We start from the raw sequence: 57,671 nt of genomic DNA on the forward strand, positions 1-57,671 counted from the left end.
CGTCCAAAAAGGACGGGCGGGACGCCCATCCCACAATAACAATTAAAATTGTAAGTTATTTAATTCGCGATCCTAAGTATGCGTTCCCAGCCAGAGTCTGGGAACGAGAAAAAACGATTTTTCTCGTTTTGTAGGAGTGCGAGTCCCCCTCGCTTGTTTGCCTATATATCAAGTTGGTAACGTGTAGATTGCACATTCCGCGCTAAGGTGCGATCGGAATTCTGATAGCAAATTCCGTGCCCTTGCCCAATTCCGAATTACAATATAATTCGCCTTTGTGTCTTTCTACAATAATTTGATAGCTAATTGACAAACCCATTCCCGTGCCTTTGCCAATGGGCTTGGTAGTAAAAAATGTATCGAATATCTGCTGTTTGACTTCCTCAGTTATTCCAGGGCCGTTGTCGGCAATTTTAATTTCTACAAAATTGCCGACAACTTCCGTACCAATCATAATCTGGCTGGGATTTTCTAGCATTTCTCGACAATTTTGCCTACTGTTCGCATCTTCTAAAGCATCGATCGCATTGCTGAGGATATTCATAAAAACTTGATTGATCGGCCCAGCGAAACACTCAACGGTTGGCAATTTTCCGTAGTGTTTTACAATTTGAATTGGCTGCTTTTCTCCGTTCCCTTTCAAACGGTGATTGAGAATTAACAGCGTGCTGTCGATACCTTCGTGGAGGTTAACGGGTTTCATCTGTGAATCGTCATGCCGCGAAAAGTTCCGCAGCGACTGCACAATCTGGCAAATGCGATCGACACCAACGCTCATTGAAGATAGTATTTTAGGTAAATCTTCAGCTAAAAAATCTAGATCATTTTTTTCTCTTTGCTCTTGAATTTCTGCGACTGGATTAGGATAGTGTTGTTGATAGAGTTCGAGGTGATCGAACAAGTCTTGAGTATAATTGGTCAGATGAGCGAGATTGCCGTAAATGAAGCTGACTGGGTTGTTAATTTCGTGAGCGACGCCGGCAAGTAGCAATCCCAAACTAGACATTTTTTCGCTTTGAACTAATTGGGAATTAGTGGCTTTTAGTTGCTCCAGTGTGGCTCCTAGTTGAGCTGCTTGTTCTCGGCTTTGTGCTTCGGAATTATGCAAGGCTTCTTCGGCTTGTTTGCGCTCAGTGATGTCTCTCTGTACGCCAATAAAATGAGTTAATTGGCCCATTCGATCGCGCACGGGAGATATGGAGAAACAATTCCAGAAAGCGGTTCCGTCTTTGCGGTAATTCTTTAATATTACCTTGCATTCGCTTTCTGCTTGCAAGGCTTGGCGAATTATTTCTACTGCCGCCGGATCCGTATCGCTTCCGTGCAAAAATCGGCCGTTTTTTCCGATAATTTCCTGCCGCCGATAACCTGTCATGCTTTCAAATGCTGGATTGCAATAAATAATTGGATTTTCGGGGTCAGTGGCGTCAGAAATCGTAACTCCGGTGCTAGTAGCTGCGATAGCTCGATCGTACAACCAAAGCATTTCTTCTGCGCGCTTGCGATCGGTAATGTCCCGCAGCGTAGCTAAATAAGCCATTTCTCCGTCCCATTCCGTTTCCACCACCCGCATTTCTACTACAGCATTTGCTTTTTGCTTGCGAATAGCTTCAACTTCTGTTTGCACGACGCGAGTTCCTGGTGCTTCTGTTTTTCCAACTTGGGGAATAATATCCGTCGCCATCTCAAGGTCACAAGCGGAAACTTCTACTACTAAATTGCCAAAAAATGCTTGCCCTAAAAGTTCATCTGCGGTGCAGTTAAACAGCGCTTCTGCTGACTGGTTGGCAAAACAGACAAGTCCTAGCTTGTTAACGATTGCGATGCCGTCGGCATTTTTTTCGATCACATTCCTAAACCGAGATTCGCTAGCTTTCAAATCCTGCTTTAGCTGTTCCATTGCTCGCTCCATCTGCTGCAATTCGCACAAACTAACACTATAAGCTTCGGAAATATTGGTCTCTGGTGAATTCTGGATTCTTTTTTTTGAAATCTGTTGGTAGCCTGTTCTATTAGTCAGATTGGGAGCAGTTTGTTTATGATTCCTGCTAATATTACTGAGCTTATTTTCTGGATCTGCTTCTTGAAAAAACATATGTTAACCCTACCAAATTATTGTTTAGATTAATGTGTGGCGATCGCCCTATTTTTCGGGAAATTTAGGGAGAGAGCAATTTACACCCGATGCTAGCACATTACTTTTAGAATTCATCATAAAACATCGTTAAAATTCAAGAGCGATCGCCCTATAATTATCTATTAAGTTTTATTAAGTAATTTCAACAACATTGACACTTACGTAGCGACACGAACTGTGGAAGCTGGATATGGCTTCAATCCCCCTCGCACTCACAAAATAATCAGTTCCACGCGCAAGTTCTAGATATCTAGAAACCACTGGTCAGTATAAAATATTATATAAATTTGACAAAAAATATGGTCACAAATAAGCGAACTCATCTTTGATTATTAAAAATAATCATAATTAGCCATGACCAAATCATCTCCCTGCGGGCCGATTTGGTATAGAATATAACCTATCTATTTTTGCGATCGCAACTTCAAACCAATGGCACGTCTAGCACTTCTGAGCACATCCAATAAAACCGGACTAATCGACTTAGCGCGCAGTCTAGTAGAAGAATTTGAATTTGACATAATTAGTAGTGGCGGGACAGCAACGGCTCTCAAAGAAGCAGGCATCCCAGTCACCAAAGTTGCAGAATATACTGGTTCCCCCGAAATTTTGGGAGGGCGAGTCAAAACACTTCACCCACGAATCCACGGTGGCATTTTAGCACGCCGCGACGTACCGGAAGACCTCGCAGATTTAACCGCAAATCAAATTCGGGCGATCGATCTAGTTGTAGTCAATCTGTATCCCTTTGAAGAGACAATTTCTAAACCAGGAGTTACTCTAGCAGACGCAATTGAGCAGATAGATATCGGCGGGCCGGCAATGTTGAGAGCTTCCGCCAAAAACCATGCTCATTTGACAGTTTTGTGCGACCCAGAACAGTACAATACTTATTTAAAAGAACTGCGGGAAAATGGTGGCGAAGCATCCTTAGAGTTTCGGCAAAAATGCGCTCTAGAAACCTTTAAACATACAGCCAACTACGATCGCGCGATCGCAACTTATCTCAGCAGCAGCCAATCCGCTGAAAAATCTTCGCTACCAGACGAGTTTAATTTATCAGGAAAAGAGTTGCAAACTCTCCGCTACGGCGAAAATCCCCATCAAGCCGCCACCTGGTATCAAAGCGGAACTACACCGACAGGCTGGACGACTAGCACCATCCTGCAAGGCAAAGAATTAAGCTACAATAATTTAGTAGATTTAGAAGCAGCAAGGCGGCTAATCGTAGAATTCCCCGACACACCTGCCGCCGCTATTCTGAAGCACACAAATCCTTGCGGTACAGCCTTGGGAACAACTATTTCTGAAGCTTATCAAAAAGCCTTCGACACCGATTCAGTCTCAGCTTTCGGCGGAATTGTCGCCCTCAATCGCCCGATTGATGCTGCTACCGCAACGGCGTTAACTCAAACATTTTTAGAATGTATTGTCGCGCCGGGGTGCGAGCCAGAAGCAGAAGAAATTATCAAAAAAAAGGCGAAAGTTCGAGTATTAATTTTGCCAGATTTGACTCAAGGGCCGCCACAAACTGTTAAAGTTATTGCAGGCGGTTTGCTGGTGCAAGACTCAGATAATATAGTAGAAGAAACTAGCAAATGGCGGGTTGTTACTGAGAAACAGCCGACGGCGGGAGAGTTGGAAGAATTGCTGTTTGCTTGGAAAGTAGCGAAACACGTCAAATCTAATGCGATCGTTGTGACGCGCGATCGCACTACAATCGGTGTCGGCGCCGGACAAATGAATCGCGTGGGTTCGGTTAAACTAGCATTGGAACAAGCAGGAGAAAAGAGCAAAGGAGCGATTTTGGCTAGCGACGGTTTCTTCCCCTTCGACGATTCCGTAAAAACGGCGGCTGAGGCGGGCATAATTGCGATCGTCCAACCAGGAGGAAGTATGCGCGATCGAGATTCCATTGAAGCCGCCAACCAACTCGGAATCACAATGGTTTTCACTGATATCCGCCACTTCTTGCATTAGGAATAAGACCTAAAGCAATTTTCAATTGTGTGCCATATTGTAGGGATACAATAGTGTTTATTGGTCTTAACTTAAGTCGGAAATTATTTGTATCTCTGGTTTTACTCTAAGTCTCGATCCCCCTAAATCCCCCTTAAGAAGGGGGACTTTGAGAAGAATCCTTTCCCGTCTTAAGACGGGAGACTTTGACACTCTTGTCTCCCCCTTAACAAGGGGAACTTTTACACTCTTGTCCCCCCCTTTTTAAGGGGGGTTAGGGGGGATCGGGAAGGCTATGACACCAATCAACACTGTTATGTCGTACCAAATTCCCAGTTGCGTCCTTCAAAAATTATGACTAGCACAATTCAACCGCAAATTAAACCCCAAGACATAAAAGTCAAAATCCTGCTCACCGGGGGACATCAATGCACCGTCACCCTCAAATCTGATACACCATTATTGCACAGCCTGATCAAAACATTAGTCGATCGCACCCAACAAACACTGGGTTTTTCGCCCTTATTTCAAATCCCCATAGACGACGGGCGTTCCGCCCTTTCTTTTCCCGGCGAACACCTAGTCGGATTAGTCACAGAACCCCCAATTTACTTGCAGCAACTGCAACCGCAGCAGCCTGCAACTCCTGTAGAAATTCCCGCCGAAATTCCCGCCGAAATTCCCGCCCCTGCGCCGCCTGTAAATGACGACTTAATATCTCGCTACGCCCAAATAGACAACTTTTTGACCCCTGCCGAAAAAAACAAACTCCTTAAATATGTCTTAGCAAAAGAATCAGAATTTGTGACAACCAGCACCTCAACTAATGCCGAAGACTACCGCCGTTCGATGGTACTCCACTCGTTCCCCGAATTTTCCGAACTGATGGTTAATCGCATCAAAGCAATTCTCCCCGACGTGCTGCAAAAATTAAATATTCCCTCATTTCCGCTTGGTGAAATAGAAGCTCAGTTAACCATGCACAATGACAACAACTTTTATAAGCTTCACAACGACAGCGGCTCTCCAGATACCGCCACCCGGTTTTTCACTTACGTTTACTATTTCTATCGAGAACCCAAAGCTTTTTCAGGTGGCGAATTGCAAATTTACGACAGCAAAATTGAGAACAATTTTTATGTTGCAGACAAGACATTCAGAACTGTTGAACCTCGCAATAACAGCATAGTATTTTTTCTGAGTCGCTATATGCACGAAGTTTTGCGAGTTAGCTGTCCCTCAAAAGCTTTTGCTGATAGCCGATTTACTATTAACGGCTGGGTACGTAAAGCAAATTGAGGTTAATATCATGTCGGGTCGAGCTACCGCGATTTTTGTAGGGGCGGGTTCCACCAACCATAATCGCCAATAATTGACAATCTCAAAAACCCGCCCCGACCGGGATATTATGGTTAATCGATCGGACATGATATAATTCATTGTCCGGGACGCACTAATCACCTAATTATGTCATTCTGAGTGAAGCGAAGAATCTCAAATTATTGCCACACCATTACAATGGGTAAGTCCCGATATCTGATACCAATTTCATAAAGTTATGCTACATAGAAAGTTTTACTCCCCCCCTTAATAAGGGGGGGTTGGGGGGGTAGATATGTAGCGCTATTTTATGAATTTGGTAGGAGATTCTTCACTTCCCAAAGCCTACCCTCAGAATGACAGAATTATCTTACTCAAAACTATTTCATTCTTACTCCAGTGCTCCAGCACTTTTGAGCAATTTTACCACACTGGAATAACCCTTAAACTCAGCCAGCATTAAAGCTGTATAATTTCCCGGATTTTTGTGGTTTAGTTCTGAACCAGCATCAATTAAAATCTTTACTGCATCAGGATAACCCCGATGTGCGGCCCACATTAAAGCAGTTGCGCCCGAATCATCCAGCACGTTGACATCGGCACCTTTTTCGACTAATAATTGGACGATCGCCATATAACCGCGATCGCACGCCTTCATTAAAGCCGTTTTCCCCAAATCCGCCGGGACATTGGGATCAGCACCGCCCTCAAGCAAAGCCTTCACAGTCTCGGTATGTCCGTGAAAAGCAGCCAGCGTCAAAGCCGTCTCCCCAAAGTTTTTCGCATTCAGAAACTCATCCCGATTTGAGTTTACTTTTTGCAGCAAAGCCGATACGATCGCACTGTGGCCGTGAACAGCCGCCACCAGTAAAGGCGTATCGCCCAACCTATTTCTAGCACCGACACTAGCACCTCGGTTTAAGAGCAATTCCACCACATCTTCGCAGCCTTCAACCACCGCAAAATTCAAAGCAGTTTCATCATCTTTATCCTTAGCGTTGATATCCGCGCCAGCATCGAGTAAGATATGGGCGATCGGCGCATTTCCCCCAGCAGCAGCCGCCATCAAAGCCGTGCCCCCATCTCCATTTTTTACATTCGCATTAGCACCCGCACCAAGCAAAGTTTGCACCACATCAGTATTGCCAGAATCCGCAGCCAAAGTTAAAGCAGTTTCTCCGTTTTTGTCGGGAATTTCGACATCAGCACCAGCAGCCAACAGCGCCTCGACAACAGCCAAATTTCCCGCCGTCGCAGCCAGCATCAAAGCAGTTTTGCTCTCTAGATTTTTAACATTAGCATCCGCCCCACACTTGAGCAAAATTCGCACAATTTCAGCGCTACCTTGACGGACAGCTAAAAACAGCATAGAATTCTCAGCAACCGCACCCGCATCCACCAAAGCTTTGACAACAGCTTCGTGACCCGATAAAGCAGCTATTTTCAGAGCAGAATCTCCATCTTTATCTCGGACATTTACATCAGCATTAGCATCAAGTAACATCCGCACAACATTGATATCTCCTTTGAGAGAAGCCGCCATCAAAGCCGTACTTCCATCATCATTTTTAGCATTAACATCAGCACCCGCCGCCAGCAACAGTCGCACAGAGTCAGCCTGTTTGTGAGCCGCCGCCAGCATCAAAGCCGTTAGCCCAAAACGCCTGCTCACCTGGTTGACATTAGCGTCATTGTTTAGTAAACTACGCACGATTTCTGTATAGCCCTTTTGGGCAGCAAACATCAAAGCCGTCGTCCCCTCAGAGTCTTTGGCGTTAGCGTTAACACCCTTAGCGAGTAAAGCTTGGACGTGAATAATGTTGCCAGTCTTGGCGGCTTGAATCAATACAGCGTCTTGTTTAGTGGCAGCCATAATAGTCTCTCATACCGTATATTTTTACCGTCGCACGAGACGGCCTGACTGGTATGCTAAGTTTTATGAAGTATGTTTGCTAATCCTCAGAACACCATGAATCTCGAAATTCCTCAGTCAGTGAAAGTTTGGAGCCAATTCTTCCACCCAGTTTTAATGTGGGTACTGCTGGCCATCTCATTTTATGCTTTGTATCTCGGCTTGCAAATCCGCCGTACCAGAAGTGCCGAAGGTGAAGTCAAAAAAGAGTTAATTAAGGGCAAATTCAACATCAAACACCACCAAATGGGTTCTTTGCTGCTAGCCTTGATGGTAACGGGGGCAGTGGGCGGAATGGCCGTCACCTACATCAACAACGGCAAACTATTTGTCGGCCCGCACTTGCTAGCAGGGTTGGGAATGACGGCAATAATTGCGATCGCAGCATCGCTGACTCCTTTGATGCAAAAAGGCAATGATTTGGCCAGAAACACTCACATCTTTCTGAATATTGTGCTCTTGGGGCTGTTTGGCTGGCAAGCGGTATCAGGCGTAGAAATCCTGCAAAGAATTATCAGCAAAATGTGATAATTTGAGTAAAATTGCTAATTGCTAATTGCTTTGGGGCGATTAGCGATTAGCAAGTAATTTTTTTTTTATTTTAATATCCCAGCTTTTTTTGATATTTTAATAGATTAAAATTAAATTTAGCGACAAGTTATAAAATTAATTAGGTGATTTTTTGAATACACAATAAGAAAACACCTGCTATTAAACCTGGTAAAACGCTTTATTTACGCAACAAAAAGCGCGGCTATTTCATTATAAACAAATCCGGTTCTTCTTTACTTGGTATGCCAAACTAACAGTTAAAATGCCAACTAAGCAAACCTCTATTTTTGTAGGTTTCAAAAATCCTCAAGCCATAGGCAGAACGTTTTATTAACTTAAGCTTGTTGTTAATACCTTAAACAATACCACTTCTTGTCCTATTATCAAAGTAAGCAATTATCTCGTCAAACCAATTAGTAATAGTCTTAACAGTATCGGGAAAATATTGTTGAGTTCTTTTCTGGCAGATACCAATTCTCAACAATGCCCTCAACCAATTGGTTTTTTGTACTCAAATATTTGTCGGAATTTTTCTTGTAATTTATGCCTTTCTGCAAGATTGGGACACATATTTTTAACCTCAATTTATTTGACTGATTTAGCTATTGATTTAGCATACCAAGTAAGGAAGAACCGTTTTTCATTTCTGACTCAAGTGAATTAGAATCAGACATCGATTTAAAAGTAAATTAGAATAGTTAAAGAGAAAAATCAGTTGTAAGTTGATCTCTGTAGGAGTAAAGATTGTAATCTTAAAATTTTTTCCTTATAACCGATAACTCATCAACTTATTTATTTTTCATTCCTAAGATACAAGGGGCGGGATTCACCAACAATATTTGCCTAAAATCCATAATTTCGTAAACCCGCCCCCACGAACACGGTAAATCGCAATCTACCTATTTCAAGGTACAAAGGGCGGGTTTACAACATTTTGGGTTTTTAAATCAAAATCTTGGCGAATCCGCCCCTACGGGCTTAATACAGCGTATTCCAGGTTTATGAAGTACACCGCGCTCTCACGGGGTTTCTTTACAGTTCTGGCATCATTACTGATTCTGTTGCTCGAAACCCGGTCGATCGCGATCTACATCTACATGGAATAAGCTGTAAATTATGGGAAATTAAACAATCTCGATCGACCCACACCTACCAACTAAGGCAAATCAGTGCTCCCCATCAGATAAAGGTCGCACTCCCGGGCCACGCCCCGCCCTTCGTTAATCGCCCAAACCACCAAACTTTGTCCCCGGCGACAATCACCAGCCGCGAAAACTCCCGGAATGCTGGTTGTATATTTTTCGTGCTCGGCTTTCACGTTGCTGCGGGCGTCACGTTCCAATCCCAAGTCATCCAGCAAGGGCTGTTCCGGGCCGAGGAAGCCCATCGCTAACAAAACAAGCTGTGCCGGCAACACTTTTTCGGTGCCGGGGATGTGGTTCGGAATAAACTGCCCTTTCTCGTTTTTCGCCCACTCCACCTCAACGGTGTGCACAGCTTTGACATTGCCGTTTTCGTCGCCCTCGAACTTTGTCGCCGTGGTGAGATAGCCGCGGGGGTCATCGCCGAATTTGGCTGCGGCTTCTTCTTGGCCGTAGTCGAGACGGTAGACTTTTGGCCATTCAGGCCAGGGATTGTTGGCCGCGCGTTCCGAGGGCGGTTTGGGCAGGATTTCTAGCTGTACGAGGCTTTTGCAGCCGTGGCGGATGGAGGTGCCCACGCAGTCGGTGCCGGTGTCGCCACCGCCGATGATCACGATATCTTTGCCTTCGGCGGAGATGAAGTTGCCGTTGGTGCTCTTGTCGAGAACTGCTTTGGTGTTCGCAGTCAGGAAGTCCATTGCGAAGTGGATGCCTTTTAATTCCCGGCCGGGGATGCCCAAGTCGCGGGGTTTTGTCGCGCCGGTACAGAGCACAACGGAGTCGTATTCTTTTAGCAGTTGTTCTGCTGGTAAGTCTTTGCCGACTTCGGTGTTGCAGACGAATGTCACGCCTTCGTCTTCGAGGACTTTGAGGCGGCGCATCACGACTTGTTCTTTGTCTAGCTTCATGTTGGGGATGCCATACATTAGCAGGCCGCCTGGTCGATCGGCTCTTTCGTATACTGTTACCCAATGACCGGCTTTATTTAGTTGCGCGGCGGCGGACAAACCGGCGGGCCCGGAACCGATGACGGCGATTTTTTTGCCGGTGCGTTTGGCGGGTGGTTCGGCGGCAATCCAGCCTTCATCCCAGCCTTTATCGATAATCGAGGCTTCGATGTTTTTAATCGTCACCGGCGGATTGTTGATGCCGAGCACGCAAGCGCCTTCGCAGGGGGCGGGACAGACGCGGCCGGTGAATTCAGGGAAGTTGTTGGTTTTGTGGAGTCTGTCAAGGGCTTCTTTCCACAGTCCGCGATATACTAGGTCGTTCCATTCCGGGATGAGGTTGTTAATCGGGCAGCCGCTTGCCATGCCGCTGATAATTGTCCCCGTGTGGCAAAACGGAATGCCGCAATCCATGCAGCGCGCGCCTTGGGTGCGGAGTTTGTCCTCTTCCATCGGCAGGTGAAATTCGTCCCAGTTGTGGACTCTCTCGACTGGTGAGAGTTCGGAGGGCAATTCGCGCAAGAATTCGATAAAGCCTGTTGGTTTTCCCATAGTGGTGTTCTGGTTAGAATTTACTATTCTGTCCGTTTCTCAAAGGTGAAGCTGGCGGGCTTCTGAATTAACTATTGTGATCTAAATTGTGTGCGATCGCACCTCAGATTGAGCAATTTGTACATGAAATCTTTAATATCGCCGGGAGTCGGGGAATTGTCGGCAGCGGTAAAATATAGATATATCGACAGCAAAGAAACCGGGTTTTTTACGGGAATTAAAGGTTTTAAAGGTTTTGATGCAGTATTTTCGTCCATCAAACCCGGTTTCTACGTAATTTCAGCATGGCTTATTCTGGGACGATCGCATTTACGGCTACAGCCACATCTGAAAACCCTCGCGGGTTAACTCAGACGGCCCGCCAGCGTCAACTTCCAAGCGCCGTCCCCATCAGGAGGGCTCGAAATACAATACAAAAAGTTACAGACCTTGCAAAATATTAATTTCAGGATATACTACTGTAAATCGGTCAGATATATGGAGTTAATACCATCAACTCCTAAAATAGGTACACAAAGTCATGAGCATTACAATTGAGAACGTATCGAAACACTTCGGCTCCTTCCACGCGATTGACAACGTGAGTTTGAAAATAAAAAACGGCTCTCTAGTCGCGCTTTTAGGGCCTTCCGGTTCGGGGAAATCGACTCTGCTGAGGATGATTGCTGGACTAGAACCGCCGGACACGGGTCATATTTACCTGATCGGCGAGGATGCTACCCACCAGTCGGTGCAGGAACGGAATATTGGTTTTGTGTTTCAGCACTATGCTTTGTTCAAACACATGACTATTCGGAAAAATATTGCTTTTGCGATGGAAATTCGCAAAGTTCCTAAAGACTCTATTCGCAGGCGGGTTGATGAACTTTTGGATTTAGTTCAGTTGAAAGGTTTGGGCGATCGCTATCCTTCGCAACTTTCCGGCGGCCAGCGGCAGCGGGTGGCTTTAGCCAGATCTCTAGCAGTTCAACCGAAAGTGCTGCTGCTAGACGAACCTTTTGGAGCATTAGATGCTAAAGTTCGCAAAGAATTGCGATCGTGGCTGCACAACCTTCACAAAGAAGTTAACATCACCACAGTTTTTGTGACTCATGACCAAGAAGAAGCTATGGAAGTAGCCGATGAAATTGTGGTGATGAACCAAGGTAGAGTCGAACAAGTTGGCACTCCTGCTGAAATTTACGACAAACCGGCAACAGCTTTTGTGATGACTTTTATTGGGCCTGTCAATGTGTTGCCCAATGCTGCGGGTTTGTTCGCGAGCAACGGTACAACGCCTCAAAATAGTGGAGCGGCTCATTGTGAATTAGTATTTTGGCGCCCCCATGACGTGGAAATTCAAACTAAGCCGGAGTCTGGTTTTGCATTAGCAAAAGTCAGCCGCATCATTCATGTAGGACGCGAAATTCAAACCCAGTTATTGTTAGAATCGGGTCAGGTAGTAACAGCTTACGTAAGTCGCGATCGCTTCGATTATCTACAGCTCAAGCAAGATCAGCAAGTTTACGTCAAGGCCAAACACGCGATGACTTTCCCTGCTTATTCAGCTTAAATCCGTGGCTGCATCTTACTCAAAATACTATCGAGGATCTCCTACAAAACACTGTTGCCACATCGTTACCAGGCTTGTGCCTGGTAATGCTGTCTTGTGGATATAAATCGGAGGAGCGGTTCTTCCTTCCGTAGGTCAAAAAAAATATCAACTCCGGCTTTAAGTTCTCCCCCTTAGTAATAATTTCTTCAGCCGTGTATTTGGCCATGACTCCTTTTAATACTTCTTCAACCGCCGGATATATAATGCGAGCAATGACTTATTCTTCGTCATCTATTTGTTTAAAAATAGCTGGGACTTCTTCTAATAGAATGTGCCTGTTGAGCGCTACATATGTGAAAAAATCTTGCAAATATTTTGAGGAAGCTTCAGCGGAACTTTCCTGTTTTTCCACCCTGACGCTCAACTTTTTTACAGTATAAACTGTGGGGGTTATTACGTGATTTTCTTCTCCTACTAACTGTTATTGCACTTTACCAAACTGCATCAGCACGCCCAGTTCTCCGAGGTTGACAATGACAAGCAATTTGGACAAAATAGCTAAAAATACTATCGAGCTAGTTTAACAGCTATGTAAACATCCTTATTGTATTGCTTGACTTGATTTACTCAACGTTACTGGTAGATTATAAAAACATATTTTACCCCAACTATGGCACTTAATTATCTGCTCTATATTGACTTTATAGATATTTTATTTTCCGGTCATTAACAAGTATTCAAAATCCGCTGCAGCCAAAGGAGGACTAAACAAATATCCTTGCATTATATCGCACTTATAGCGCCAGAGAAAATCTTTTTCTGCTTCTGTTTCAACTCCTTCGGCAATTACCTCAAGACAGAGACTGTGCGCCATTTCAATAATAGCTTTCACAATCGCTGCATTTGTGCAACCATCGGTAATATTGCTGATAAAACATCGGTCTATTTTTAAAGTATCGAAGGGGTATTGCGTCAGATAGCTTAAAGAAGAATACCCAGTGCCGAAATCGTCAAGAGATATACAAACTCCCAAATTTTTCAAATGTTGCAAAGTCGCGATCGCACTTTCGGCATCCTCTACCATCAAACTTTCTGTCAGCTCTAATTCCAAACTGCTCGCTTCCAAACCAGTTTCTGCTAAAATTTGGGCAACTCTGCTGCTGAGATCCGGTTGGTGAAATTGGCGTGGCGACAGATTCACCGCTACCCGCAGCCCCGAAAAACCAGCATTTTGCCAAACTTGCATTTGCTTGCAAGCTGTCTGCAAAACCCACTCACCTAACTCTACAATGAAGCCAGTTTCTTCGGCATGGGGAATAAATTCTGCGGGCGAAATCAGCCCTTTTTCTGGATGTACCCAGCGCACTAAAGCTTCTGCGCTCATAATTTTACCAGTCTGGACATTGACCTGCGGCTGATAGTAAACTTGGAATTCTTCTCGTTCCAGTGCGTTGCACAAACGAGTTTTGATCTGCTCTAGTTTGTCGGCAGTCTTTTGGATAAATTCGCTGCTTTGCGATCGCAAAGTATTGTACTGTTCAGCAACAGCTTCTTGTTTTTTCAAGCGGCTCGATATCGCGCCCACAAGTTCAGCTTTACTAAAAGGTTTAGTCAGGTAATCATCTGCCCCCAATTCCATACCTTGCCGCATTTCAGAGCGATCGGCTTTACCGGTGAGAAAAACAAAAGGTACTGTAGCAGTAACAGGATTAGATCGCAAGGCCATCAGCACCCCATACCCGTCAAGTTCTGGCATCATCACGTCGCAAATAATCACGTCTGGAAGATTTGACACCGCCGCATATAAACCTTGCGATCCATTTTCTGCACCCGTCACGTCGAAACCTTCAGCTTTGAGGAGTTTGAGAATATTCTCCCGAATTACTTGCTCGTCCTCAATCACTAGAATCTTTTTCATACGTCATTCCCTGAAAGCGGTATAATTGATAGGCGTTACTGAACGCGATAAGCGTCCCAATAACTGAGAACGCACAGATCGATGGGCCCAACAGCCGAATATTTTCCGACACAAATAGCAAACACCTGAAAAACGCTAATTTTTCAAGCACAACTAGATTAATGTTTCTCTGCTTAGTCAGTGCCGTCCGTATTATTACGAGGTTAATTAATAATCTCTCAACTAATTCTAGGCGATCGATAGTTAGCAGCGCCTTAAATAACTGCTAAACTAATTGTGCCACCTGAACGATTGTCTGCAAACAATCTCAGCCTATTTATATCAGTTGCCAAAAACCATGCAACTGCAAGCAAGTTCCAAACCCTTGCGGAGTCAGTCTTTCCCCATTCTTCAATGTAAAATCTCAACTTTTAAATCTCAAATGGTATTACCTACTGGATTCCCTGAACCCGCACAGATTGGGGTGATAGAAGTGAAGCAATATCCTCAGTACCGCGCTGTCACCTACACCCACGCGGGCGATTTGCGACAAGCAACTGGCATCGCCTTCAATCCCTTATTTCAACACATCAGCAACAACCAAATTGCGATGACAACGCCAGTAGAAGCGCGCTATACGGAAACTTCCGAGGCAATCGATGCTGTTCCCCAAGCTGAAGTTTCGTTCCTCTATCCCACACCAAATATCGCCCCCAGCAGCGTTAACTCCGCTGTAGAAATCACGGATACTTCGCCGATGACGGTTGTCAGCATTGGCGTGGGCGGGGCCTACACTTGGGAAAGCTACGAAAATAACCTCCAGAAACTCAAAGATTGGCTTCAAGAACATCCTGAATACGAAATAGTCGGGCCGCCGCGCCGTTTTTTTTACAATTCCCCGATGACGCCGGAAGCAACTAAAATCAGCGAGGTACAAATTCCGATCAAGTGCCGCTGACGTGAACAACTAATTCGCGAATGTGACCCCGCTGGCGGTGTTCCCACAGGTAAATTCCCTGCCAAGTTCCTAACAGCAACCTGCCGCGATCGATCGGGATTTGTTCAGAAGTATGAGTCAGCGCAGTGCGAATGTGCGCCGGCATATCGTCTGGGCCTTCGGCATCGTGAATGTAGCGATCGTCCTCCGGTACCAGTTTAGCCAAAAAGTTAGCCAAATCCTTAAGTACATCCGGGTCAGCATTTTCTTGAATCACCAAACTAGCAGAAGTATGGCGCAAAAATAAGCTGCAAAGTCCCGTTTTAATACCTGAATTCGCCACCGCATCTTCTATCTTAGGAGTGATTTTGGACAGAGATTTCCCGGTAGTTTGAATCTTGAGTATCTGTTGATAGTGATTCATTCGATTTTAGATTTTAGATTTTAGATTTTAGATTTTGGATGAGACTGATGCCAAACTCTTCTGTTGGCGGAGGTAGACTTTGTTTGTGTAAGATCGATTTCTAATCGGACTTATGAAAAATAGTCTACAACAGCTTGGGCGATCGCCTCCGTACCATTTTTATCCAATTTATCCGACAAACGCGGCGGATGCAGCGGTTGTCGCAAAAACTCCCAATCCCCCTCAAAAAACTCCGCCGCCGTCACAATTTGATGTTCCGCATAATTTTGAAGCCATTCCAGCAACACCGCAGCTTCTGCAAAACCTTCTCTCATGATAGAAACAACAGGTATTTCCAAGCGCAAAGCTTCCGCAAAAGTGCTGTATCCGGGTTTAGAAACTAAGCGCCCGCAGACAGGCATAATATCAACCGGACGCGGTAAAATCGGGAAAGATTGTGTAAACTCTTCATTTTTGACATAAATCAAATTTGGCAAATCGGGTGCTCCCGCATCAAAAGTAATAAATTGCCAGTCGCTAAATTGCTGTAAATTTTGATAAGGAATTTCCTCTAAACCCAATCCGCCGAACGTCAGCAATACAGTTTTTTCCAGCGGTGTTTCGATGCCGAATGCTTCCCGAACTTTATCGTTACTGTAGCGAGGATTGCCGCCAGTCAAGCCCACATCTTGAATATTTGGGAAAGCTGCCATCGGTTCGTGCAAAGGAAGACGAAAAAGCCGATCGCACATTCCGAAACACTCACCAATCCAATCTGCCATTTCTACAAATTCCCCGCCCCAATCGCGATAGATAAAATCCCACCCAAAATTGCTCATCATCCAGCAAGGAACCCCAGCCGCTGCCGCCATTCGCGTTGCCAAAGGAGGAATATCTGCCAGCACCAAGCCCACCCGATTTTGCTTGATAAAAGTAACTTCGCTGGCAATTAGGGAATTTTGCTTTTTCCGAATTTCCCGCAATTTTTCCAGCGTCGCGTCTTTATCCATATTCAAACTGTCAGCTTGCACCACACCCACATCAAAAGCGCGGGGACGGTGGATAAAGTCGCCACCAATGTAAGATTCTAGCAGCCAGCGAGGTGCTGTTGTTGTGATAATTAGTAAAATATCTGGATTTAATTCTTGAATTTTTGCAGCTACGGACGCAACTCGGACAGCGTGACCGAATCCGTGATTCGTGATGGCAATATATAATGTTGGTCTAGACATTGATAATAGGGAATGGGGAATTAGGAATTAGGAATTGGGCATTGGGCATTGGGCATTGGATGTAGAGACTGGAAGGCAACAAGGCCAAGCTTCAAGCAACGCACAACCAACAATGACACAATTAATAACTAATGACTATCGAATACGCAAGAATTTATCAATCAGACGCGCCCTCAGACCAAACAGGCAATTGATTAATCTTGTCCAGGGTTATATCTACATACTTTTTGCCGTCCGCCGCCAGATTTTCCCCAAAATATCCCTCATCGCCGTCGTGCTTGTGAGGGCCGCTCAAAGCTGCTGCATAGCGGCCTTGCAAACGAGCTTGGTTGAAAGGAGAAGTCGCGTACCAGTACCAGCGACTGGGAAAAACTATGCCGCCAATATCCTCAACTGAATCGCGAGTGCCGCGAAAGTGGAAAATGCGATCGGCTTCTGCAAAACCATTTTCTCCCGAAAACACGCCCCCAACCGAAACAACCGTAATTTCTGCCTTCAGCCATTCTTTAAGATAGCGAGTAGCACCCAAAGCAACTTGTGCTCCGCCGCTAGTGCCAATTAAAATAACTTTCACAGGTTTTTGAGAATTAACTGAAATGGGAGATTGAGCATTCATCCGCTCGATAATTGCATTAGCTATTCCCTGATTGTATGCAAAGCCGTAGCGATAATCTAGAGAAATTGCAAACCTCCATAGATTGCGAATTTTAATGAATATATTCCCCGCAATCGGCCCTTTTTTTGCCTGTTCTGCAAACCGCCAAAAAGGAGCTAGCCAGCGCTCTCCTCCTAAACTTTTGTTAGAAGCTGAATAAGGAAAAACATCGCCCACTGCTACGCACTGCGGATGACTTTTAACTAAACGCTTGAGAAACAACTCTTCACCAGGGGTTAATTCGTCCCCCGAAAAATCGCCAACTCCCGTTAAAAAGATGATATAACAATTGAGTGGCGAAGACTTACGCGCTTCTAGATTGCCCTTGTTTGAGGGCAGTATCTCCGGCGGATTTTTCTTGATACCAAAAGTTTCAGCACTTTGATTCAGCCACCATATAACAGTTCCCACCGGCGAAAGAATGCCCCAAATTATCAGGATTACACCTGCGATGAGCAACAAATTTAAACTTCCCCCGCGCAGCCATGCAAGTATCCGTAAAATCAATCTTAGCATTTAATAAAATCTGGTAGAATGCCAATTAATTACTTAATTACCTAGAAATACTTCGGTGATTCTGCTGTATTAGAGCTTATTTTGTAAAAGTTGTCAACTATCTTGAGGAGCAGGAGTTCAACGTGAAAGGAGAAGATTCAATTGCAGGTTTGGGCGCAACGCTTTGGAACGCACTTTCTTTGAACGGCAATTTTTACGAAAAAACTCCCTACACTCGCAGAACTAAGCGAATAGCTTTAACAATTGTAATTTTAGCTGCGCTGTCCCGCGTGTTGGGCAGTGCTGTCATCTTGTTAATCAACCGGACTGAGCTATCAGTATTATTTCTAGGACTTTTGATAGAGGGTTTGGCAGTCGCGGGGGGTTATTATTTTTGGACTTTCAGTATCTTTAAAATTGGGGAGTGGCTGAAGCCGGGACACGTAACTTATGGGGAGTTGCTGGTTCCGATCGGCTTTGCCTACGCCCCCCAAGTGCTGAATTTCTTAACGTTGATTCCTTTGCTGGGAGAAGGAATTGAGCGGATATTAGCTGTGTGGAGTTTGCTAGCTGTAATTGTGGCGGTTCGCCAAGGTTTGGATATTAAAACTCGCTGGGCGGTGTTAATTTGTTTGGTGGGTTGGCCATTGATCCAAATTGCGATCGGCTTTGTGGAAGTAATTGAACAGTTGCTTTCACGATGGCTGTGAACTAACCTGACGGTCAACTGGGTACAGTTAGACCGCAGGCTTCTTTTTCCTTTTTTGCAAAGGCTTTTTTGAGTGACGGAGTTCCCCCGCCACTTTTGTAACTCAGACCAATCTTTCTAATAAGTTTAGCTGAATTTTCATCTCGATCCAAAGATTCTCCGCACTGACAGGAATGCCAGCGTTCCGATAATTCTTTCGGGACTTTATTGATACATTTCCAGCAATGTTGAGAAGTTCCTTTCGGGTCAACAAACAAAACGCTTTTACCTAGCTTCCAGGCGACATATTTTAGGACGCTAGCAAATTGCCCGTGAGCAGCATCAAGCATTGATTTATTCAAACCGCTCTTAGCTGACTGACCGTTCGGCAAGTAAACCAAATTACCATCCTCAATATCGGTCTTGGGCTTGGCACGTCTAGTTAGATTTTTGACGCTCAAGTCTTCAACAACTAAAACATCGCATTTACTGAATAGCTCATGTGCTGTTTTGAACTGAAAATCTAATCTAGTTCTAGCTACAAACTGATGGAGTCTGGAAATCTTGCCCTTGATAATCTTCCAAGGTTTAGAACCCTTTACTCTACCAGCTAACTTCGCTTGAAGCCTTGCTAACTTCTGGGCCGACTTCCTCAAGAATCTAGGATTCTCAACTCTTCTGCCATTGGAAAGATAGACGTAATGGGTTATCCCCATATCTATACCAACAGTATTTTCGACCGTCGGTTGAATTTCTGTAACCGTTACGGGAACCGTCTTATCTTCTAGCGTCAAGGAAATATACCACCCATCTGCTTCTCTGATAACACTGCCCGTCTTAACTTTGAACCCTGTTGGTATTGGACGATGGAATACCATCGGCACTTGACCTATCTTTGCTAGGTCAATACAAATCCTGTTTTGCTCGTCCTTAACGATATGTAAATTATCTAGTTGAGGGTATGTGAAGGATTTGTAGTAATGAAGCCCCTTGAATTTGGGCTTACCTCTACGATTACCATTCTTGTCGGGCGTGGTAAAGTTTGAAAAGGAAGTTTCAACTCTGTTAACGACATCTTGTAAGACCTGAGAATCTAACACTTTATAATCAGGAAACAGCTTCTTAGTGTTTTTCAGGTCGGCAAGTTGTATCGTCTGCCACTGTACATATCCGCCTTCAAGGTTCGAGAAAACGTCGCCTTTCCTGGTTAAAGGATTGCCTAATTCATCCTTCTTCCTACCATCCCTAGTCTGCACTCTCGTCAAAGGAATATTTCGATAAATCTCCTCCACAGGGACTATCGAAACAATCAAAGGGCAGGCGTTGACGGGCGTTCTCGTGGCTTCCCACCATCTAAATCTTTCGCTGAGTCGGTAGTTGTACTGCCGACGACAAAGCTCTAGATGAGCCACAATTGTTGTTAGTTGGGCTTTTGTGGGTTTGAGGCGGTATTTATAAGTTAGCTGCATTTTTAAGCTTCCTTTTTTCGACCTTTGGATAGTATAGTTTATGTGTGTCCAAAATGCCATACCAAAAATTACTATTTCAATACTTGGAAGGTACATCAAAAAATCAAGATGCTCCCGAAGATTGATTCATAGTAGCCAAATGTGAACAAACCTGACGGTCAACTGAGTACAGTTAGACCGCAGGCTTCTTTTTCCTTTTTTTTCTCATGCTTTTTATAGTGAGGTAGTTCCACCCCCACTTGCTAATTTAGTATCAGAGTATTTCCCGATCATCTTGGGGTATAAAAGAATAATTGTCGGTTTCGGTACCTACACCCGACGAGCCTTTCATCCCAAGGAGTAATTTATTCGGGGTACGGGGCGCAGCGCTCAGATGCGTCCCCTTTGAATATACCGAGGGACTTCCCGGCTGGTAGTTAATTTACACTGCCATTTGTCGATCGTACTGCGAGACGGCAACCACACCTATAGTATTCGGGTCTCCCCACTGTCCCTACCCCTTTAGCAAGATACATTGTTATAGAAGGAAATACACAAAAATTTACATCTATAATTTGTGTAGTGTTCCAAATCGCTCCTCACCAGCAGCGATACAGCCCTCGCCAAGACAGTAGGATAGAAAAAATATGTTTGAACGCTTTACAGAACAAGCCATTAAAGCAATCATGCTAGCCCAAGAGGAAGCGCGACGCCTCGGTCACAATTTTGTAGGCACCGAGCAAATTCTTCTGGGACTCGTCGGCGAAGGCACTGGCATCGCTGCAAAAGTATTACTGGATATGGGCCTCAACTTGAAAGAGGCGCGCAATGAAATCGAAAATATCATCGGCAGAGGTTCTGGGTTCCTCCCGCCAGAAATTCCTTTTACGCCCCGCGTTAAGCGCATTTTTGAGACGGCCCTGAACGAAGCGCGGCAGTTAGGCCACAATTACATCGGCACCGAGCACATCCTGCTGGGGCTGATTCAGGACGATGAAGGGGTGGCGGCGAAGGTGCTGCAAAACTTGGGGATCGATCGCCAGAGAGTCCGCACGCAGGTAATTCGTGCCGTGGGAGAAGTCGCGGCGGTACCCGGAGGCAGGGGAGATAGCGGCGATCGCAAAATCCCGACTTTAGAAGAATTCGGCACAAACCTGACCAAGTTAGCCGCAGCCGGCAAACTCGACCCCGTAGTGGGCCGCGAAAATGAAATCGAGCGCGTGATCCAAGTGCTCGGCCGCCGCACGAAGAACAATCCAGTGTTAGTAGGCGAACCGGGAGTCGGCAAAACAGCCCTCGCCGAAGGCCTAGCCCAGCGAATTGTTAACAGAAACGTCCCGGAAATTTTAGAAGACAAACAAGTAATCAGCCTCGATATGGGTTCGCTGATTGCTGGTACAAAGTTCCGAGGCGAATTTGAAGAACGGCTGACGAAAATCATGGCCGAAATTCGCGCGGCCGGCAACATCATTCTGGTAATCGATGAAATTCACACCTTAGTCGGTGCAGGCGCAATTCAAGGTAGCATGGACGCCTCCAATATGCTCAAACCCGCCCTTGCTAGAGGCGAATTGCAGTGTGTCGGCGCCACTACCTTGGACGAATATCGCAAACACATCGAGCGCGACGCTGCCTTAGAACGGCGCTTCCAACCGATAAAAGTCGGTGAACCGAGCGTGGCTGAAACAATAGAAATATTGTACGGGTTGCGATCGGCTTATGAACAGCATCACAGACTGACAATTTCCGACGCAGCTTTAGAAGCAGCGGCCACACTGTCAGACAGGTACATTAACGATCGGTTTTTGCCAGACAAGGCGATCGACTTAATTGACGAAGCAGGTTCCCGCGTCCGCGTGATGAATTCGCAAACCCCGCCCGAAGTTAAAGAGCTCAAAAAGCAACTGCCCGCAGTAACAAAAGAAAAAGATGCAGCAGTGCGCGAGCAAGACTTCGACAAAGCTGGAAAATTGCGCGATCGCGAATTAGAAATAGAAGCCGAAATCGCCGAAGCTACGATCAACAAAAGCCAACTCAAAACTTCTCCCATTGTCACCGAAGAAGACATCGCCCACATCGTGGCTAATTGGACGGGAGTACCAGTCAGCAAGCTGACAGAATCCGAATCGGAATTGCTGCTGCACATGGAAGACACGCTGCACCAGCGCTTGATCGGTCAAGAAGAAGCTGTCAGCGCAGTTTCTAGGGCTATCCGTCGCGCGCGGGTAGGCTTGAAAAATCCGAATCGCCCGATCGCCAGTTTCATCTTTTCCGGGCCCACAGGCGTCGGCAAAACCGAACTTACAAAAGCCCTAGCAACATATTTCTTCGGTTCCGAAGAAGCCATGATTCGGTTAGATATGTCCGAATTCATGGAACGCCACACGGTTTCCAAACTCATCGGTTCGCCTCCGGGTTACGTTGGCTACGACGAAGGTGGCCAACTAACAGAAGCAGTCCGGCGCCGTCCTTACACAGTCATCTTGTTCGACGAAATCGAAAAAGCTCACCCAGATGTCTTCAACATGATGCTGCAAATCTTAGAAGACGGCCGCTTAACTGATGCTAAAGGTCGGACAGTAGACTTTAAGAATACACTGCTGATCATGACATCAAACATCGGTTCGCGAGTAATTGAAAAAGGCGGCGGCGGCCTCGGTTTCGAGTTTGCTGACAGTGCAGCAGACGTTCAGTACAACCGCGTTCGCAGCTTGGTAAACGAAGAACTGAAACAGTTTTTCCGTCCCGAATTTATCAACCGCTTGGATGAGATTATCGTCTTCCGCCAGTTGAACAGGGAAGAAGTGAAGCAGATTGCGGACATTATGTTGCAGCAAGTCTTCAGCCGCTTAACCGAACAGGGTATTACTTTGTCGGTGACAGACCGGTTCAAGGACTTGTTAGTTACAGAAGGCTACAATCCCAGCTACGGTGCTCGACCTTTGCGCCGCGCAATCATGCGGTTGTTGGAAGATGTACTGGCTGAGGAAATGCTGTCTGGGAAGCTAAAAGACGGCCAAAAGGCGATCGTTGATGTGGATGAAAACGGTCAGGTTAAGATAGTGCCCGATGGCCCATCTGAGCCGAAATTGCCCGAATTCGCATTAAGCCATTAATGCACTCTACCAACGGATAAATACTGTTAATTAAAAACCCGGTTTCTCCGAGAAACCGGGTTTTTAATTAAATGAAACCAGTTGAAAAAAAGCAACTTTAGGCAAGCTCCAAATCCTTATATAATCAGTCATATCAAATTCGGTAGCATCGGACATTATTCCTCTCTGTATTCTCTCCCTCTGCGTTCTCTGCGCCCTCTGCGGTTAAATCATTCCGATACAACCGGAAACGATATGATTCCCAATTCTAAAATCTAAAATCTAAAATCTAAAATCTAAAATGGTATGAGTTATGACTCTATTATCCCAACACATTATCTACAGCAATTTCTATGTCTGGAAAAGCTAGAATAGATAAAACCTGACCCCGCTGAAATCTTTGAATATTTTGATATCCCGAAGGAGAAGGTTCGCGATAAACTACTACACATTGCTCGTTAATATCTACCAGCCAAACTTCTACAATATTGTCTTCCGCATAAAGAGGAATTTTGATATTTCTGTCAGTTTCAGCGGTTGCATCCGCTACTTCCACAATTAGTAAAATATCCTCAGACTGAGGATGTCCCGATTCGTAAAAATCATCGCGCCGCCGCAGTAAAGAAATATCCGGTTCAGGTTCCGAGCGATCGTCCAATTCTACCGGATCTTGAACTCCAATGGTTACTCTCGATAATAAACGGATATAGAATAACTCTGTCAGACGCTTGACATGAGATGTATGCCTTCTACCAACGGCGGCCATTTGAACGATTTCTCCTCGAATCAATTCAACTTTATCATCTTTTGTCAAGATGCCAGATTCAATCATCTGATGATATTCTTTTACTGTGAACAGGCGCTTCATAAACTGAGTTGTCATAATTTATTTATTTGGCGCTCCTTTTAGTTGCCCTTTTTCTGTTTCATCGCCTTTGCTGCTTTCACAATCTCAAATCGCGGCGCAAAAAAAGGAATTTTTACCTATTGATCTTAGTTTGCTTTTAAGGTATATTTTAGATAATGGGAGTAGTAACTTAAATTTTAAAATTGCCACTATTCCCATTATTAAACAATACATTGTCAAGCTAACAGTGTCAAGCTTTTTACCAAAAAAAAAAAAGGCGATTTTTCAAAACTTCATCAACAAATAATCATAGGGTTAGGGTTTTGGTAAACCCACCCTAACCACCCAACAAAAGTTGATTAAGGGAAAATTTAATCCCACGATTGCAATTGTACAACCCAATGCTGCACGACAGCGGAAATGCGATCGCGCCGCGTTTCAAAAGTAGCAGCAATCCAGATAAACACAATCCCAAAAGCCAAACCAATCGCCCATTTAATCAGCGGATAATCGAATATCAGAACCACCAACTGATAGAAAACATTGATTAAAAATACAGCCGTTCCCACAAACAAAAACGCCCGAACTCGCAGCGCCAAACCTGCGGCAATAGCCGCCAAACTAAAAGCCCCCGCAACTAAACCGTGGCTTTGCTGAGTCAAAAGAGGCATCCCGCAAATCAGCGCAGTTGCAAGCATTCGCAGATTGTGGCGCAGCGGTTTTTGTGCGGGTAATTTGAGAGTACGATTCCCTACGGGATAGCTACGCTTCACGAACTGAGTAATGTAAAGTAAAGAAAGTCCTAAAGGAGTAACATAAAACTCTGGCTGAGTCAATCCTATTTGCCAGAACCACCGCAGAATTATCCAGTCAATTATCGCCACACTCACATAGGTAAAACGGACTTCCTCCTTTTCCCAAGCTAGGAAAAAATAGAAGGTAGCAGCTATCAGCAAGCTAATCGGATAAAACTTAGCCGGACTTTCCAAAATAGTCACTATTGGAATCAGCGAAGCAATTACCTGCCAAGGTTTTTTTGACCAACCCCAGTTTTCCCAAGGCAAAATGTAAATGAAATAGGCAAATAGAGAAGCGAGGGCAACTTTCCACGGCCCCAGCGGCCCGGAAATATACTTAACTAAAGGCGTATTGATCCAATAAAGCCGGATGCCAAAGGCTTCTAGCCAGCCCAAGTAAATCCAAATTTCTGCCCATTGGCGATCGAGATTATTTCGCCCTTGCAAGAAAGCATATTGAACTAATAAAGCACCAGTGACTAATCCTAAACTTATACCGGACTTAATATCATTCGCAGAAGCCCAAATCAGCAGCCAACTGCTCAAAACCCAGTGCAGGTGAGCAAATATTTTTAACTCTGCGTTAGTTAAATGTAAATAATTGCTGAGCCAAGGAGATAAAATGCGATAGATATATGTTAAACTTGTGCCGAGAGTGGCCAGGACAATTAAGCCGTCGCCAAAAGCTCCTCCTGGTGTTTGAAAAATTTGATATAGTAGCGATTCGCAAGCAGCAACGGAAACGCCAATTAATCCTAAATAAACCAAAGGTTTGAATTCTGGTTCCCGCCTACCAATGCCGATCGCAATTAAAGACGCCCCCAACACAGTTAAACCAGTCCAATTCGTCAAAGTGTGCGATCGGAAAGTTAAACCCAATACCCCGTAAACCAAAGGTATAACATGAATGCTAGGTAAAAGTGTGGGATCGCGGTGACGGCGCCGCCACCAATCCCCCAACAATTGCGTAAACAATCCGAGAGCGATATTAGCAACTGCCAAATTAATCGTAGTGCGATCGGCAAAACTTAAACCCACTGCTGTCAACAACTCCAAACTCCAAGCCAAAGCATAAATTGCCCAAGGGGAAAGTTGGCGTAAATTTCGGAAAATTATCGCAGCCATTATCACCAAAATGGCAGCCAAAACTTCAGCCGAGGGCGGGAAACTCAAGCTACTGGCTGCGTAGAGTTCAAAGGAATAAAAAGTAATAGTTGTTAAAAGTAAGCCGGTGAGTAAGATTGCCCACCCATCTACAGCTCGATCGTAAATTTGAGCTAATTGAGAAGGCTCAGGTAAACGGCTGGAAAAACGAACAATCATGCTGCGAAGCAACCACAGAGACAAAAGTGCGATCGCCCCGGCAATTCCCCAATCCCAACCCGAAACAAAACCTAATTCATAAATCACCGCAGCTACGAAACTCAAGCCAAATCCAACTCCAATCGCCGCCGCTGGTATCTCGACTAAATAGTAAGTATTGACCAACATTAATCCGGCGGCAACCCCCAAACCAATTAACCGATATCCCGGAAAACTAAAAATTAGAAATTGTGCAAATATTAGGGCGATCTTACTAAAGGTACTGGCAACTCGTTTGTGAGGAACCTCAGTATATTTAGCAACAGCAGTCAAAGCCAAAGGAGTCGCCAGCCAGAGCAAACTCCACTGAGGGCGATGAGTGGCAGTACCCACAATCAAATAATTTTGCAACAAGACAAAGCTGACCCCTGCTAATACTAAGCCCAAATACCACGAATTTTGAAACCATGCAGGATGGCAGCGAAAAAATGCAGAGTTTTCTCGGAAATTTGCCGCTTTCATTCCCACAAAAAATACCCATTCACTCGCCATGAATATTAATAATATTGCAGACCAAATATTGGGTGTCAGGTTTGGGAAGAATAAGTCAATTGCAGATGCGATCGCGCCTAAACCCATAATGTGAGTTATGGGAACCAAAATTGCCGGATTTCCCGGTTGTTCAGCCGCAGAATCCGGCCTCGCAACTCGCCGGGAATTATCGGGAATTACGTATTTCCAAGCGATCCAACCTAAAATTAAAGTAGAGAATAATAAATTGAGCGATCGCCAAAACGGATTGACAAAACTAATAACAGTTAAAACGCTCCCCAAACCGAGAGCAACCTTTTCCCCAAAACTGGCTAGTTGAAACTTTCGCTTGCGGTAGAGCCACTGCGCCGCAGTTACCATTAAAATTAAATAAGGCAACAGCAGAACACCCCAAAAACCCCAAGGAGTTTCCTGAGAGTTGGTAAGCTGAGTTAAAAATGCCACAACTTGTGTTTTAATCCCTAAAGGAAGCAGTCGCCAAAACAGCCAAATACTCTGAAGTCCCACCGCCTCCAGTATTAGCAAATCAAACTCTTGCCAAAACCGCACTAAACGGTTATAAAAAAACCAAACAGCCAATCCGCTAACGGCGATCGCCTGTAGCGGAATGTCGCGAAAACAAACCAGGTATCCCAAACCCAACAAACCCATTCCCGCTAATTGCCAGTGAAAAAAGTTGCTGGGATTTGGCGGGTCGGATATATTGTTTTCAATAGTCCCAGAGGCGAGGGGGTGCTGCCAATCTAGCCATCCTAAAAGCACGCCACAAATCGCCAAAGCTAAACCCATTTCAGCGATATTTACATCCTTGACAAATATCGCTCGACCCAGTAAAATTCCTAACGAATAAGCTACTAAAGCTGCTTTTTTGTAAGTCAGAAAATCTCTGCTAAAACTGAAACCAGCGGGGAATGTTTCAGTATTTCCCCCACCTTGGATAGATTGCAATCGTTGTTGCTGAACTTGATAAACTGTAGTAGCAGCAGTTCCCACTGTACCCAAATAAACAGCAGCGAGGGAAAAGCCTGCAAATGCCCACCAAGAGTGCAAATAACTCAATCCCAAGTGATTTAGGGCGATCGATCGAGTGATGTTTTTTCCTGAACCGCTTTGATATTGATATTTGATAATCCGGGCAGTTATCCAAGTCAAAATAAGTGCCGCTGCGATTGCTACCGCCCAATCCCAAGGATACCGCCACAATCCAAAAGTATCCATTGCCCAAAAATTGATCGGCACTAGCAACAGCGTCACTTCTTGCAAAGTTTGAGCAGTCAAGTGCAAATTCTGCTGTCTGTTTGCCCAACTGCTAATCGCCCAAAAGGTTAAAGTATAAGCTAATAAAACTCCATATTGTCCGGCGGCAGGAAATCTTTCCCACTGACTGGCAGCTAAGACTCCAGAGGAGACAACTACCATGAACACTCCTAAAAACAACAGCCACATCACGCTAATTTCTGCCATTAGCGAGTGCAAAATTTGAGCGATAAAATTAGGGGTTTGAGTAGTTTCTGTGGGTCTAGCAACGCTTTCACGGCTGCTAGGTACTGCTTTTTGTGTTGATAAGGCAGGTACTTTTGGATCGGCAATAGGAGCTCGCGGGTTCTCAATTTCAGAAAAATCTACAGCGGGATCTCTGAGTGGGCAGACTAAATACTGTCGGCACAATTCCTCAACTTCAGCGGGCGAAAGTAAACCTAGCCGCAGCCACGCATCTAAACCTGTCAACAACTCAGGATGCGACGCTAAGATGCTCAATTCAATTTTGCTCGATCGATCTTTGGGAGACGACATTGGCTTAAACTTGTACTAAGTACCTTCAAGCTATAGCCTAGATTAATGTCGAGCGAACATGGCAACATTCCGCCATCGAAATTGGCACAATAAGTATTTATTACTAAAGACCTGTCGCAGCCAGTGTCAATCGATTTTAGATTTTAGATTTTAGATTTTAGATTGACTTGCGCGAGATAAAGGCGGGGGCTTGAGGATTTTAGATTTTAGATTTTGGATTGATTCCACGGATAAATCCGGGGGCTTGTACTATCAAGAAATTCTTGGTCAACCGCTGAAAAAATCCCGCTGATGAGCCTAAACCAGCGTACATCAGCGGTGAAAAACTCCAAATTAGGACACAGCAGCGGTTTCCTTACCGACATATTTCAGCAAAGTGTCCACACTAGCATTGTGGTCTATGAAAGAAAACAAATGTTTGAAGAGGAGTTTTCCATCTGCAGCCAAAACAAACTGAGCGGGCAAAGGAGCACCTAAAGCCTGACCGACTTGATAAGCCCGAAAAACTTGACAGCCCGGATCGGAAAGCAGAGGCATTTTCAAGCCTAAATCTCTAACCACAATTTGGCTTTGGCGATCGTCGGTACTGGCAACCATCAATAATTCTATATTGCGATCGGCAAATTTTTCCCAGTTTTCATTCAAAGCTTTAATGTGAGGAAAACAGAAAGGGCAATATTGCTTTTCTGTAAAAATCCGCGTAAAAGCCAGAACCACCGGTCTATCGCCCCGATAATTCGACAGCCGCACTAATTTGCCATTATTAATATCCGGCAATTCAAAATCTGGCGTCATCTGTCCCAGCTTCAGAACATTACTCGCCGGAACAGGCAATAAATTTTGGAAAAACCGCTCATTTAACAAGCCGCTAAAATTAGTAGAAGTCAGCATATTTCCTAATTGGGTAATTGCTAATTGCTAATTTAAAAATCCGGTTAAACTGAGATATTGCAGCATTCTCAATTAGCCGTAGGGGCGGGTTCGCCAACAGCCTTAAAGCTTGCAAATAGGTTCTATAAACCCGCCCGACCCCACGAAAAATCCTCTTATTGATATTGCTGCAAGATGTCAGGTTAAAGGAATACCTCTGCGGGTAGGGACACGACACTGCCGTGTCCCTACCAATATAATCTGCTTAAACCGCAGCAAAGAATACCTTAGACTTGACAGGATCGGGAGTCATGGTCTTGTCACCGGGCTGCCAGCCGGCGGGACAAACTTCATCGGGATGAGACTGGACGTGTTGGATAGCTTGCAGAGTACGGAGAGTTTCGTCCACGTTGCGGCCGAAGGCAAGATTGTTGATAGTAGAGTGTTGGATGATGCCTTCTTTGTCGATGATGAACAGACCTCTGAGGGCAATGCCTGCTTCTGGGTCGAGGACGTTGTAGGCCGAACTAATTGTTTTTTTGAGGTCAGCAACTAAGGGATAGTTGAGGTCGCCAACACCGCCAGATTTACGGTCTGTTTGTATCCAAGCGAGGTGAGAGAATTCACTGTCCACGGATACGCCGAGGATTTCGGTATCGATTTTCTTGAAGTCCTCGAAGCGATCGCTAAATGCTGTAATCTCAGTCGGGCACACAAAGGTGAAGTCCAAGGGGTAGAAGAACAGGACTACATACTTTTTGCCTTTATAGTCGGACAGTTTCACTGTCTTGAATTCCTGATCCACTACGGCTGTTGCTGCGAAGTCGGGTGCAGCTTGACCAACCCGGAGGCATTCACTGGTCATAGATTTTGTTTCCTTTTTTACGAACTGTTACAAATATATCATACTCATAACGACTACAAGTATCTTCTCGATCGATCAAAAAAATACGCTCTCAAATTTGAGAGCGCAGTTTTTTTGATTAAATAATGGCTCAGGCGGGATTTGAACCTGCGACCTTGGGCTTATGAGTCCCCTGCGCTAACCACTGCGCCACTGAGCCAAATCTACTTCACGATTTACTATCGTAGCACGGTAGGGCTAGCTATGTCTGCTTTTGAAACAACACTATTTCTAATGACTTCTAGTAAAAGTTATGAGTTTTGGTAATCATTCAAAACCCATAACTTTCGACCAGTCGTTACCGAGAAGCGCTGGACGCATCGTCGGGCAGTAAAGCCATTGGGTTGATAGCACCCTGTCCGGCGGGATGAATTTCAAAGTGCAAGTGCGGCCCGGTACTAAAGCCGGTACTCCCCATTTCTGAAATCTGTTCCCCTTGAGCGACTCTCTGACCCTTTTGCACCAAAATCCGGCTGTTGTGGGCATAGATAGTCTCAGTGCCGTCAGGATGGGTAATTTCCACCAGATACCCGTAGCCGCCGTCGTTCCACTGAGCATAGGTAACCACCCCGTCTGATGCTGCCACAATTGGCGTGCCGATCGGCCCTGCAATATCAATTCCCCTGTGCATCCGTCCCCACCGCCAGCCGTAGCCAGAAGTCAGAACGCCCTTAGACGGCCAAATAAACCGGCTAGCAGACTGTTGTTTGCCGTTAGGCAGATAAGTGTCAGGGCTCGACAGCGGAGGCAGTTCTGGAGAAACCATGCGTCCCAAAGACGGGTTGCTTAGGGGGTCGTAAGCCTCAGATCCCAAAGGAGCAGTTGCCACGACCGGCTGATCCTGAGTGCTTTTTGGCGTCAGGTTGATCGGTTGCAGTTCCGCTGCGCGAGCGGGGTCTAAACGCTCTTGCTGCTGCTTCTGAACCTGCTCAGACCAAGCTCTTGATGGCGGTCTGCTGATTTCATTCTGCACCGCCTCAGTATAGTCGGGGGTGTAGAGATATGGATTGACACTTGGCATATCCTCAGACTGGTTGACCGAGGGCCCGTCATTTGGAGCCAGGGACACCGCATTGGCGCCGATCGAATTGCGCGAGGCACGATATTCCTCTCGCAGTCTGACAACTTCTGCCCTCAAGCGTTCGGAATAAGGGTTGAGAGCTTCTGCGGTAGTCCGAGCCTCCGAATTCGATTCTGGTAAAGCGCTAGTTGGATCGGCATTTGAACCCTGGGCGCTAGTATTTGGCACGAACCCGATCGGCTGCGGGTATTCTCCCGTAGCGATGGCGGTAGCAGTTGCACTGGCTGGCGAGGGCAGGGAACTGGTGTCAACAGCACCTGTAAATGTTGGTTCCCCTTGAAGATCCAGCTTCCGTGGATCGCTAATGGTTTGGGAAACTTGAGTCAGCGAAATGCTGTTAATTTGGGGAACCATCGGCGCTGAAATATTGTTCAGACCTTCCAGGTTCTCCAGGGGAGAGACAAGAGGCACTGTGGCCGCCGGTGCTGCAACGCCAGCACCGACTATTTCCGAAGTAGACGAACTGGGGTTCAAAGATGCGGGAACCGAATTCGCCGCCCAGACAGATGTAGAGTTGGAGGCAGAATAAGAGGCTGCCGCCTGCACCCCTGGATTTTTAAACCCAACTTGGGGTATTTTGAGCCGTTGATTGACATTCAGCAAGTTGGGGTTGCCGAGCTTGTTGACGGAGATCAGATCTTTGGGCGATACGCCGTGACCTTTGGCGATCGCATCTACTGTATCTCCCGGACGCACGCTGTAGAGAACCTCAGCCGGCGCGGCGGTACTTCCTGCAGGGGGGACTAGCACAGCCGTGGGCAAACTGGGTGTTGCTAAAGACTGTTCAATTGACTCGAATGCTCGATCGGGCGATGCTGCTTGACCTCCCCCGGAATTGGGAATTACAGGTGTGGCATCGAGGTCAGGAATAGTTGTCCCAGTTGCATATTCGGGGGAGGTCAGCGTCGGTGCTGACTCGGGCAAAAATGCCGCAGATGTAGATAAATTTGCTCCCCCCTCCGACCCGAACATCGTTCGACCCGATTCTGTGGTGCGGTTTTCCTGTTTCTTCAAACTGTCGATCGCCCCGTCTGCATTCGGGATCTCGATCGAACTTTGTTCCGGTACCGTCGTGACCAGCGGGGTCGCTGCGGTTGATGGCAGCCCTGTCATGGCTGCACTATCCAATGGCTCGGAGCCAGTCAGATTTAACTCTTGTTCTGGATTGACCGTCGCTGCGATATCTAGCGAAGCCGATGTGCTATAGCCGGCGTTCTGTTGTGGTGTGGCTTCCGTCGCAGTCGGAATTCTGAGCTGTTGGCCAACTTGGAGTATGGTATCGGGTTGGATCTCGTTGGCAGTTGCTAGTACCAACGGTTCAACTTGATAATCCCGAGAAAGCTCCCAAAGGCTTTGCCCTTCCTGCACCTTAACCGTCACCGACTCAGAAGGTGTTCCGGGCTGTTGGGCCCTGGAACCGTCAACTTGTGCGGACGTAGCCGGCCCGTTGGCCGATACTGGCTGTACAGCGGTGGATTCTGATGTCGGTGCGAGTTCAGACGCGCGAGCGCTGTCTCCATTTCTCGGTAGCAGGATGCCAGAAGCACCTACCGATATTGCCAGCCCGATCGTGGCGAGAGAGCGAACTCTGCCTGTGCTGAGCGTTGTCTGTTTGGATGGTTCCGCAGAACCCTCTCTGTCGATTTCACTAGCCTGAACAGGCTTAATTTGGGGATATGTTCGTTTCAAAAAAACGACCTCCTACTGAGAAGCGCTAACTGTCCTTGGAAACACTCAAGGGGATCGCATGAAGCTGAGTTTAAATCAACAAGCAAAAATATTCTGATTGTTGACAGCTATCATGCTTAGGCCAGATTACCTTGCTTTTTTAATTTAGACAAGCTCAAACCGTCAGAAATTTTAAAATTCTCGGTCAAACCTGCTGCAATTAACCCCACAAGCCTTACACCGCAATAGCTGGAACGAATAGATAAAATCTTCGTTCCCGCACAGGCTCTGAACTCTTACCTATTATCTGACTTTAGGCTAATTTCCGGACAGCCTACAACCGTATATTTACTAGATATAGTGTTCAGACCCAAGCTGGTACTCGCTCGCGCCCTAAATCGCTAAAATCCTCTGTTTTTGTTGCTGAATCATCTTGGGAGTAATTTGGTGTTGCTGATAACAATCTGTTTTTGAATGAATAAAATATATTAATGTCGGCTATCGAGATTTTCACCCCTTTGATACAAATTTCTTATATGAAAATGGAGACTTGGCAGCCTCCACCAGCTATTAAATATCTATATATTTATGTGTTGATAATGATTTATCCCAGCTCCCCCAACTGTCGTTTAGCCTCAAATAAACCTACAGCGGCACTGACGGAGAGGTTCAAACTCCTGACTCCAGGCTGGCTCATCGGAATGAAAACTGTGGCGTCGCAGGCATCCAAGACGTATTGGGGAATGCCTACAGTTTCCGAGCCAAACATCAGCCAGTCGCTGGGCTGAAATTGGAATTGCGCGTAATTGTATCGCCCGCCAGTGCTGAATCCGATCGAGCGTCCCCCCCGCTGCTCCCGATAGGCCAAAAAAGCCGCTAAGTCTTCGTGGCACTGGAGGTTGACGTAGGGCCAGTAATCTAAGCCGGCCCGTTTCAGGTAGCGATCGCTAATTTCAAACCCCAGCGGGCCGACTAAATGCAGTTCCGTGCCTGTGGCAGCGCAAGTGCGGGCGATATTGCCAGTATTCGGGGGGATTTGCGGGTGAATCAAGACAAGTTGGGGCATGAAGCTAATTAAAAGCGAAAAATACAGCTATTGGGAAATTTATAAAACTACCCACAGGTAGATATACCTTATAGCTTTTATTTATAACCTTTGTCGAGATCCATTGATTAAATATTCTGATTGGTTTTTGGGAGGTGCTCTGCAACTTTTGACAATTCCCGCATCCAGGATACCCGCCACGTGATTCATTCCAAAAGCAGACTCAGGACCGGTGAAATAAAAAACCTGTATCCGATGAAACTTGCCGAACGTATTTATCTCGCGCAAGTCAATCTAAAATCTAAAATCTCAAATCTAAAATCGATTGACCGGGAGGTTCGGGCTATTTGTATTCGCTGAGTACGCATAGCCAGGGGGCTAGTGAAAGCCCCCGTTATCATAACGGCGGGTACTTCAGGCAACTAACTGGGCGCACAAGTTGTCTTCTAGCTCCAATTCTTGGTGAGCCATGCCATCAATCCCTTGCAGAATAATACTGCGGGTGTCCGAACCTCCCTCGTGCAGTTTCAACCACTGCTGGGCCGTGTTGCCTTCCCGGAGAATCTTTTTGAGTGGCGAGAGAAAGCAACTAAAGCCGCGTTTTTTGGCTATAGGCCAGACTTCTCGGTAAATTTCCTCAATCCAATCTCGTGCCAGAATAGTTCTGCCGTCTTGCCAGTGGGTAAGTTCGGCATCCAAACTTTGCTCGGATGCAGCAATTTCGTTGGCGTCTGTGAGGGCAACTAAGTCTTGGTTGCGCGTGGCCTCCGGTAAGGTGCTGAGTTCTAAGGGGTCTAAGCTGGGGTCTTCCATCATCTGCCAAATGCGAGCTTCTAGTAAGGCAGTGATGGCTAACAAAGCCAGAGGATTGACTTCGAGGTCGCAAATTCTCAGTTCGAGGCGGTTGAGACAGTAGGGGCGACGATCGCCATTGGGTCGCACTGCAGACCACAAATGGCGGACGTTTTGCATAGTACCGAGTTCTAGCTGTTCTTCAGTCCACTGGATGTAATGTCTGTGACTTTCAAACAGGGGGACGATGGCGGGAGTTTTGGGAAACAAACCCCACCGAGTCGAATGATAGCCCGTCACTTCGCCGTCGAGGAAGGGGGAAGAGGCGCTCAAGGCAAGGTACAGTGGTGCTTCGACGCGGGCGAGGCGGATGGCGCGCATCAGCATTTCTGGTTGGGAGATGCCGATGTTGATGTGAATGCTGGCGGTGACGACTTTGGTGCCGTAGGTTTGCTCGATGTAGGTGTGGTAGGGGTTGTTGGGATCGGAGCGGTAAAATCGATCGCTCCCTCCGAGAGACAAGGTACTTCCCGGCAGCAAGGTATAGTCGCCCAATTGTTTTAAATACTCGCGCAGCCGAACTCGTGGCTTGACTAAGGCGCACAGCAGGCGATCGTAGCTGCACAGCGGGGCGGTCGTGTACTCCACATTGCGGCTATCAGGCTCCCGGACAAATCCCTCTAGATCGGCGACTATGCGATCGGAGAGACCGACAACCTCACCTTCGGGAGTGCCGGTATACATTTCTACTTCAAAGCCTTTTGATAGCAGCACGTTTATTCCTCAGCTAAGTTGAGTGCTAGTTTCTAGTATCCCAAAAATTGACCTGTTCATACTATCTCCCACGAGGCAGAGTTGAAATTTTTCGCCACTGGCACTGAAACGCCGTTTTTCGGCGCCAGCTTGTTTAAGCGTTTGTTTCCTAGTTGGAGGGCTGCCACGACAAATACTGCCATGACTACCGAGTTTCCGAGGCGGTTTTAGACTCAGAAAGGCTGTTTGTTCGATCGCGCTTGTGTTTGATTCGGTATTGGGGACGATCGAACTTATGGTGAATAGAACCCACTCCTGCCTCAGTTCGACATCTGTTTTCTGCCTTGAGGGGGATAGCCGCAGATATATATTGGGTGCGATTCTAAAAGAGAGCTCTGCAATATTTTTGAGCTATAATATTAACCCCTAAAAATCCCTGTGAAAGAGCAAGACAGAACTCCTCCCAATTTTTGGAATATGCTAAGCAATTTAGCCTTAGTCCGGTTTTTGCTTTTATTTGCTTCTGGTTGGGCTGGACTGCAACTTTTAGCTTACTTTGAAACAGCAGTCGCGGTTTTCACCATTGCTGCACTCGTGGCTTTTTTGCTCAACTATCCGGTGCGAACTCTCCAGAGATTTTTACCGCGAAGTTTAGCTGTCGCCTTCGTTGTCTTGCTCACCATTTTAGTTTTTGGCGGTCTCACCGTCACTGTAGGCGTCACTCTTTTATCTCAAGGACAGCAATTAATTGACAGCCTGACTGAATTTGTGAATGCTCTGGCGCCTCTGTCCGAGCGCCTCGAAGCATTCCTGCGGGCGAGAAACCTGCAAGTTAACCTGCGAGTTATTGAGGAACAACTGCGAAATCAAGCTTTATCTGGAGTTGTTTGGAGTATTGCTTTCTTACAAGTATTTTTAACCAATTTATTAAATTTAATATTAATTATGGTGGTAGCTTCTTTCATGTTACTTGATGGAGAGAGGCTGTGGCTGTTAGTTCTCAAGTTTATACCTCGACACCTGCACAGGCGTTTAAGTATAACAATAGAGAAAAACTTTTTAGGATTTTTTCAGGCACAAATTCTGTTAATGTTATTTTTGACAACAGCTAGTTTTGGAATTTTCCTACTGTTAGATGTGAGATTTCCTTTAATTTTAGCATTTATTATCGGATTGTTTGATTTAGTTCCAGGGATTGGAGCCACGCTGGGGATTAGCTTAGTTTGTTTTATTGTATTGTCTCAAAATGTGTGGCTAGCTTTAAAAGTATTGGCAGCTTGCATTGTTTTGCAGCAAATTCAAGACAACTTTATTCATCCCAGACTGATGCAAAATTCCCTTAACCTCAATCCGGTAGTGGTATTTTTTGCACTGTTAGTGGGGGCAAGATCAGCAGGACTTTTAGGCATATTTCTAGCAATTCCGCTAGCGGGAGTGATAGTTAGCTGGTTTGACATTGAAGAAATGCAAGCGGAAGGTTAATGGATACAGCCATTCTATTTTATGAAATCAGGCTGCAACATCCGATTTTAACCGGCCGACTAGAAGTCCCATACTTCAAAAACTATCCTGTGCCCAAAGCGCCAATAAAAGTAAATAGAAAACAGCAACTTAGGATACACCTTACTGCGTACAGTTAATGAATAAATTGCAAGTCAGTAGGAAATCTTTCTTCTTCTGGTTCTGGATCATAAATGTAATCGCAGTCAAAACGCAGAGCTTGAGAGTGGCGACTGATAGAAAATCCGCAATTACTCACCATTTCTGTAGTAAAAGTTGCCATGACTAACTCAATAAGTCTTCTATAGGAAATGTTAGGTAGTTGAACGTAATAGGTGCGTCGGGCAAAAAATATTCTCTCATCTTTCGGGAGAATTATGCCATTAATTCTGTGTGCGTGTTGAATCGGCTTGATATAGGCCTCAATAAACTGCGACTGATTTTTTTGGAGTCTCGCTAATCTTTCGTGTTGCAACCAGCTCATTTGAAACACAATTTTAATAAATTCAAAGCCCAAAATGTAGTTAAAAACATTATTGCGTTCTTCTGTACTCAACACGAAGCGGAGTGCAGATTCTAAATATTGGTCAGTTTCTCGGAGCGATTGTTGAGCTGAGTGGATATAAAATTGTTTGATGTAGCTTCTTAAATCTGATTCGTTTAATTGTTTTTTGACCCTAAATCTGATTAAATACTCTTTGACTCGGTGTAGAGTATCTACATCTTCAAACATTTTTGAAACTAAACCGTCGGCTGTATAATTATCTAAAAATTCTGCTTGCAAGTCGGGAGTAGATGCACACAATATGTAGCAGAGAGACAAGACATAGCGCCGTTGGTTCCAAGGCAAGCTTTGGGCCCATTCTTTAACTTCTACAGGGAGTTTTTGGAGCACGGTATCTGTGTGGGGGAGTTGAGCAAGGTCGGCATATTTATGTTTTTGTTTAATCATTGCCTGAAACCTTATATTAGTAAGTATACAGAGTCGTCGATCGCAGATGATGGGAGAGGGGATATGCGAGGGAGGCGGCTAGTTATTCTGTCTTATTTTATTGCCATCTATCTAAATATACATTCTGGAGGGAACAGAGGGCGTGATCTGTCTCACACTTTAGCGACTTTTAAATCACAAATGCTAGCTTTTCGCATCACATTTTGCGACTGTGAGTGTCACCCATAAAACTTATTCACGTCACTGGAGCAACAGTGGGTTTCGTTGAGGATTAAGTCGGGTGATTCATAAGTTTTTGTTAGTAATGATTACTGAGATCGATCGTGAAGTTGACTACAAGTATTTTCCCGGAAAATCAGTGCCAAGACTTAACTTTTTGCGAGATCCTCGTGCAACAAATGCGACAGTGGCTCGATAGCATTGCAGTGGGAAAGCCACCAGTAACTCAGTGGTGTGCTAACTTATACTCGCACGGTGTTCTTGTCAGAGATATATCTAGTTATTGGGACACTATTTTTTCCACGTACTGCCTATGTGCAAGCTTAATCCTGTCCATGAGGAATTAATGGGGTTACGCTTTCGCTCGCTCTGGTTGTTGGGCGGGGTCAGCCATAACAGATACAAGTTTCCGACAACAGTAGTGAGCAACCCAAAATTTTAGATATTAGTTCCCGCCCCCAGATGTATCTGTGGAGTAAATCTAAAATCTAAAATCTACTGAGGTATGCGCCGAAGATGTAACCCTGTACTACTGATTGAGGGGTGTCATACCTCGATCGCCCCTTGATATCAATTATTTATGGGGTATGTCGCTCTGGTAGTTGCGAGAGCCATAATTTAAGCCATAATTGTTGATAATATCAATGGATGCCTCTCGATAGGAGTGGGTATCCATCGTGGCGCTTAAGCCAAAAATAACATCAAACGGTAGCAGCAAAAACAATAACTATAAAAATAATTTAATAATCTACGTGGGCTCAGGGAAGTGAATATGTTTAACGCAACTGAACTGCTGATTAAGGCTTTTGTCAATCGCCTGATTGAAGGCTACCGCCACACTTATGGCGGGTTTAAATCTGACTATGGTGAGATTATTGCTTGGGTGGCGAGTATGGCTTTAGAAAATATTGCTAATAGCGATGCTCTTTACCATAATGTCGAACACACTATTTTAGTGACCTTGGTGGGACAAGCAATTCTGGGGGGGAAGCACATCCGCGAAGGGGGTGTTTCCTGCGAAGATTGGCTGCACTTCCACATTGCTTTGCTATGTCACGATATCGGGTATGTTAAAGGTGTTTGCAGGCAAGATAGAACAGATTTGGGACTGTATGCGACGGGAATAGGCGACCTGAAATTAACGCTGCCTCCGGGGGCCACGGATGCTAGTTTGATGCTTTATCATGTCGATCGCGGAAAAATGTTTATTGACGAGCGTTTTGGCGGTCACAAACTGATTGACGCTGAGCTGGTTAAGCATAATATTGAGCTGACTCGTTTCCCAGTTCCTACAGATGAAGATTATCAAGATACTGTAAATTATCCGGGTTTAGTTCGGGCTGCTGATTTAATTGGTCAATTGAGCGATCCGCGATATTTGCAAAAGATTGCGGCGCTGTTTTACGAGTTTGAGGAGACTGGGCAAAATCGGGTTTTGGGCTATCAGAATCCGGGGGAGTTGCGGGATGGTTATCCGAAGTTTTATTGGAATGTGGTTCATCGGTATGTGAAGGATGCGATCGGCTATTTGGAACTGACGCAGCAGGGAAAACAAGTTGTTGCTAATCTGAGCGCGAATGTTTTTCGGGTGGAGCATTCTCAGGTTCCAAAGTCGGCGGTGGCTGTAGTTAGCTAGGGTTGGGGTAGATGTAGGGCGATCGTTCTTTTTTCGGATAAATAAGCCCACCTAAAAAAACAGAATATCCAGATCCCAGACTTCTCCAAGAAGTCGGGGATCTAACCGAAGAATCCTTATGCAAGACAGAATTCAGCAATCCTGTTGATATTGAAGCGCTAAATCTTCGATGAGTTCCACCATTGCGCGAACCATAGGCATTTTAGTGAGAATTTCGATCCAATACCACTGTCCGTTAGGATTGAGTTCGATAAAATAGAGCGTGTCGTCCTCATCGCGAATGATATCGAATGCACCAAAATTCAAACCAAATTCGTCAAGCATTTGATGAAGTTTGTTGAGATAGTCGATCGGCAAATTGTCGGGAACGTGAACGAGTTTATCCGGTTCGGTGACGCGCCAATCTAAAGTCACATCTGAATCGTTGATATGTTTGGCATCAATGCGACAGACAAAATCATGCTTGCCGATTAATGTAACGCGATATTCTGCCTTCTTTTGAATGCGTTTTTGAATAAAAACAGGCGCTAATCGAATGCTCTCTCGAAATGCTTCAAGTGTTTCTACATCAATGGGGCGAGTATAGCAAGCATACTGCTTTTCATCATGTAGGAATCCAGAGTAGCGCATCGGTTTGACAATGCACTTACCCTGTTGTGTCACAAAGTTGCAAGCAGCATCGTAGGAATTGGTTACGAGTGTTGGAGGGATAGTAATTCCCAGTTTTTGAGCAATTGGAATCTGATTGATGCGATGGGAAGGCAATCTAATTTTGTAGTAGTTATTGACCCACCTCGCTTTGGGATATAAGCCAGACAGAGAGTACATTAAAGATTCTGTTTCTTCTTGACAATACTTGATTGCCCAAGCATCATCAACTTCTGGAAACACTTGATAATCTTCTGGTTTTCGCCACCAAATCACGCCAACATCTTGAACTTCTCTCAAAGAGTCTTCAAAAGACAAAAAACTTTGACTGGGATTGCCCGAAGCTTGCCACGAGTAAGCATATTTGCTTTTTTTTATAAAACTTTCTGAATTCAATCGAATTGCTCGAATATTTGATTTTTGCAATTCGTTGATAACGACATCTGCATGAATGTCTGTCTCGGAAGTCACGATTAAAAGGTCTGTCATACTATTTTATATTTTAGATTTGAGATTTGAGATGAAAAATTACGGATTCTGTATGGGTTTGGATCTTATAGGGGATTGCATTATTTTTGGAAACGGGTATCACAACCAAACCAATTGAAATAAAATTGACAGTGAAAGACCTGTCATGCAAAAATTCATGCAGGTCTTTCAAGAAATCAGATGGCAAGCAAAAGACGACCTTAGCCAGAGCAAATTCTAGTCGTCCTCTTGCTGGTCATCATCATTCTCGTCAAACTGCCTAACAGTGGAGCCACTGCGATTACACCAGGAGCCACTCATGGAGGTGATGTTGGAGGTCTGCGTGGTGGGATCGTAGCTAAAAGTCTCCTCGGCGGTGATGCCGTACTTGGGCAAGATGCTCAGGTGCATCATCAAAGGATTTGCTTTTTTGTCTAGAGCGAGTTGGGTAGTCGTCATAAGTTAGTCTTTTTGAGCGATTGTTTTACTTTCACAATGCTACAGCTTGCCAATTAATTTGTATAGTCGAAAAAGGTCGGATAAAGTCGTATAATATAAAAAGTTTTGATAAAGCTTTAATCGTTTTTGTATTCAAGGCGAAAATAGTCGGATCTAGACGGTTTTAGTTCGATCGCTCGGATATTGTGAGGAGGCGCGGGTGAACGTTAAGGAAGCACTGGCTTTTGCAGATGAAGTGGTCTTTGCGAAAACTGGCAAGCATTTAGATGATATGCAAGTTGGTGTGATTGAGGGCGTTTTGAAGCGGCAAAAGTATGGCGATATTGCCCAAGCGCTGAATTGTACTGAGGGTTATGCTAAAGATGTGGGCTACGAGCTATGGGAGTTGTTCTCTGATGCTTTTGGAGAAGAGGTTAATAAGTTAAATTTGCGATCGGCACTGATTCGGAAGTCGATGATTAGCAATGTTACTGGAAGCGTCATTAGTGGCAATCATGTTGCTCGTGGTCATTTAATCGGAGCGCTGAATGTCTGCACATCGCAGGAAGAGTAGCCTGAGTTTTTGCGGGGAAAGCAGCGGGCGAAAATGGAGGCGATTAAACGCTTGCAAGCCGTCGGTTTGAGCGACGAGCAGATCGCGCAATGCTTGGATATGACGCTAGAAGAGATTCGACAAGTCGATTTGACAGAATAAGAATGTTTTGCTCCTGATTACCAGATAGATTGAATCGTTAAAAAGCTCAGAAAACGAAAAATCACCATGAGATTCATTAACCCCAAAATCGAGTTTGCATTCAAAAAAATATTCGGATCCAATCAAAGCAAACCAATCTTAATCAGCTTTCTCAATGCCATGATTTATGATGGTAATCCCACCATCGCTGACTTATAAATTATCGACCCGTATTTAGCATCAAGAGTACAGTATCTCAAAGACTCTTACCTGGATGTCAAAGCCCGGCTTGAAGGCGGCGCAACTGTAATTATCGAGATGCAAGTTTTAAATGTAGAATCTTTTGCGAAACGGGTGGTTTACAATACTGCGAAAACTTACTCAACTCAACTGATTCGCGGTCAAGGTTACTTTAAGTTAAAACCTGTAATTGCTTTGACAATTACTGATTTTGAAATGTTTAACAATGACCCAGAAATAATTTCTCATTTTGTGTTCAAGGAGAAAAAGCGTTTATTTGATTATGTCGATCCAGAGATAGAACTGATATTTATCGAGTTGCCGAAATTCAATAAACAATTGGATGAATTAGAAACTTTGACTGACAAGTGGGTTTATTTTATGAAAAATGCTCCCTGTTTGGAAGTGGTACCGCAAACAATGGAAACAGTCTCGGAAATACAGCAAGCCTTTGCGATTGCCAATGAAACTAACTTGAATCCAGAGGAGTTGGCAGATTTAGAAGAACGCGAAATGTTTATTCTCGATCAGCAGGGTGTCTTGCTCAAGGGAATTGAAAAAGGAATCGCAAAGGGTATAGAAGAAGGCAGAGAAGAAGGAGTCGCGCTAGGAATGAGAGAAAAGGCTCTAGAAATTGCTAGGCAACTTCTCAATGTCCTTGACAATCAAACAATTAGTCAAACAACTGGTTTGAGTGTTGAAGATATCCAAAACTTGCGATAGGAATGAAAGAAAGAAAGGGAAAAAGTACGATCGCACAATTAGTACACCTTTTCTCGCTACTAGGATCGGCCTGGTAGCGCTGGTTTTTGAGTCTCTGCCTCTTTGATTGAGAATGAAACCAAATATTAACTCTCATCCACATAATCCTCAAGGATGAGTCTGCCCTCTCTCTAAAGGAAGATTTCATTAAACCAGTAAATTCCGTATGATGCTGTAAAAGTCAGTCAGATGGGAAAGCTATCTCCGACTCTAGCTCCGAATAACTGACCAATCTTACAATAAAAAAAAATACATCTCATGACATCAGTCACTCCCAATCAAACTTCTTCTCAATACGAAGTTAGCGAACCAGAAGAAAAAATTGAGTCTCTGGTAGAAGAAGTTAAGCCAGAAAGCGAAATCGATTTAGAGTTTCTCTACACCAGAGACATTGAATTCCGACAAGAAACAATTTATTTCATTGTAGTCGATCGCTTTTACGACGGCGACCCCGAAAATAACGAAGGCCCCAACCCAGAACTTTACGATCCAGAAGGGAAAGATTGGGGCAAATATTGGGGCGGCGACTTGCAGGGAGTTATCGACAAACTCGATTACTTAAAAGATATGGGAGTTACTGCAGTTTGGCTGACTCCACTGTTCGAGCAAGTGGAAGCATTATTTGTCGAACAAGCTGCAATTCACGGATACTGGACTAAAGATTTTAAGCGATTAAATCCCCGCTTTATTGCCACAGGCGACAATCCTTCTATCAACCAAACACAAGAAACTAAAGATACCGTATTTGACAAATTAGTACACGAGTTGCACCAGCGAAACATGAAACTCGTACTTGATATTGTCTGCAATCACAGCAACCCAGATTTTAGCGGTAAAAAAGGGGAACTCTACGATGATGGCGTAAAAATAGCTGACTTTAACGACGATGAAGATGACTGGTATCACCACTACGGCGAAGTCACAAACTGGGAAGATGAATGGCAAGTCCAAAACTGCGAACTTTCTGGTTTAGCAACTTTTAACGAAAACAATATTGCCTACCGCAATTACATTAAGTCAGCAATTAAACAATGGCTGGACAGAGGTGTTGATGCTTTGCGGGTTGATACAGTCAAGCATATGCCTATTTGGTTTTGGCAGGAATTTAATGCTGACATTTTAACACACAGACCTGATGTTTTCATTTTTGGCGAATGGATTTACAGCGACCCTAGAAACGATCGTTCTGTGGAATTTGCCAACGAGTCGGGGATGACTATTTTAGATTTTGGTCTGTGCGTGGCAATTCGAGAAGTATTGGGGAAGGGTGCGGGCGCGGGATTTAAGTTAGTCCAAGATGTCCTGAATTTGGATCACCGCTACTACGGGGCGACGGAGTTAATTACTTTTATTGACAACCACGATATGCCGAGGTTTCAGTCGTTGAATCCCGATCCAGAAATGCTGCATTTGGCGATATGTTTAATTATGACGACTCGCGGTATTCCCTGCATTTATTACGGCACTGAACAGTATCTGCACGATGATACAGATGGGGGGAATGACCCTTACAACCGCCCGATGATGGAAAAGTGGGATAATGATGCGCCGATTTACCGAGATGTGCGTTTGCTGTCGGGATTGCGACGGCTGAATCCAGCTATTTCGATGGGGAGTCAGTGGCAAAAGTATCTAACTCCTGATGTTTATTGTTACGTGCGCCGCTATCGCGATTCTGTGGTGTTTGTAGCGATGAATCGTGGCAATTCTGTGACACTTAAAGAGGTGGATACTGAGTTGCCTGATGGAGAGCATACGGAGGTTTTATCGCGCCGCAAGTTTGAAGTTAAAGACGGGATGCTGTATAATTTAGAGTTGGGTTCGCGGGAAGTAATGATTTTTAGTCGCGTCGGAGAACGAGTTAAGGCGAAAACTATTGTGCGGGCGCAGCTTAACAGCGTTAGAACTCAGCCTGGGGAAAGAATTGTGGTGATTGGAGATTGCCCTGAGTTGGGGAATTGGGATATTAGTAAGGGCTACCCCTTGGAGTATATCAATACTAATACTTGGTTTGGGGAAATTCCTTTTAATGAAAGTGCGGGGAAGTTGATTTCTTATAAGTATGCGCTGCTACGGGAAGGACTGTCGCCGCTGCGAGAAAACCTGGTTTGTCGCCGCTGGGTTTTAGTTTCGGAAGGGACTGTGAAATGGCGGGATAAGTGGGCGAGTGGACGCGAGTCGTGATTTTTAATCAACAGGCTTTCCGGCTTGTTTTACCAGTTTTTAATCAACAGGCTCTCCGGTCTGTTCCACAACCAAGTTTCTGTTTTGTGGAACGGGCCGGAGATCCCGTTGCTGATATTACGAGTTTAAAGCGATCGCAGCTTCTGGGCTAAAACATCGACATAAGGTTCGCTGCTGTGCTGGTTCACAACCATTTCGTACCCCCGCTGCGCTTGAGATTCAGCTTCTTGAGGATTTGAAAGCAAATGGACGATCGCCTCGCGCAAACCTGCTGCATCTCCCACATCTACCACTTTGGCAATATCCGGGGTGGCTAAATAATCGACCATACCTTGAGTCCGAGTAATGACGACCGGCCGCTTGCAGGCCATTGCTTCTAGCAAACCCTGCACTCCAGCAGCATATTTATTTTCCGCCAAACAAACTGCAATTACGTCTGCATCGCGATAAAGCTGCACTAAATCCGGCCATTCGTAGAACTTGCGGGACATATTTTCTGGCATAGTATCGGGGAAAGCTTGCGATAAAGCTTTGGCATCTTTAGAAAAACCGCTAATTTTTACGTCAACATCTAAGTCAGCAGTTGCTGCTGCTAGGAGTCGGTAGTCGCGCTTTTCTAACCCGACGCTAACAATCGTTTGTCGCTTTTTATCGCCAGAAACGGGGCCGGGTGTGAAAAACTTAGTGTCTGTCTGGTCTAGATGCACTAAAATCCGGGATTCAGGTAAAGCTAAATAACTGCGGAGGAAGTCAGTTTGAGGGCTGGCGCAAGCCATGAACACGTCAATTTTGTCAGCCAAACCAAATAGTTTCAGGGCGACGCGGCCGCGCAGCCGATCGATATTGTGGAAATGTACAACAATTTTCGGGCGATCGGGCTTAGCCCCGCAAACCGCCGCCACTGGAATGCCAATGTCCTCGCCGTTACAAAATATCACGTCGTCGCTGCTGACTTGCTCGGACAATTTGCGCGCGGCGGCCCAATGTTCGGGTTTAGAAGAAATTTTCGATCGCAGCTTGTCGCTCAACGAGATCGCTTCGCCATCCGGGGCGTGAACGGTGGCATTTAAGCTCTCTCTGAGGGCCCGCAGGACGTGGCGAGGACATTTGCCTAGTTGTGCATCGCGGTCAATTCCATCTAGGTCTATTTTGCGACCTAATGCCAAATGGTATTTCAAAGTATTCTCCTTATATTTATTCTGGTGCTGGCACAAATTATCTAACCTCTGAAGATTCTATCCTCTGCTGTTGAAAGTGCTGGTACGATCGATCGGTCGATTTTAGATTTTAGATTTTAGATTTTAGATTTTAGATAAATCTGGGGGGTTCTCCCTCATGTGTAAATTTTTTTGAGTTCCATCAATCTCACATCTTGCACCATTCTCAAGAACGGGCTCTGGGGCCCGTTCTACAAAAGATAAATTTCTTGTGGAACAGGCCGGAAAGCCTGTTCGTAAAAGGATTATTGACAATGGTGCAGCACATCAGATCGATCCTGTCTGGGGCTTGTATCGCAACCGCGCTGACGGTTAGGAAACCGGGTTTATCGACACCCGCGCCCAAATCCTGTACGAATCAAAAACAGTGACCAAGAATTTCTAGATGGTACCGCCACGTGATTTATCTCGCGCAAATCAATCCAAAATCTAAAATCTCAAATCCTTGCGTCCCCCGAATTGATCTCGCGCAAGTCAATCCAAAATCTAAAATCTAAAATCTAAAATCGAATGACACGCGCCGATCGATTCCAAGGACTTAAGCTTTTATGCTGAAGTTAGCTAAAAAATTTATGTTTAACCTCATGTATATTTCTCCAGAGCAAGACCAAAAAATTCGCTACACCCTGCGCGAGTGCGGTCAAGAAGCTTACAAGCTAGCAGCCGAACCTTTTGAAGTTTCCGAGAAAGGGCCCAACGACTACGTGACGAGTATCGATCAATACCTAGACCGACAACTATCGGCAGCATTTAGCGCTTTGTTTCCTGAAGACGGCAGGATCACCGAGGAAAACGTCGCCTCCAGAACAGCTTACTGCGCCAATTACCAGCGCCTCTGGTGCATCGATCCCCTCGACGGGACTGAAGAATTTATTCGGGGAAAACTGCACTACGCTTCCATGGTGGGGCTGCTGCTGGAAGGGAACCCGGTGGCCGGCTGGCTCTACGCCCCGGCTTTTGACCAAATGTATTTTGGCGGCAAAGATTGGGGATTGTTCCAAAGTGTCGGAACCGAAGCGCCACAGCCGATCGCCCTATGCAAACCCCCGGCTCCGACAGCGGAAAATTGTAAAATTATTCTCGGAGACAAAGACCAGAAAAACTACGCCCTGGCGATCGCCCAAAGCATCCCCGGCGCAGAATTTTACTCGCTGGGCAGCTTTGGCTTAAAAGTTATGGAAGTTATCTTCGGTCGAGCTGGTTTGTACCTGTATCTCAACGGCAGAGTTAAAGTGTGGGATACCGCCGGCCCTTTGGCTTTAGCAAAAGCAGCCGGATTGGTTTGTTGCGACTTGCAAGGTCAACCGCTGAGGTGGAGTAAAGATGCGATCGAGCCGGAAACTCTGGCCCACAGGCAGTCAATCGCGATCGGCTGGCCGGAATACATAGAACCTCTGTTGGGTAAAGTTCAAAAGGCAGTGGCAGGCTTGTAAACCCGTTTAAGATTAAAGAATCTGCCAATTTTACGTGAACCGGGCCTGTCCACCCTTATGATCAATTAAAGGAGCAACGGATTGTTTGTGTTCCCAAACATCGATCTTTCCCTAGCTGTTGGGTGTCGCCTAATCATATTTTCCACCTCCGCGAGTTTGCGTCAGGAACCTCAGCCCCGACGGCGTGAGGCTTGGAAGAGTAATCTGACAAGCCATTCTGACGGGCCTTGCGTCTTAACTGACTACGTTTTTTGAGTCACGACACTCCTTGAATGCGAAGCCAGTTTTGGGCTCTGTCGCTGAAGGTTAAACAGCCCTAATGTCACTGGGGCAGTGCTTTGGGCCCAACAAGCTCACTAAACCAAGGCGCAGGCTAACATCACCCCGAAAGGGAGGCTCGAAAGAGCAAAACACTATGCGTACAGGGCTGGGAAGTTTGAGGCGGTAATTGTCCCGCTGAAAGTGCAACACAAAAGCACACTCCCGCCAACCAGTCCCAAGGCGGTAGTAATCAAAAAAAGACAATATAAAGCCGTCCTAGAAGGACGGAGTTTCTACCCATTTTTTTGATGAAGACAGAAGCTTTCAGTGAGCTATTCCCTCTATTTAAGGGTGCTAACCCAGAAACCTTGGGAGGGCTGCTATCAAATGCCGTCAAGCATGAGTATCCCCCGGGCCGAGCTGTGGTGATGGAGGATTCTTGGGGCAACGCGATTTACTTTGTCGTGTCTGGCTGGGTAAAAGTCCGCCGCTTGTCAAACGATCGAGCTGTATCAATGGCTATTTTAGGACGGGGTGCCTTCTTCGGCGAAATGGCCATTCTGGACGAATCTCCCCGATCGAATGACGTACTTGCTCTATCGCCCGTGCGACTTCTCAGCGTCACAGCTCAGCGATTTATCCAAACCCTGTTTAAAGACCCGCAATTGCACCACCGGATGCTGCAACTGATGGTGCGGCGACTCCGCCAAACCAATCTCCGCTATCAACTCCGAAACCGCCAGCCTGCGGTTAAACTAGCAAATACTTTAGTCGAGCTGGCAGAAAACTACGGTCAGAAAACTGCTGAGGGCAAAGATATCTTCAATATTCCTTATGAAGACTTAGCTGATGTCACAGATATCACCCTAGATGAAACCAGCAAAATTATGGAAAAACTCGATAGTAAAGGTTGGATCAAAATCGATCCAGACCACCAAACTATCCATTTGCTCAACCTCAAGCACTTGATTAATTTGGCAAGTCAATGACTGATGTTACTTCTTTGGATACCTCGTCCGCTGCCGGCAACCGTGAGGGGCAACTAACAGCACCGACAATTCAATATTCGGTGGCGATGCCCAATCCTGAATCCCATCTCTTTGAAGTAACTTTGCGCGTGCAAGGTTGGTCGGAGTCGGTTCTGGATTTAAAAATGCCTGTCTGGACTCCCGGTTCTTACTTGGTTCGAGAATACGCCCGCCACCTGCAAGATTTTAGCTCCCAGGCGGGCGATTCCCTGCGGGATAGCTACGCCGCGCGTGCTTTACCTTGGCGCAAGCTCAGCAAAAATCACTGGCAAATCGAGACCGATTCGGTGTCCGATATCACGGTTCGCTACCGCATTTTTGCCAACGAACTGACAGTGCGAACCAATCATTTAGACTCGACTCACGGTTATTTCAATCCGGCGGCTTTGTGCTTTTTCTTGCCCGGTTTTGAGAGCAACTGCTACACCGTAACCGTTGTGCCGCCGCAGCCGGAATGGCGCACCGTTACTACTTTGCCGCCTGTTTCTGGCCAAAATCTTACTTTCGCTGCTGCGGATTTTGATACCCTTGTCGATAGTCCTTTTGAGATTGGCTGTCACGAAGTGTACGAGTTTGAAGTGATGGGAAAACCCCACCAGCTAGTTGTTTGGGGGAAAGGCAATTTAGAACCCGATCGCACGATTCGAGACATCCAAAAAGTGATCGAAGTTGAGGCAAAAATGTTCGGCGGTTTGCCTTACGAACGCTATGTGTTTTTCCTACATTTGTCCGGCTCTGGTTTTGGCGGTTTGGAACACAAGGAGAGTTGCACTCTCAACTATCCGCGTTTTGGTTTTCGGGCTAAGGAAAAGTATGAACGCTTTATTCAGTTGGTAGCTCACGAGTTTTTTCACCTGTGGAATGTCAAGCGCATTCGACCGAAAGCTCTCGAAGTATTTGACTACGAAAAAGAGAATTATACTCCTTCTTTATGGTTCTCTGAAGGCACTACAAGTTATTACGATTTGGTGATTCCTTTTCGCTCAGGTCTCTACAGCGTGAAAGGTTTTTTCCAAGGTATGGCTAAGGAAATTACTCGCTTGCAGACGACTCCGGGGCGGAGTGTACAGCCTGTGAGCGAGTCGAGCTGGGATGCTTGGATTAAACTTTATCGCCGGGATTCTAACAGCGACAACTCGCAGATTTCCTATTATTTGAAAGGGGAAGTTGTTTCGTTTTTGCTCGATTTGTTGATTCGCGCCAAACACGGCAATGAGCGATCGCTCGACGATGTGATGCGTTTGATGTGGCAGAAGTTTGGCAATGCTAATTCTGCCCAAAACGGCGATTTTGACCTGAAGTCGGAAACAGACGGCAAATCGGCGCATTTAACCTCAAACGGACACTTAAATTCTCCTTCGCTACCCGCAGAAATAGGCTTTACTCCAGAACAGTTGCAAAGTGCGATCGAGTCCGTCGCCGGCATCGATTTGAGCGACTTTTTCGCGCGCTATATAGACGGCACAGAAGAGTTGCCTTACAACAAATATCTGGAACCTTTCGGGCTGGAACTCACCGCAACTGAAACTAGCGAAATACCTCGCATCGGTTGGACGTTGGGAACGGAAAACGGGCGGGAAATGGTTAAATTTGTCGAAGTAGGATCTCCGGCACAATTGGCCGGAATTGATGCTGGGGACGAGTTGCTGGCGATCGAAGGTTTTCGTGTAAATTCTGAACAAGCGGGCGAGAGACTAAAAGATTTCAAGCCTGGGGATATCGTCTCGGTGACAGTTTTTCACCAAGACGAACTGCGGACTTGTCCTGTTACTCTCGCCCCGCCGCGCCCGATGCGTTACTCGATCGTGCCGGTGGAACAGCCCACTGCTATTCAGAAACAAAACTTTACTGGATGGCTGGGAGTTCCTTTATCGAAATTGTGACCTAACAGAAGGTGAACGGGAAAGAAAAGACCAGAAGAAATCAAGCTCAATTCCCAATTCCCAATTCCGCTAGCATCCTCCTGGTAAAATTGAATCACCCGTCAATACTCAACTATCATTCAGTTTTTCGACTGACAGTTAACAGTCAACAGTCAACAGTCAACAGTCAACAGTCAACAATAATTCCGGTTGCACCGGAATTAATATTACCAATTACCCATTTTGATTATGCAAACCCCACCTCCTCCATCAATTACGCCCCGCCAAATGAATCTGCTGAGAATTGTTGCTTCTATGGCCTGGGCTGACGGCGAACTCGCCACAGAAGAAGTTAATTTAATGCTCGATCGCTTTTGTCGTTTGTTTGCCCCAGATACCGACGGACAACAAATGCAACAAGAATTGCGGGATTACATCATGCAAAATATCCCCCTTGACGAGTTGATCTGCCAACTAGAAACTCAAGATGAAAAGGAATTAGTCTTGCAACTCGGCTATGAAGTTATTTCCTCTAGTTCTCGTACTCCCGACGAACCAAAAATTAACGCTGAAGAAGCCGCAGCTTATCAAAAATTAGTGCAGTTGCTGAATCTTTCAGAGGATGTGGTCAAGCGTATTGAAGCTGAATCATCGGCTGCAGATACTTCAGAGGGAATTGTCGAGAAGATGGCTCACAAATTAGAAAAGTTCATCAAAGGCTAGTTCGGGACTTGCGTGCGCTTGGCTTAAAAACCCGGTTGATTTCTAGATTTCTCGTTACTCAACCTGGAATTTTTCGTAGAAACCGGGAATAAGCCTGCCATCGGTAAGTCTTGTTAGGTAAGTATCGAAATAATATTTTTCTGAGTGCAACTATTTACAACTAAATCAGAAGGGAAAAAACCGGATTGTGGCTCCCAATTTCCTAAGATATACTAACAAAAAAACACGGAAAAGTCGAGAATATTTTTCATCGCCTGGAACGGTAACAGAATTTGCGTGAAGCGAAGCTATCCCGCAGGGAATCAATCGCCCTTCCCGCGCGCTGCCTTACCCTTAACGAGAATTAGGGACTTAGGCAAAGCCTAAATCCCTAATTGATCTACAGATTTTTTGCGATTACTGAAAGTGATATCGTTTCCGGTTGCATCAGAATAATAAAATCGAGTCAACAGTCAACAGTCATTTCGCTCGTACAACCGGAATTGATATGAATCCAACCAGTCATTAGTGCGGTAACTTGCTGAGGGCGTGCCAAGTTCTGTAGCCGACAATTCCATCTTGCGGTAAAGCCATGCTCAGTTGCAATTGTCGCACTGCTACATTTGTCATCGGCCCGAATAATCCGTCAATGAATCCGAAATAGTATCCATTGATTTTCAAGACATTCTGAACAATTTTAACAGCATTACCAGAACTGCCCTTCATGACGATCGGCATATTCACAGGTGCACCAGAGTATAGTGCTTCCCAAGTGAGAGGGCCGACAATCCCATCTTCTTTTAAAAAGACGCGGTGTTGATAGCCTATGACCCCGTTGTAAACTTGGACGCCGAAAATACCGTCAATCGACCCGAAATAATAACCCCAATGAAATAGAAGCTGTTGTAGTTCCTTGACAGCTTGACCTGTTGAACCCCTTTGCAAAGTCGGTTTGTTTACTCCAGTGGTTTCAGCAAATGCAAGAGTTGATTGAGCAGTAGTATCGGCGACGAGAGCCATAGTTTCATTGTTCAAGCTTCTTTCTTCGGTGTACATAATGTGGTTCCTCTCAATATTTAAGTTTTGGTGTTTGATATTTCAGGTATAACTGGTGGGATTTGTGGATGCACAGTCACTTTTTAGAGTGTCACTCATGTGAGTGTCGCTCGTTTGAGTTACCCGTTGGTTTGTCGTAACTGAGATATTGCACCATTCTCAATTAGCCGTAGGGGCGGGTTCGCCAACAGCCTTAAAGCTTGCAAATAGGTTCTATAAACCCGCCCGACCCCACGAAAAATCCTCTTATTGATATTGCTGCAAGATGTCAGTCGTAAGGAATGCAAGTTGTAATATCTTTATGAGGACTTCCGTTGTCAATACAAACCAAGGGCTAAGGTGCGCGGTGCACACCTACCCAATACAAAGATGGGGGGTACGCACTCTACCAACTCATGTCGATTGTTTACTTAGGAATGAGAATTAAATAACTTGCATTTTTTGTAGGTTGGGCCCGTGGAACGAACCCTCCGTTTCACTCCACCCAACGCCACGCTTGATTGTTGGGTTTCGTTCCTCAACCCAACCTACGGAAGTTATTTAATCCACGATCCTTAGCAAATTCTCGCAATGTTGGAATTAAATACTGTGTCAAAGTAAAGGCATCTACTCCTAATTCCGTCCGTTCTTTAGCAGCCATGATTCCGGCTTGAGCGTGCCACCAAGCTGCTGTTACAGCAACTGATTTGGGGGGGGATTTGCGGGCGATCGCACTTGCTAATAGTCCCCCTAACAAGCCTGTGAGAACGTCGCCGCTGCCGCCTCTGGCGAGGGCTGGAGTGCTTTCGGGATTGAGGTAGGTGATGGTACGTGAAGCGTAGCTATCCCGTAGGGAATCGCCCTCATCCTTCCAACTTATGCACACTCTGGCTCCTTTGAGCAATATCGTTGCACCGCAAAGCTGAGCTGCTGCTTGACTTGCGGCAATTCGATCGTCGCCGGTTTCGTCGGCTAATTCGGGAAATAAACGCTTGAATTCGCCCGGATGAGGCGTGATAATTGTCAGTGCTGAGCGTTCGGACAAAATCGGGACTGTGCCGAGTTGAGCGAGGATATTTAAACCGTCAGCATCTAAAACCAGAGGTCGATCGCTCTCCAGTACAGATTCTACAGCTATTGCCGCTTCCAATGTCAGACCTGGCCCTGCGGCGATCGCATCATAAGAACTCAAATCAATTGCTACTGGTAACTCGCTAATTGCACCGCTTTGGGTTTCGGGACATCCTATAACTAATGCCTCTGGCAACTGACAGCTCAACATCGGTTTAAGCGACTCAGGAACAGCAATGGATAGCATTCCGATGCCGCTTGCTCTTGCTCCCAATGCTGCCAAAATTGCGGCTCCGCTGTAGCGGCGGGAACCTGCAATAATTAGTATGTTACCGTTGGTGTATTTGTGCGAAATTGGCGATCGGGGTAACGGCAAATGCTGAGTTGCCCATGCTTTTGTAATGCGTTGTATTGCTGGCGTTTCACCCAATATTGCTGCAATATCGGCTGCGGTAATATCAAAATCAATTAATTCTGAACTACCGATATATTCTAACGCTCTATCTTGCAGAAATGCCATTTTCCACAAACCCAAACATAATGTATGTTTTGCCCGGATAGCCGTTCCCAAAACTTCTCCTGTATCTGTATGAATTCCCGATGGAATATCTATACTGAAAACTGGGATATTTAAATTATTTATTTCGTCAATCGCTGCGGCGGTGGCGTTAGTAATTTCTCGTTCTAATCCAAATCCAAATAAACCATCTACGAGCAACTCACAGTTTTTCAGCCCTTCAACTTTATCAATAAATGGAATATTTAAAGAACGCGCATAATCAGCGTGAGTTTTCGTGAGTTCCTTAAGTTTAGAAAACGGGCAGTAAATAACTACTTGGAACCCTTGAAAGTGCAATTCGCGGGCAACAACCAAAGCATCGCCGCCGTTGTGTCCGGGCCCAACCAATACGCCGATAACTGGCAATAGAGAATTAACAAGCTTTTTCCCTTCTTCCCTTTTCCTTCTATCCGTTAAATCCCGTACACTGCTAGTTGCCGAACTTCCTTCCGCTTTCAAAAGCTGCTGAATGCGTCTAGCAATCAGTCCCGCGACTTTTTCCATTAAAGCTGCGACTGGCATTCCCGCAGCAAAAATTCTCGTTTCTATTTGCCGCATTTGGTCGGCGGTGACAACAAATTTTTGAATGGTCATATTAATGCTAAAATTTCAGCTAACAGCAGCAGTGGCAATTTGTAGTATACTTGTGGTATAATAAATTAGCTCGATCGAACAAAGTAACAGTAAAATAGCAATTTCTCCCCAACCATGAACAAGATTGTTGTAGGCCTCTCCGGCGGGGTCGATAGTTCCGCAGCAGCCGCAATTTTACACCATCAAGGATATGAAGTGGTGGGTTTAACGCTGTGGTTGATGAAGGGCAAAGGCCAGTGCTGCTCTGAGGGAATGGTCGATGCCGCTAAAATTTGCGAAGATTTGGGCGTTCCCCACCACATTGTTGACAGCCGCGAGGTCTTTCAGGCAAGTATTATTGATTATTTGGTGGAGGGTTACAGTGCAGGAGTTACACCTCTGCCTTGTTCGCAGTGCAATAAAACTGTGAAGTTCGGGCCGATGCTTAAGTTTGCTCGCGAAGAACTCGGAATTGAAAAAATCGCTACAGGCCACTACGCTAGGATTACTTACGATGCTGCTACTGGTCGCTATCAGTTGCTGCGGGCGATCGACCCTGCGAAAGATCAGTCTTATTTCCTGTACGATCTAACACAGGATTTGTTGGCGGGTACGGAGTTTCCTTTGGGGGAAATTACCAAGACAGAAACTCGCAGAATCGCGGCAGAATTTGGCTTGACAACTGCGGATAAGCCGGAAAGTCAGGATTTGTGCTTGGTGGAAAGTAACGGTTCGATGCGGGCTTTTCTGGATAAGTACATTGCGCCACAAAAGGGTGACATTGTGGACAAGTCAGGGCGGGTGCTCGGACAGCATGACGGTGTTCACCACTACACCATCGGCCAGCGGAAAGGACTTGGGATTGCTGCACCGGAACCGCTGTATGTGATTGAACTTGATGCTGCTGGCAATCGGGTAATTGTGGGCGATCGACAGTTGGCAGTAGAATCTGAATGTACAGTCCAGAAAGTGAATTGGGTTTCTGTAGCTGCACCGACGACTCCGATTCGGGCTCAGGTACAGATTCGATATCGATCGCGCCCCGTCCCCGCTACAATTATTCCTGTGGAACCATCCCAAGCAGAGGAAAAAGTCGGCGGTACAAGAGTTAAGTTGATTTTTGACGAACCGCAGTTGAGCATTACCCCCGGACAAGCGGCTGTTTGGTATGACGGCGATGTGCTGTTGGGCGGTGGCATTATCGAAAGAAACCAAGTCCCAAATTAAGGCAAGGGGCGGGCTAGAAGCCCAACCCCTACTCCCCACAAGAAACTTCCCACAAGAAAATTCACTCTTTGTGGAACAGGCCGAAAAGCCTGTTCCCAGAAGCCCACAAGAAACTTCACTCTTTGTGGAACAGGCCGAAAAGCCTGCTTGTGATACCCACCTACAAAAAAACTCACTCTTTGTGGAACAGGCCGAAAAGCCTGTTCCCAGAAGCCCACAAGAAAATTCACTCTTTGTGGAACAGGCCGAAAAGCCTGTTCCAAAAGGAAACTTATATTTCCTTTCACGTACATTTACCTAGGTAACTTTTTTTCCAAACGCAACACATTTCCCCTAACATTAGTGCGGTAAACCCAAGTTTGCCTACCATCAGAAACCACAACCCGCCAACCTTCGACAATCATTTGACCGCAAATTTCATCCGCTTTCGCGAGTCCTAAACAAGTATTCGGCCAACTTTGTCCGCTTGATTCAGTTACTTTCAACTTGTCAGCAGCAATGCCAGTGGAGTCCGACAACTCTCGGCGAACTGCTTCTGCTACGGTTGCGGGCAATTGCTTCGGGGGATTTTTGCGCGTACCCTCGGCAAAATTCCCCGGTTCGGAAGTGAGAGTATCGAGTGCCAATACCGAATAGCTGATGTTTTGGGGCACTGCGGCTGAGGAAAATTGCTGCGCGGTTTGCTGCTGTTGCCTTTCCAACTGGGCAAGGGAATCTTTGATGGCGCCCGCGTTAGCTGCTGCGGTGTGTCTTAGTGCCGGATACATTTCCCATACCAGAATTCCTGTGAGCACCAAAGCCAAGATTACTGGATTGGGCTGCTTTTGGTCTCGGTTTTTATTTTTTTGAAATTTATTTTGGGAGATTCTTTTCATAATATGCCCTCTGCCTCACTTTACACAATGCGCGATCGCTCCTGAACACTCAACTGCAGATACTTATTTAGACACTATTGCTGGTGCTATTGGTTCCTTTGTGCAGAACCGATTTGACTGCTGGTGCGTGGGGGGCAAGTATTTTCTACTCGCTGTCGGCAGTTGTGTTTCAGGAAACTTGCACTACCCAGTTATTACTTAATTTTTACTTGTTGTCTCCGGGTATTAAGAAAAATTTATGCTTAAGTAAATATTCTTAAAAGCCTCTACTCCTGCCCCCGAATCTCAGTACAAATTACTATTCTTCGTTCCAAAACTGCTAAACGTGTTTTAGACTGGGGGAGGCGAGCTCAGCCAAGGATATCACAGGGATGCCACAAAAATTGTTGCCACTGGACGAAAACGCATTAGAAATTAAATCAGCTAAGCTGTTCGGCATTTAAAAGAGGATAGTAGGGTGCGTCATTACAGAATTGTTTCTCGCATAAGCGCGTAAGTGTTTACTCCTGACGCACCTACAAGCCTCGTTACTGGTTTAAATGATCCACAGCTTATCGCTGATTAATTATATTAGCATTCGGGTTTTCTAGAGCGATCGTCCCCGCAACTACTTTAGTAGCGATCGCTACTTTTTTAGTACAATATTCTTAAAATCTATCGATTATGAACAGAAAATCCCTGGGAATCCATTTAATGAATCGGCTGAGCTATCCTCAAAAATTTACCTTAATTGGTTTTCTATTTGCAATACCGTTAACCTTGGTCATGTACCTGCTA

General features: G+C 45.5%; 44 protein-coding genes, 1 tRNA gene and 1 pseudogene (1 of these 46 running past the window's edge). 21 read left to right on the forward strand and 25 right to left on the reverse strand.

Annotated features, from left to right (window positions below):
- Positions 1 to 202 precede the first annotated feature (202 nt).
- Positions 203 to 2,095, reverse strand: coding sequence for a PAS domain S-box protein (locus tag QT984_RS13155; protein WP_333374164.1), 1,893 nt, complete (start codon positions 2,093 to 2,095; stop codon positions 203 to 205).
- A 474-nt stretch (positions 2,096 to 2,569) separates the two neighbouring features.
- Between QT984_RS13155 and purH the strand changes: the two genes are divergently transcribed.
- Together purH and QT984_RS13165 are read left to right on the forward strand one after the other, a co-directional pair.
- Positions 2,570 to 4,117 (forward strand): bifunctional phosphoribosylaminoimidazolecarboxamide formyltransferase/IMP cyclohydrolase, encoded by a 1,548-nt coding sequence (purH, locus tag QT984_RS13160; RefSeq protein WP_333054049.1) that lies wholly within the window; start codon positions 2,570 to 2,572, stop codon positions 4,115 to 4,117.
- 333 nt (positions 4,118 to 4,450) lie between these two features.
- Positions 4,451 to 5,395, forward strand: a complete 945-nt coding sequence (locus QT984_RS13165) for a 2OG-Fe(II) oxygenase (protein ID WP_333054048.1) — start codon at positions 4,451 to 4,453, stop codon at positions 5,393 to 5,395.
- A gap of 412 nt (positions 5,396 to 5,807) precedes the next feature.
- On the opposite strand, the gene QT984_RS13170 is transcribed toward QT984_RS13165, so the two are convergent.
- The gene (locus tag QT984_RS13170; protein ID WP_333054047.1) at positions 5,808 to 7,289 is read right to left on the reverse strand and encodes an ankyrin repeat domain-containing protein; all 1,482 of its coding nucleotides are present in this window, start codon (positions 7,287 to 7,289) and stop codon (positions 5,808 to 5,810) included.
- Positions 7,290 to 7,385: 96 nt separating this feature from the next.
- On the opposite strand from QT984_RS13170, the gene QT984_RS13175 reads away from it, so the two are divergent.
- Positions 7,386 to 7,856 (forward strand): DUF4079 domain-containing protein, encoded by a 471-nt coding sequence (locus tag QT984_RS13175; RefSeq protein ID WP_333054092.1) that lies wholly within the window; start codon positions 7,386 to 7,388, stop codon positions 7,854 to 7,856.
- 274 nt (positions 7,857 to 8,130) lie between these two features.
- On the opposite strand, the gene QT984_RS29800 is transcribed toward QT984_RS13175, so the two are convergent.
- The gene (locus QT984_RS29800; RefSeq protein ID WP_445243026.1) at positions 8,131 to 8,232 is read right to left on the reverse strand and encodes a hypothetical protein; all 102 of its coding nucleotides are present in this window, start codon (positions 8,230 to 8,232) and stop codon (positions 8,131 to 8,133) included.
- A gap of 804 nt (positions 8,233 to 9,036) precedes the next feature.
- Positions 9,037 to 10,521 carry a glutamate synthase small subunit gene (gltD, locus tag QT984_RS13180; protein ID WP_333209463.1) on the reverse strand — a complete coding sequence of 495 codons (1,485 nt, stop codon included), beginning with the start codon at positions 10,519 to 10,521 and terminating at the stop codon, positions 9,037 to 9,039.
- A 123-nt stretch (positions 10,522 to 10,644) separates the two neighbouring features.
- Between gltD and QT984_RS13185 the strand changes: the two genes are divergently transcribed.
- Entirely contained in the window at positions 10,645 to 10,869 is a 225-nt protein-coding gene (locus QT984_RS13185) for a hypothetical protein (protein ID WP_333054044.1), read from the forward strand.
- 172 nt (positions 10,870 to 11,041) lie between these two features.
- Positions 11,042 to 12,073, forward strand: a complete 1,032-nt coding sequence (locus tag QT984_RS13190) for a sulfate ABC transporter ATP-binding protein (RefSeq protein ID WP_333054043.1) — start codon at positions 11,042 to 11,044, stop codon at positions 12,071 to 12,073.
- A 259-nt stretch (positions 12,074 to 12,332) separates the two neighbouring features.
- Here the strand turns inward: QT984_RS13190 and QT984_RS13195 are convergent, their stop codons facing one another.
- Both QT984_RS13195 and QT984_RS13200 read right to left on the reverse strand, forming a co-directional pair.
- Positions 12,333 to 12,479: a hypothetical protein gene (locus QT984_RS13195; RefSeq protein WP_333209460.1), complete on the reverse strand. Its 147-nt coding sequence runs from the start codon at positions 12,477 to 12,479 to the stop codon at positions 12,333 to 12,335.
- A 288-nt stretch (positions 12,480 to 12,767) separates the two neighbouring features.
- Positions 12,768 to 13,973: an EAL domain-containing response regulator gene (locus QT984_RS13200; RefSeq protein WP_333209458.1), complete on the reverse strand. Its 1,206-nt coding sequence runs from the start codon at positions 13,971 to 13,973 to the stop codon at positions 12,768 to 12,770.
- Between the two features lie 421 nt (positions 13,974 to 14,394).
- On the opposite strand from QT984_RS13200, the gene QT984_RS13205 reads away from it, so the two are divergent.
- Entirely contained in the window at positions 14,395 to 14,910 is a 516-nt protein-coding gene (locus tag QT984_RS13205) for a heme-binding protein (RefSeq protein WP_333054040.1), read from the forward strand.
- Here the strand turns inward: QT984_RS13205 and QT984_RS13210 are convergent.
- The 3 genes from QT984_RS13210 to QT984_RS13220 all read right to left on the reverse strand — a co-directional run bounded on the left by QT984_RS13210 (position 14,897) and on the right by QT984_RS13220 (position 17,695).
- The gene (locus QT984_RS13210) at positions 14,897 to 15,313 is read right to left on the reverse strand and encodes a secondary thiamine-phosphate synthase enzyme YjbQ (protein WP_006631723.1); all 417 of its coding nucleotides are present in this window, start codon (positions 15,311 to 15,313) and stop codon (positions 14,897 to 14,899) included. The genes QT984_RS13205 and QT984_RS13210 overlap by 14 nt on opposite strands.
- A 110-nt stretch (positions 15,314 to 15,423) precedes the next feature.
- On the reverse strand, positions 15,424 to 16,524 hold the full coding sequence (locus tag QT984_RS13215) for a glycosyl transferase (protein WP_333315564.1): 1,101 nt from the start codon (positions 16,522 to 16,524) through the stop codon (positions 15,424 to 15,426).
- 157 nt (positions 16,525 to 16,681) lie between these two features.
- Positions 16,682 to 17,695 (reverse strand): hypothetical protein, encoded by a 1,014-nt coding sequence (locus QT984_RS13220; protein ID WP_333231977.1) that lies wholly within the window; start codon positions 17,693 to 17,695, stop codon positions 16,682 to 16,684.
- Between the two features lie 122 nt (positions 17,696 to 17,817).
- Between QT984_RS13220 and QT984_RS13225 the strand changes: the two genes are divergently transcribed.
- Positions 17,818 to 18,384, forward strand: a complete 567-nt coding sequence (locus QT984_RS13225; RefSeq protein WP_333231975.1) for a hypothetical protein — start codon at positions 17,818 to 17,820, stop codon at positions 18,382 to 18,384.
- A gap of 13 nt (positions 18,385 to 18,397) precedes the next feature.
- On the opposite strand, the gene QT984_RS13230 is transcribed toward QT984_RS13225, so the two are convergent.
- Positions 18,398 to 19,831 (reverse strand): transposase, encoded by a 1,434-nt coding sequence (locus QT984_RS13230; RefSeq protein WP_333209454.1) that lies wholly within the window; start codon positions 19,829 to 19,831, stop codon positions 18,398 to 18,400.
- A gap of 626 nt (positions 19,832 to 20,457) precedes the next feature.
- Between QT984_RS13230 and QT984_RS13235 the strand changes: the two genes are divergently transcribed.
- Complete coding sequence (locus QT984_RS13235) at positions 20,458 to 22,926, forward strand: ATP-dependent Clp protease ATP-binding subunit (protein ID WP_333054035.1); 2,469 nt, start codon at positions 20,458 to 20,460, stop codon at positions 22,924 to 22,926.
- Positions 22,927 to 23,227: 301 nt separating this feature from the next.
- Here QT984_RS13235 and QT984_RS13240 read toward each other — a convergent pair whose 3' ends face one another.
- From QT984_RS13240 to gshA, 8 genes are all read right to left on the reverse strand, one after another.
- Positions 23,228 to 23,788, reverse strand: coding sequence for a Uma2 family endonuclease (locus tag QT984_RS13240; RefSeq protein WP_333054034.1), 561 nt, complete (start codon positions 23,786 to 23,788; stop codon positions 23,228 to 23,230).
- A gap of 335 nt (positions 23,789 to 24,123) precedes the next feature.
- On the reverse strand, positions 24,124 to 28,197 hold the full coding sequence (locus QT984_RS13245) for a hypothetical protein (protein WP_333374167.1): 4,074 nt from the start codon (positions 28,195 to 28,197) through the stop codon (positions 24,124 to 24,126).
- A gap of 333 nt (positions 28,198 to 28,530) precedes the next feature.
- Positions 28,531 to 29,088 (reverse strand): redoxin domain-containing protein, encoded by a 558-nt coding sequence (locus QT984_RS13250; RefSeq protein WP_333054032.1) that lies wholly within the window; start codon positions 29,086 to 29,088, stop codon positions 28,531 to 28,533.
- A 244-nt stretch (positions 29,089 to 29,332) separates the two neighbouring features.
- On the reverse strand, positions 29,333 to 29,932 hold the full coding sequence (locus QT984_RS13255; RefSeq protein ID WP_015178160.1) for a peroxiredoxin: 600 nt from the start codon (positions 29,930 to 29,932) through the stop codon (positions 29,333 to 29,335).
- A 126-nt stretch (positions 29,933 to 30,058) separates the two neighbouring features.
- Positions 30,059 to 30,131: transfer RNA gene (locus QT984_RS13260), tRNA-Met, on the reverse strand.
- A gap of 138 nt (positions 30,132 to 30,269) precedes the next feature.
- Positions 30,270 to 32,741: a peptidoglycan DD-metalloendopeptidase family protein gene (locus tag QT984_RS13265; RefSeq protein WP_333054031.1), complete on the reverse strand. Its 2,472-nt coding sequence runs from the start codon at positions 32,739 to 32,741 to the stop codon at positions 30,270 to 30,272.
- A 583-nt stretch (positions 32,742 to 33,324) separates the two neighbouring features.
- Positions 33,325 to 33,786, reverse strand: a complete 462-nt coding sequence (locus tag QT984_RS13270) for a tRNA (cytidine(34)-2'-O)-methyltransferase (protein ID WP_333054030.1) — start codon at positions 33,784 to 33,786, stop codon at positions 33,325 to 33,327.
- A gap of 393 nt (positions 33,787 to 34,179) precedes the next feature.
- Entirely contained in the window at positions 34,180 to 35,331 is a 1,152-nt protein-coding gene (gene gshA, locus QT984_RS13275; RefSeq protein ID WP_333054029.1) for a glutamate--cysteine ligase, read from the reverse strand.
- 417 nt (positions 35,332 to 35,748) lie between these two features.
- Between gshA and QT984_RS13280 the strand changes: the two genes are divergently transcribed.
- Positions 35,749 to 36,792: an AI-2E family transporter gene (locus QT984_RS13280; RefSeq protein ID WP_333054028.1), complete on the forward strand. Its 1,044-nt coding sequence runs from the start codon at positions 35,749 to 35,751 to the stop codon at positions 36,790 to 36,792.
- Positions 36,793 to 36,946: 154 nt separating this feature from the next.
- On the opposite strand, the gene QT984_RS13285 is transcribed toward QT984_RS13280, so the two are convergent.
- Complete coding sequence (locus QT984_RS13285; protein WP_333054027.1) at positions 36,947 to 37,762, reverse strand: cobyrinic acid a,c-diamide synthase; 816 nt, start codon at positions 37,760 to 37,762, stop codon at positions 36,947 to 36,949.
- Between the two features lie 502 nt (positions 37,763 to 38,264).
- On the opposite strand from QT984_RS13285, the gene QT984_RS29805 reads away from it, so the two are divergent.
- Both QT984_RS29805 and QT984_RS13290 read left to right on the forward strand, forming a co-directional pair.
- Entirely contained in the window at positions 38,265 to 38,423 is a 159-nt protein-coding gene (locus tag QT984_RS29805) for a Mo-dependent nitrogenase C-terminal domain-containing protein (RefSeq protein WP_445243025.1), read from the forward strand.
- A 330-nt stretch (positions 38,424 to 38,753) separates the two neighbouring features.
- Positions 38,754 to 39,617 (forward strand): Npun_R2479 family HD domain-containing metalloprotein, encoded by an 864-nt coding sequence (locus QT984_RS13290; RefSeq protein ID WP_333209448.1) that lies wholly within the window; start codon positions 38,754 to 38,756, stop codon positions 39,615 to 39,617.
- A 132-nt stretch (positions 39,618 to 39,749) separates the two neighbouring features.
- Here QT984_RS13290 and QT984_RS13295 read toward each other — a convergent pair whose 3' ends face one another.
- Together QT984_RS13295 and QT984_RS13300 are read right to left on the reverse strand one after the other, a co-directional pair.
- Positions 39,750 to 40,754 (reverse strand): MvdC/MvdD family ATP grasp protein, encoded by a 1,005-nt coding sequence (locus QT984_RS13295; protein ID WP_333054025.1) that lies wholly within the window; start codon positions 40,752 to 40,754, stop codon positions 39,750 to 39,752.
- 216 nt (positions 40,755 to 40,970) lie between these two features.
- Entirely contained in the window at positions 40,971 to 41,192 is a 222-nt protein-coding gene (locus QT984_RS13300; RefSeq protein WP_333054024.1) for a hypothetical protein, read from the reverse strand.
- Between the two features lie 199 nt (positions 41,193 to 41,391).
- On the opposite strand from QT984_RS13300, the gene QT984_RS13305 reads away from it, so the two are divergent.
- From QT984_RS13305 to QT984_RS13315, 3 genes and pseudogenes are all read left to right on the forward strand, one after another.
- Positions 41,392 to 41,745, forward strand: coding sequence for a hypothetical protein (locus QT984_RS13305; protein ID WP_333271128.1), 354 nt, complete (start codon positions 41,392 to 41,394; stop codon positions 41,743 to 41,745).
- A 207-nt stretch (positions 41,746 to 41,952) separates the two neighbouring features.
- Positions 41,953 to 42,828: pseudogene (locus QT984_RS13310) on the forward strand (Rpn family recombination-promoting nuclease/putative transposase).
- Positions 42,829 to 43,125: 297 nt separating this feature from the next.
- Positions 43,126 to 45,051 (forward strand): alpha-amylase family glycosyl hydrolase, encoded by a 1,926-nt coding sequence (locus tag QT984_RS13315; protein WP_333054022.1) that lies wholly within the window; start codon positions 43,126 to 43,128, stop codon positions 45,049 to 45,051.
- A gap of 125 nt (positions 45,052 to 45,176) precedes the next feature.
- Here the strand turns inward: QT984_RS13315 and QT984_RS13320 are convergent, their stop codons facing one another.
- Positions 45,177 to 46,229, reverse strand: a complete 1,053-nt coding sequence (locus QT984_RS13320; RefSeq protein ID WP_333231966.1) for a glycosyltransferase family 4 protein — start codon at positions 46,227 to 46,229, stop codon at positions 45,177 to 45,179.
- Between the two features lie 611 nt (positions 46,230 to 46,840).
- On the opposite strand from QT984_RS13320, the gene QT984_RS13325 reads away from it, so the two are divergent.
- The 4 genes from QT984_RS13325 (at position 46,841) to QT984_RS13340 (ending at position 51,575) form a co-directional block, all read left to right on the forward strand.
- Positions 46,841 to 47,701 (forward strand): inositol monophosphatase family protein, encoded by an 861-nt coding sequence (locus tag QT984_RS13325; protein WP_333054020.1) that lies wholly within the window; start codon positions 46,841 to 46,843, stop codon positions 47,699 to 47,701.
- 569 nt (positions 47,702 to 48,270) lie between these two features.
- A complete protein-coding gene (locus tag QT984_RS13330) occupies positions 48,271 to 48,951 on the forward strand; it encodes a Crp/Fnr family transcriptional regulator (protein WP_333054019.1) in 681 nt (226 codons plus the stop codon).
- Positions 48,948 to 50,873: a M61 family metallopeptidase gene (locus tag QT984_RS13335; RefSeq protein WP_333374169.1), complete on the forward strand. Its 1,926-nt coding sequence runs from the start codon at positions 48,948 to 48,950 to the stop codon at positions 50,871 to 50,873. The genes QT984_RS13330 and QT984_RS13335 overlap by 4 nt, the downstream gene beginning before the upstream one ends.
- Positions 50,874 to 51,101: 228 nt before the next feature.
- Complete coding sequence (locus QT984_RS13340) at positions 51,102 to 51,575, forward strand: TerB family tellurite resistance protein (protein WP_333054017.1); 474 nt, start codon at positions 51,102 to 51,104, stop codon at positions 51,573 to 51,575.
- 504 nt (positions 51,576 to 52,079) lie between these two features.
- On the opposite strand, the gene QT984_RS13345 is transcribed toward QT984_RS13340, so the two are convergent.
- On the reverse strand, positions 52,080 to 52,610 hold the full coding sequence (locus QT984_RS13345; protein ID WP_333209438.1) for a peptidoglycan-binding protein: 531 nt from the start codon (positions 52,608 to 52,610) through the stop codon (positions 52,080 to 52,082).
- A 517-nt stretch (positions 52,611 to 53,127) separates the two neighbouring features.
- Positions 53,128 to 54,813: an NAD(P)H-hydrate dehydratase gene (locus QT984_RS13350; protein ID WP_333374173.1), complete on the reverse strand. Its 1,686-nt coding sequence runs from the start codon at positions 54,811 to 54,813 to the stop codon at positions 53,128 to 53,130.
- Positions 54,814 to 54,927: 114 nt separating this feature from the next.
- On the opposite strand from QT984_RS13350, the gene mnmA reads away from it, so the two are divergent.
- Together mnmA and QT984_RS13360 are read left to right on the forward strand one after the other, a co-directional pair.
- Positions 54,928 to 56,019 carry a tRNA 2-thiouridine(34) synthase MnmA gene (mnmA, locus tag QT984_RS13355; protein WP_333054014.1) on the forward strand — a complete coding sequence of 364 codons (1,092 nt, stop codon included), beginning with the start codon at positions 54,928 to 54,930 and terminating at the stop codon, positions 56,017 to 56,019.
- Between the two features lie 70 nt (positions 56,020 to 56,089).
- Positions 56,090 to 56,320, forward strand: coding sequence for a hypothetical protein (locus QT984_RS13360; protein ID WP_333209433.1), 231 nt, complete (start codon positions 56,090 to 56,092; stop codon positions 56,318 to 56,320).
- Here the strand turns inward: QT984_RS13360 and QT984_RS13365 are convergent.
- The gene (locus tag QT984_RS13365) at positions 56,313 to 56,894 is read right to left on the reverse strand and encodes a hypothetical protein (RefSeq protein ID WP_333054013.1); all 582 of its coding nucleotides are present in this window, start codon (positions 56,892 to 56,894) and stop codon (positions 56,313 to 56,315) included. The genes QT984_RS13360 and QT984_RS13365 overlap by 8 nt on opposite strands.
- Positions 56,895 to 57,557: 663 nt before the next feature.
- Between QT984_RS13365 and QT984_RS13370 the strand changes: the two genes are divergently transcribed.
- Positions 57,558 to 57,671, forward strand: partial view of a SpoIIE family protein phosphatase gene (locus tag QT984_RS13370; RefSeq protein WP_333209431.1) — the start only. 1,866 nt of this gene lie beyond the right edge of the window; only the first 114 of its 1,980 coding nucleotides appear in the window; the start codon lies at positions 57,558 to 57,560; its stop codon lies beyond the right edge, outside the window.

This window comes from Microcoleus sp. Z1_B2, assembly GCF_036700325.1.
Lineage (GTDB): Bacteria > Cyanobacteriota > Cyanobacteriia > Cyanobacteriales > Microcoleaceae > Microcoleus.

Bases quoted from the DNA above. Each gene is read 5' to 3' on its own strand.
- QT984_RS13155 (WP_333374164.1), bottom strand. From the start codon at position 2,095: ATGTTTTTTCAAGAAGCAGATCCAGAAAATAAGCTCAGTAATATTAGC.
- purH (WP_333054049.1), top strand. From the start codon at position 2,570: ATGGCACGTCTAGCACTTCTGAGCACATCCAATAAAACCGGACTAATC.
- QT984_RS13165 (WP_333054048.1), top strand. From the start codon at position 4,451: ATGACTAGCACAATTCAACCGCAAATTAAACCCCAAGACATAAAAGTC.
- QT984_RS13170 (WP_333054047.1), bottom strand. From the start codon at position 7,289: ATGGCTGCCACTAAACAAGACGCTGTATTGATTCAAGCCGCCAAGACT.
- QT984_RS13175 (WP_333054092.1), top strand. From the start codon at position 7,386: ATGAATCTCGAAATTCCTCAGTCAGTGAAAGTTTGGAGCCAATTCTTC.
- gltD (WP_333209463.1), bottom strand. From the start codon at position 10,521: ATGGGAAAACCAACAGGCTTTATCGAATTCTTGCGCGAATTGCCCTCC.
- QT984_RS13185 (WP_333054044.1), top strand. From the start codon at position 10,645: ATGAAATCTTTAATATCGCCGGGAGTCGGGGAATTGTCGGCAGCGGTA.
- QT984_RS13190 (WP_333054043.1), top strand. From the start codon at position 11,042: ATGAGCATTACAATTGAGAACGTATCGAAACACTTCGGCTCCTTCCAC.
- QT984_RS13200 (WP_333209458.1), bottom strand. From the start codon at position 13,973: ATGAAAAAGATTCTAGTGATTGAGGACGAGCAAGTAATTCGGGAGAAT.
- QT984_RS13205 (WP_333054040.1), top strand. From the start codon at position 14,395: ATGGTATTACCTACTGGATTCCCTGAACCCGCACAGATTGGGGTGATA.
- QT984_RS13210 (WP_006631723.1), bottom strand. From the start codon at position 15,313: ATGAATCACTATCAACAGATACTCAAGATTCAAACTACCGGGAAATCT.
- QT984_RS13215 (WP_333315564.1), bottom strand. From the start codon at position 16,524: ATGTCTAGACCAACATTATATATTGCCATCACGAATCACGGATTCGGT.
- QT984_RS13220 (WP_333231977.1), bottom strand. From the start codon at position 17,695: ATGCTAAGATTGATTTTACGGATACTTGCATGGCTGCGCGGGGGAAGT.
- QT984_RS13230 (WP_333209454.1), bottom strand. From the start codon at position 19,831: ATGCAGCTAACTTATAAATACCGCCTCAAACCCACAAAAGCCCAACTA.
- QT984_RS13235 (WP_333054035.1), top strand. From the start codon at position 20,458: ATGTTTGAACGCTTTACAGAACAAGCCATTAAAGCAATCATGCTAGCC.
- QT984_RS13240 (WP_333054034.1), bottom strand. From the start codon at position 23,788: ATGACAACTCAGTTTATGAAGCGCCTGTTCACAGTAAAAGAATATCAT.
- QT984_RS13245 (WP_333374167.1), bottom strand. From the start codon at position 28,197: ATGTCGTCTCCCAAAGATCGATCGAGCAAAATTGAATTGAGCATCTTA.
- QT984_RS13250 (WP_333054032.1), bottom strand. From the start codon at position 29,088: ATGCTGACTTCTACTAATTTTAGCGGCTTGTTAAATGAGCGGTTTTTC.
- QT984_RS13255 (WP_015178160.1), bottom strand. From the start codon at position 29,932: ATGACCAGTGAATGCCTCCGGGTTGGTCAAGCTGCACCCGACTTCGCA.
- QT984_RS13270 (WP_333054030.1), bottom strand. From the start codon at position 33,786: ATGCCCCAACTTGTCTTGATTCACCCGCAAATCCCCCCGAATACTGGC.
- QT984_RS13285 (WP_333054027.1), bottom strand. From the start codon at position 37,762: ATGATTAAACAAAAACATAAATATGCCGACCTTGCTCAACTCCCCCAC.
- QT984_RS13290 (WP_333209448.1), top strand. From the start codon at position 38,754: ATGTTTAACGCAACTGAACTGCTGATTAAGGCTTTTGTCAATCGCCTG.
- QT984_RS13295 (WP_333054025.1), bottom strand. From the start codon at position 40,754: ATGACAGACCTTTTAATCGTGACTTCCGAGACAGACATTCATGCAGAT.
- QT984_RS13300 (WP_333054024.1), bottom strand. From the start codon at position 41,192: ATGACGACTACCCAACTCGCTCTAGACAAAAAAGCAAATCCTTTGATG.
- QT984_RS13315 (WP_333054022.1), top strand. From the start codon at position 43,126: ATGACATCAGTCACTCCCAATCAAACTTCTTCTCAATACGAAGTTAGC.
- QT984_RS13325 (WP_333054020.1), top strand. From the start codon at position 46,841: ATGTTTAACCTCATGTATATTTCTCCAGAGCAAGACCAAAAAATTCGC.
- QT984_RS13330 (WP_333054019.1), top strand. From the start codon at position 48,271: ATGAAGACAGAAGCTTTCAGTGAGCTATTCCCTCTATTTAAGGGTGCT.
- QT984_RS13335 (WP_333374169.1), top strand. From the start codon at position 48,948: ATGACTGATGTTACTTCTTTGGATACCTCGTCCGCTGCCGGCAACCGT.
- QT984_RS13340 (WP_333054017.1), top strand. From the start codon at position 51,102: ATGCAAACCCCACCTCCTCCATCAATTACGCCCCGCCAAATGAATCTG.
- QT984_RS13345 (WP_333209438.1), bottom strand. From the start codon at position 52,610: ATGTACACCGAAGAAAGAAGCTTGAACAATGAAACTATGGCTCTCGTC.
- QT984_RS13350 (WP_333374173.1), bottom strand. From the start codon at position 54,813: ATGACCATTCAAAAATTTGTTGTCACCGCCGACCAAATGCGGCAAATA.
- mnmA (WP_333054014.1), top strand. From the start codon at position 54,928: ATGAACAAGATTGTTGTAGGCCTCTCCGGCGGGGTCGATAGTTCCGCA.
- QT984_RS13365 (WP_333054013.1), bottom strand. From the start codon at position 56,894: ATGAAAAGAATCTCCCAAAATAAATTTCAAAAAAATAAAAACCGAGAC.